Source organism: Thiomonas sp. DCM-2 (assembly GCF_056820905.1).
In genome coordinates this window covers 1792981-1849885 of record NZ_CM165962.1, presented here as the reverse complement: position 1 = coordinate 1849885, position 56905 = coordinate 1792981, and the positions used below count along the sequence as shown (strand labels likewise).

Here is a 56905-nt window from a genome sequence, read left to right as displayed (position 1 = left end):
AGCCGCCGGCGCCCAGGTGAATGATGTCCAGCCCCTGCGGTCCAGCTGCCTCGACCTGTGCATCGACCCAATCGGCCATGCGGGCGAATTCGCCGTGCAGAAAATCGGCTGCAGCCTGCGAGGGCGCGTCCATGCCTTGGCTGCCCAGACGCGACAGGACGTGCCAGGCTGGCCGGTTTTCGCTGCCGTTGAGCACCGTCTTGTTCACCAGATCCTGCGGCTTGTTGGGCAGCGCAGCGAGGGTCTTGAGCGCGGTGGCCAGCGCCTGCTCGCCGTGACGGGTGAACTCAAGCCGCAGGCCGGCGGTGTCGATGGTCTTGGGTGTGGGCATATGCGTTGAACAGCCGTTGGGTTGATGTGACGGTACAGGGCAACACCGAACAAGTCCCTTGCGCGCTGCGCATCCGGCCTGCGGGCGGTCTGCGGCGTTGCACATCCTCGCCATAGCTTGGGCTATGGCGAGGATGTGCGCCTTGCAGCCCATCTCGTAACCCGACGCGCAGCATCACAAGGACTCATTCAGTGTCGCCATAGGCTTCAGCTTAGCAAGGGCTTGGTGTGCCAGATCTGCTCGGCGTATTCGGCGATGGTGCGGTCGGAGGAGAACGGCCCCATGCCGGCCACATTGGTGAGTGCCTTTTTCGCCCATTCATCGGGTTTGCGGTAGAGCGCATCGACCTTGGCCTGCGTGGCGATATAGCTGGCATAGTCGGCCAGCAGCATGTAGTGGTCGCCCCAGTTGACCAGCAGGTCGTAGATGCTCTGGTAGCGATGCGGTTCCTCGGGGCTGAAGCGGCCATCGCGAATCGCGTCGAGCACACGGGCGAGTTCCGGATTGCCGCTGACGATGGCCTGGGGCTGATAGCCGGTCATGCGCAGGTCGGTCACTTCGCCTGCGGTCATGCCGAAGATGAAAATGTTGTCGGCTCCGACGTTCTCCTGGATTTCCACATTGGCGCCGTCAAGGGTGCCGATGGTCAGCGCGCCGTTGACGGCCAGTTTCATGTTGCCGGTGCCCGAGGCCTCGGTGCCCGCGGTGGAGATTTGCTCGGACAGATCGGCCGCGGGAATGATGACTTCGGCCGCGCTCACGCTGTAGTTCGGTACGAACACCACCTTGAGCAAGTCGCCCACGCGGTCATCGTTGTTGATGGTCTTGGACACATCGTTGATGAGCTGGATGATGAGCTTGGCCATGTGATAGGCCGAGGCCGCCTTGCCGGAGAAGATCACCACGCGCGGCACGGTCACGCTGCCGGGCTGTTCGAGGATGCGCAGATAGCGGGTGATGACGTGCAGCACGTTGAGCAACTGGCGCTTGTATTCGTGAATGCGCTTGACCTGCACGTCGTACAGCGCGTCCACCGGAATGGTCATGTTGTGATGCGTTTTGAGCCACGCGGCGAACCGCACCTTGTTGCTGCGCTTGGCGGCCTGGAACTTGTGGATGAGTGACGCGTCGCCCAGCATGGGGCGGAGCTTGGCCAGCTCGGACAGATCGCGCCGCCAATGGACGCCAATCGTCTCGTCGAGCAGCGCGGCCAGCGGCGGATTGGCCAGCGCCAGCCAGCGGCGCTGGGTGATGCCGTTGGTCTTGTTGTTGAAGCGGTTGGGCCAGATCTTGGCGAAGTCGGCAAAGATGGACTGCTGCATCAGTTCGGAATGCAGCGCCGACACACCGTTGACCGAGTGGCTGGCGAGCACGGCCAGGTAGGCCATGCGGACCGAGCGCGTGCCCGATTCGTTGACCAGCGAGACATGGCGCATCAGGTTCACGTCGTGCCCGTGCTTTTGCGTCAGGCGGGTGAGGAAGTGGGCGTTGATGTCGAGAATGATCTGCAGGTGGCGGGGCAGCACGCGGCCCAGCATGTCGATCGGCCAGGTTTCCAGCGCCTCCGACATGAGGGTGTGGTTGGTGTAGGAGAACACGCCCTGGCAGATGCGCCAGGCGTCGTTGAACGGCAGGTGGTGCACGTCAAGGAACAGGCGCATCAGCTCGGGAATGGCGAGCACCGGATGGGTGTCGTTGAGGTGGATGGACACCTTGTCGGCGAACTGGTCGAAGGTGGAATGCGTCTGCAGGTAACGGCGCACCAGGTCCTGCACACTGGCGCTGCAGAAAAAGTATTCCTGGTGCAGCCGCAGCTCGCGCCCGGCGTCGGTCGAGTCGTCGGGGTAGAGCACGCGCGAGACGTTTTCGGAGTGGTTTTTCTGTTCGACCGCGCCGAAGTAGTCGCCCCGGTTGAAGGCGCTCAGGTCGATTTCCCTGGTGGCCTTGGCCGACCACAGCCGCAGGGTGTTGGTGGTCGAGGTGTCATAGCCGGGGATGATGGTGTCATAGGCCATGGCCTCGACATCGTGGGTGTCCACCCAGCGGGCGCGGTCGCCTTCCTTGACGACATGGCCGCCGAACTGCACGCGGTACACCACCTCGGGGCGTGGAAATTCCCAGGGGTTGCCGGCGGTGAGCCAGTAGTCGGGCGTCTCCACCTGGCGGCCATCGACAATGGTCTGGCGGAACATGCCGTAGTCGTAGCGGATGCCGTAGCCGGTGCCGGGAATGCCCAGCGTGGCCATGCTGTCGAGAAAGCAGGCGGCCAGACGGCCCAGGCCACCGTTGCCCAAGGCGGCATCGGGTTCGAGGTCGGCAATGGCGTCCATGTCCACACCGAGTTCGGCCAGCGCGGCGCGCAGCGACTCCGTGAGTTTGAGCGCGATCAGGGCGTTGCTGAAGGCGCGGCCGATGAGAAACTCCATCGACATGTAGTAGACCTGCTTGGCGTCCTTGGCATTGCGCGTGTGCGTGGTGTCGAACCAGCGCTGCACCATCAGGTCGCGCACGGCATACGAGGCCGCGTGCAGCCAGTCCACCGGCTGGGCGGACTGCGGGTCCTTGCCGATCTGGAACATCAGCTTGTTGGAAATCGCGCGCTTGAGCGCTGCAACGTCGTGGGGCGGCGTGTCGTGGACAAAGGGGATGGCGGCGGCTTCGGGGATGGGCGGGTTGGGTTCGGGAGTCATGTTGATGCGCGAGAAAGATCGGGGAGGGCGGCGATGTACACCGCGCGGTAATGCTGGGCCGCTTGCGTCCAGCTGAAATTCTGATGCATGCCGGTTTGCCGCACCCGAGCCCAGGCGCGCGGCTGGCGGTACAAGGCCAGCGCGCGACGGACCGCATGACGGTAATCCGCCTCGGAAAAGTTAGCAAAAACGATGCCTGTTGCGGTCGCGTCGTCCAGGGTGGCGAGATCGGCGTCGATCACGGTATCAGCCAGACCGCCCACGGCCCGCACCAGCGGCAGACTGCCATAGAGCAGGCCATACATCTGGGTCAGGCCGCAGGGCTCGAAACGCGAGGGGACGAGGGTGATGTCGCTGCCGGCAAAGATGCGGTGGGCGAGCGGCTCGTCGTAACCCACGCGCAGCGCCACGTGTCCCTTGTGCGACTGCGCGGCGTGGCGGAAGGCGTTTTCGAGCTCGTGATCGCCGCTGCCCAGCACCAGCAGTTGCCCGCCGCCCTGCAAGATGGTGTCAATTCCGGCGAGGACCAGGTTGAGCCCCTTTTGCTCGGTGAGGCGGCTGACCACGGTGAACAGCGGCGCGTCCTTGCTCACCGTGAGCCCGGCTTCCTCTTGCAGCGCGGCTTTGCATTTGGCCTTGCCGGCCAGATGATCGGCGGTGTAATGACGGGGAATGTGGATGTCGGTTGCGGGGTTCCACACCTGGGTGTCGACCGCGTTGAGAATGCCGGTCAGGTCGCTCCGGCGGGTCCGCAGCAGGCCGTCGAGGCCGAAGCCCTGCTCGGCGGTCTGGACTTCGCGTGCATAGGTGGGACTGACGGTGGTGATCTTGTCGGCGTAGAACAGCCCGGCCTTCATGAAGGAGATCTGGCCGTGAAATTCCAGCCCGTCCACCTGAAAGGCCGACGGCGGCAGGCCCAGATCGCCGAATACATCGGCGGAAAAAATGCCCTGATACGCCAGGTTGTGCACCGTGAATACGCAGGGCACCTGCTTGCCCGCAGTGAGTTTCAGACAGGCTGGAACCAGCCCGGCATGCCAGTCGTGGCCGTGGACGACTTGCGGCGTCCAGTCTGGGTCGAAGTCGCGTGCCAGCCGCGCCGCGCACCAGGCCAGTGCGGCGAAGCGGCGATGGTTGTCGGCGTAGGGGCGGCGCTGCGCGTCTTCGTAGGGGTTGCCGGGACGGTCGTACAGGCCGGGTGCCTCCAGGACATACGCGCGCACCGCAGCGCCCTCGGCACCCTGCACGGCAGGAAGCGCGCCCGACAGCACCCTGACGGATTCGCCCCAGGGCAGCGAAAACTGGCCGATGGCGGTGGCGTCCTGCAATCCGGCAACGATGGCGGGAAAGCCGGGCAGCAGCACACGCACATCGCATGCTGCAGTGGCCAGCGCAGCGGGCAGGGCGCCTGCAATGTCGGCCAGACCGCCGGTCTTGAGAAGGGGAAAGATTTCTGCGCTGACCTGCAGCACGCGGAGGCAGCCGCTGCCATCAGGCCGCTGGGTCGCAGCGGGCGCAGCCTGACCGGGAGGACGCGTGTCAGTCATCGTCTTCCTCGTTGAGCTCTGCCTCGCCCAGCGCGCGCAGCATCTTCTTGGTCACCAGCACCACGCCGCCGCTGGTGCGCTCGAAGCGCTTGGCGTCGAGCACCGGGTCTTCGCCGATGACCATGCCCTCGGGCAGCACGCAGCCGCGGTCGATGATGACCTTGTTGAGATGGCACGAGCGGTTGACCACCACATCGGGCAACAGCACGCATTCATTGAGGGTGCAGAACGAATGCACCCGCACATTGGAGAACAGCACCGAGTTGCTGACCGCCGAGCCCGAGATGATGCAGCCGCCCGACACCATCATGTTGATCGTCTGGCCGTGGCTGCCGTTATGGTCCTGCACGAACTTGGCGGGAGGGAGCTGGCGCTGGCTGGTCCAGATCGGCCATTCGGTGTCGTAGAGATTGAGCTCGGGCATCACCGAGGCCAGGTCGAGGTTGGCGGCCCAGAACGCATCGAGCGTGCCGACATCGCGCCAGTACGGCTTGCTCTGCTGCCCGCCCTGCACGCAGGACATCGAGAACGGATGCGCATGCGCCATGCCCTCGCGCACCGCCTTGGGGATGATGTCCTTGCCGAAATCGTGCGAGGAGGCCGCGTCGGCCATGTCCTCCTCGAGCATGCGGTACAGATAGGCGGCGTTGAAGATGTAGATGCCCATGCTGGCCAGCGACATCGCCTCGTTTCCCGGCATGCCCGGCGGGTTGGCGGGCTTCTCGACGAACTCGACGATCTTGCGGCTGGCGTCGATGGCCATCACGCCGAAGGCGCTGGCTTCGGCGCGCGGCACTTCGATGCAGCCCACCGTGACCTGCGCGCCGCTGGTGGCGTGATCCTGCAGCATGATGGAATAGTCCATCTTGTAGACATGATCACCGGCGAGGACGACCACGTACTCGGGCTTGCTCGACTGGATGATGTCGATGTTCTGATACACCGCATCGCCCGTGCCGCGGTACCAGTGTTCCTCGTCGACCCGCTGCTGCGCGGGCAGCAGATCGACCATTTCGTTGAGCTCGGCGCGCAGAAAGCTCCAGCCGCGCTGCAGGTGGCGCAGCAGCGAATGCGACTTGTACTGGGTGATGACGCCGATGCGGCGGATGCCGGAATTCACACAGTTGGACAGCGCAAAGTCGATGATGCGGAACTTGCCGCCGAAATACACCGCGGGCTTGGCCCGCTTGTCGGTGAGCTGCTTGAGTCGCGAGCCGCGCCCACCGGCCAGCACCAGGGCGATCGAGCGGCGCACCAGCATGTGCGGCTGGGTCTGGCGGTCTTGCAGGGACATCGGGCTCAGCGGTTGGTTCTGATTCATGGCAGGTCTCCTGGGTTTTTTTAGGGGGCAGTCGAAAGTCTCAGGTCATCACGCTCGGGGTATCCATTCCGGTGAAATGCCGCACGCGAGCGACTTGTTCGGCCAGCGCCACCAGCGGGGCGAGCGCCTGTTGCGCGGGCAGGTCGTGACGCGAAGGGTCGGGCTCGTGGCGTTCCAGATAGATGCGCAGCGTTGCGCCTTCGGTGCCGGTGCCCGAAAGGCGGAACACAACGCGCGAGCCACTGCGCAGAATGATGCGCACGCCCTGCTTGCTGCTGACGCTGCCGTCCGTCGGGTCGGTATAGGCAAAGTCGTCGGCGATCGCCACCGGCTCGCCAGCCAGCACTGTGCCAGGCAGCCCGGGCAGCGCGGCGCGCAGATCGCGCATCAGCGCGTCGGCCTGCGCGGTGGGAATGCCCTCGTAGTCGTGGCGCGAATAGACGCAGCGGCCATGCTCGGCCCAGAGTGCGCGCACCAGTTGCTCGACCGATTTGCCCGTGACCGCGATCAGGTTGAGCCAGAACAGCACGGCCCACAGCCCGTCCTTTTCGCGGATGTGGTTCGAGCCGGTGCCGTAGCTCTCCTCGCCGCACAGCGTGACCTTGCCGGCGTCGAGCAGGTTGCCGAAAAACTTCCACCCGGTCGGGGTTTCATAACAGGCGACGCCCAGCTTTGCGGCCACGCGGTCCACCGCGGTGGAGGTGGGCATCGAGCGCGCCACCCCGGCAAGACCTGCGGCATAGCCCGGAATGCGCGTGGCGTGCGCAGCCAGCACTGCCAGGCTATCGGATGGCGAGACCACGAAATTGCGGCCGACGATCATGTTGCGGTCGGCGTCGCCGTCTGTTGCGGCACCCATGTCGGGGGCGTCGGCTGCGGCCATGTGCGCAATCAGGTCGGTGGCGTAGACCGGGTTGGGATCGGGGTGCAGATCGCCGAAGTCCTCGCGCGGCGTGGCGTTGACCACGGTGCCTGCGGGTGCACCGAGCTCGCCTTCGATGAGGGCCTTGGCGTACGGCCCGCCGACTGCCCACATGGTGTCCAGCCGCAGGCGAAAGCCGCGGGCGAACAGTGCGCGGATCGCGTCGAAATCGAACAGCGCGCGCTGCACCGCGCAATAGTCGGCCACCGGGTCGACGATCTCGATCTGCGTGTCCAGCAGCCGGTGCGCGCCCAGCGCGTCCAGCGGCAGATCGGGGCTGTCGACCGTGTGGACTTCATGGACCTCGCGCGAGCGCAGGTAGATCGCCTCGGTGACCGATTCCGGTGCCGGGCCGCCGTTGGCGATGTTGTATTTGATGCCGAAGTCGCCGCTGGGCCCGCCGGGGTTGTGGCTGGCCGACAGCACGATGCCGCCGCTGGCTGCGCGCCTGCGGATCACCGCGCTCATCGCCGGGGTGGACAGAATGCCGCCTTGTCCGACCAGCACCCGTGCGTAGCCGTGCGCTGCGGCCATGCGCAGAATGGTCTGGATGGCCACGCGGTTGTAATAGCGCCCGTCGCCGCCGACCACCAGGGTCTTGCCGCTGGCGTCGCCCAGCACGTTGAACAGTGCCTGCACGAAATTTTCCAGATAGCCCGGCTGCTGGAACACGCTGACTTTTTTGCGCAGCCCGGAGGTGCCGGGGCGCTGGCCTTCAAAAGGGGTGGCGGGGCGGGTGACGCGTTTCATGCCGGGGTGTCTCCTGATCGAGTGGGGGCGGTGCCTTCCTGTGTGGCGATCCACAGACTGGTGGGCGGCAGGGTTTGCACCGTGCCCAGACGGTGCGCCTTGCCGCTGTCCTTGCCAGATGCATGTTCACCGAGTGCCGGGGCGACAAATCCGCTGTCGCTGGACAGTCTAAGAATCCACCGCCCCGGCCTGAGGTTGAATGAGGCTTCCTGCCCCTCAGCATTGATGAGAATCAAAACCTGCTGCGCTGCGGTGCCGAGCAGCACCATGAGCGCGCCATGGTCGTCGCGCGCCCAGTCGGCCTGCTCCATCGGCTGGCCATCGGCGCGGTACCACGCCGCGCCGGGCTGGGCAGCCGTGGGAGCAGGCGCCCACCAGGCTCGGCCTTGCAGCAGCGGGACGCTGTGCCGCAGCGCCAGTACGCCGCGCACATAGTCACGCAGCGCGACATCGGCCTGCTGCCAGTCGATCCAGGACATCGGGTTGTCCTGACAGTAGGCGTTGTTGTTGCCGCGCTGGGTGTGGCCCAGTTCATCGCCAGCCAGCAGCATGGGCGTGCCCAGCGAGAGCAGCAGCACCGCCAGCAGGGCGCGGCTCTGGCGCGCGCGGGCGGCAAGGACTTCGGGGATCTGGGTCGGCCCCTCGACGCCGTTGTTGGTGCTGAGGTTGTGGCCGTGGCCGTCGCGATTGTCTTCGCCATTGGCCTGGTTGTGACGGTGCGCGTAGCTCACCAGATCGCGCAGGGTGAAGCCGTCGTGCGCGGTGATGAAGTTGACGCTGCTGTAGGCGCCGCGCCGCGCGGGCGGAAATACATCACCCGACCCCGCCAGGCGGGTGGCGAATTCTCCCGGCGCATTCTGATGCTGCAGCCAGAAGCCGCGCTGGGTGTCGCGAAAGCGGTCGTTCCACTCCAGCCAGCCGGGCGGAAATCCTCCCAGTCGATAACCGCCCGGCCCCAGATCCCAGGGCTCGGCGATCAGCAGGCAGTTGCACAGCACGGGGTCTTGCGCCATGGCGCTGAGAAAGGCGCCGTCGGACTGAAAACCGTAGTTCACCTGCGCGCCACCGCGCGCCAGGGTGATGGCCAGATCGAAACGAAAGCCGTCCACACCGAATTCGGTGACCCACCGGCGCAGGCTGTCCATGACCACACGCAACACCAGCGGGGCGTTGAGGTTGACGCCGTTGCCGCAGCCGGTCCAGTCCAGGGTGCGGGTGGGGTCCTGCGGGTCGAGGTGGTAGTACAGCGCGTTGTCGATGCCGCGCAGCGACAGCGTCGGGCCGGTGAGCGGGTCGAGCTCGGCGGTGTGGTTGTAGACCACGTCGAGCACGACTTCCAGACCGGCGGCATGCAGGGCCTCGACCAGCGCGCGAAACTCGCTGCGCGGCGTGCTGCCCGGCGTGCCGCTCCACAGCCGGGTTTCCGGCGCGGCCCAGGCAATCGGGCTGTACCCCCAGTAATTGCTCAGTCCCATGCGCAGCAGCCGGGCTTCGTCGGCACGAAACGCGATCGGCAGCAGGCTGACCGTGGTGATGCCCAGCGCCTTCAGGTAGGCGATGCAAGCCGGATGGGCCAGGCCGGCGTAGCTGCCGCGCAGCGGTGGCGGCACCTCGGGGTGCAGCGCGGTGAAGCCCTTGACATGCAGCTCGTAGATCACGCGCTGCGCCGGGTCGATGACCGGGCGCGGCTGCGCGGGTGGCGGCAGGTCGGCGACCACGCGGGCCTTGAGCGCGGTGGCGGCGTTGTCGCGCGGATCCGGGCGGTCGGGATGCGCCGGATCGTGGCCGAGGTGGATGTCGCTGCCGTCGTAGCGGCCGACCACCTCGCGCGCGCAGGGGTCGAGCAGCAGCTTGGCCGGGTTGAAGCGGTGGCCGTCGTGCGGCGCCCAGGGGCCGTGCACCCGCCAGCCGTAGATCAGTCCCTCGACCCCGCCCGCGGCGGCGGGCAGCACGCCCTGCCAGATGCCGTCGCGCTGCAGTGGCATCGGCAGGCGGGCGACCTCGGTGCGGCCATCTTCGGCGAACAGGCAGAGCTCCACGGCCTGCGCGTGCGGCGCGGCCAGCGCGACATGCACGCCGTCGGGGTGCAGTTGCGCGCCGAGCGCGGTCACCCGCGCGGCAAGCAGGCCGGGGAGGGCGGGCTTGGTTCTGGCGGCGCGGCGTTGCGCGTTCATCGGCGGCATCAACTGGCAGGGCGGAGGATGACGCAGGCCAGCGGCGGCAGGGTGAGCTGCAGCGAAAACGCCCGTCCGTGCGACGGCTGCGGCGCGGCGCCCTGCAGATCCAGCGGCAGGCCCGAGCCCTCGTACACCGGGTCGTCGGTATTGATCAGCACCTCCCAGCGCCCGGCCTGCGGGACGCCGATGCGGTAGCCGGGGCGCGGTGTGGGCGTGAAGTTGCACAACACGACGAAGGCAGGGCCCTGGCTGGCCGCGCGTTCGAAGGCCAGCACCGACTGCGTGGCGTCGTCGTAAGTGATCCAGGTGAAGCCGCCGGGATGGTGGTCGAGCTGGTGCAGCGCGGGATGGGCGCGATAGGTGAGGTTGAGGTCGCGCACCAGGCGCTGGATGCCGCGGTGTGGCGCGTGCAGCAGCGCGTCCCAGTCGAGGCTGTAGTCGGACTGCCACTCCGACGCTTGTGCGAACTCGTTGCCCATGAACAGCAGCTTCTTGCCGGGATGGCTGAACATGTAGCCAAGGTAGGCGCGCAGGTTGGCGAACTGCTGCCAGCGGTCGCCCGGCATCTTGGCCAGCAGCGACCCCTTGCCGTGGACGACCTCGTCGTGCGAGAGCGGCAGCACGAAGTTCTCGTCGTAGGCGTACATCATGCTGAAGGTCAGCTCGTTGTGGTGGTACTGGCGATGGATCGGGTCGCGCCGCACATAGCTCAGGCTGTCGTGCATCCAGCCCATGTTCCACTTGTAATGAAAGCCCAGACCGCCGCTGCGCAAATCGTCGGATGGCGGGCGGCTCACCCCGGGGAAGGCGGTGGATTCTTCTGCCAGGGTGATGGCGCCGGGGCGCTGCACGCCGACGGTGTGGTTCATGCGCCGCAGGAAGTCGATGGCTTCCAGGTTTTCGCGCCCGCCGAACTTGTTGGGCACCCATTGCCCGGCCGGGCGGCTGTAGTCGCGGTAGAGCATCGAGGCCACGGCGTCCACCCGCAGGCCGTCGATGTTGAAGCGTTCCAGCCAGTACAGGGCGTTGGCCACCAGATAGTTGCGCACTTCGGTGCGGCCGAAGTTGTAGATCAGGGTGTTCCAGTCGTGGTGGAAGCCTTCCTTCGGGTCGGCGTATTCGTACAGATGCGTGCCGTCGAAGTTGGCCAGGCCGTGCGCATCGGACGGGAAGTGCGCGGGCACCCAGTCGAGAATCACGCTCAGCCCCGCGGCGTGCGCGGCATCGACGAAATACTGGAAATCCTCGGGCGAGCCGAAACGCGCGGTGGGGGCGAACAGGCTGATGGGCTGGTAGCCCCACGAGCCGTCGAAGGGATGCTCGCTGATGGGCAGCAGTTCCAGATGCGTGAAGCCCATGTCGCGGGCGTAGGGCACCAGGGTGTCGGCCAGTTCGCGATAGTTCAGCCAGCGCCAGCCATCCGCCTTGCGCCAGGAGCCCAGATGCACCTCGTAAATGCTGATCGGCGCAGCAAAGGCATTGGCCCGCGCCATGTCGCTGCGGATGGGGTGCAGCGGCGGCAGACCGTGCACGATGCTGGCGGTGTTGGGGCGCAGTTCGCTGCGGAAGGCCATGGGATCGGCCTTTTGCAGGATGTCGCCGTGCTGGGTGAGGATTTCGAACTTGTACAGCGCACCCTTGCCCACATCGGGCAGGAACAGTTCCCACACACCACATTCGCGCCGCAGCCGCATGGGGTGGCGGCGGCCGTCCCAGAGATTGAAGTCCCCGATCACCGACACCCGCCGTGCATTGGGTGCCCACACGGCAAAGCGGGTGCCGGCCACGCCGAGCATCTCGCCGGGGTGCGCGCCCAGGCATTCATACGGCCGCAGATGCGTGCCCTCGGCCAGCAGCCAGGCGTCCATCTCGCCCAGCACCTGCGGGAAACGGTAGGGGTCTTCCAGGTCGCGCACCCAGGGTGGATCGCCCGGGTGCAGCGGCGGCCAGGTCACGCGCAACAGGTAGTCGAAGGGCTTGCGGCGGCGGCCCATGCGGGCGCTGAACACCGCCGTGTCGTCCTGCTTCTCGAGCGCGGCAACTGGCGCACCACTCGCACGCTCGATGACCTCCACGGCCAGCGCACCGGGCAGCAGGGCATTGACCCAGAGCGTGGTGCCGCGCGCATGCATGCCGAGCACGCCAAAGGGGTCGGCGTGGCGGCCTTGCGCAAGATCGGCGATGTCGTGTTCGGTCAGCATGGGCGGGGTTCCGGTTCAGTTTGGGTGGCGGTTGTACAGCCGGCCGAAGTGCGCCAATGCCGCCGCATGTCCTGGTTGTACCTGATCCCAGGTGAAACGCCAGCCCCAGTTGCCTTGCGCCGTTCCGGGCGTGTTCATGCGCTGGCTGCTGTCCAGCCGCAGCACGTCCTGCATGGCGAACAAGGCGATGTCGGCCACACTGGCGCTGGCGGCGCGGATCAGCGTCCAGGCGATGTCGCCGCCGTCGCAGGCAAGGTAGTCGCGCACATGGTGGCGCACCGTTTCGGGCGCGCTGGCCCACCAGCCCGCCGTGGTGTCGTTGTCGTGCGTGCCGGGATAGACCACGCTGTCGTGGGTATGGTTATGCGGCAGGTAGGCGTTCTTGCCGCCGTCGTCCTGCCCCCAGGCAAACTGCAGGATGCGCATGCCGGGAAAGCCGAAGCGCTGCCGCAGCGCGGTGACTTCCGGGGTGATGACGCCAAGGTCTTCGGCGATGATGGGCAACGGGCCAAGCGCCCTGGACACCGCGTCGAACAGCGCCGCACCCGGCGCCGCAACCCACTTGCCGCCGATCGCCGTGGGCGCGTCCGCCGGGATTTCCCAGCAGCTTTCGAAGCCGCGGAAATGGTCGATGCGCACCAGGTCCACCAGCGAGAAGGTGGCGCGCAGCCGCGCGATCCACCAGGCAAAGCCCTCGGCCTCGTGCGCTGCCCAGCGATAGTGCGGATTGCCCCAGCGCTGGCCCGTGGCGGAAAAATAATCCGGCGGCACACCGGCCACGACCGTGGGGCGGCCTGCGGCGTCGAGCTGAAACAGGTCGGGCCGTGCCCACACATCGGCGCTGTTGAGGGAGATGAAAATCGGCATGTCGCCCACCAGCTTCACCCCGCGGGAGTGGGCGTAGGCGCGCAGCGCGCCCCATTGACGGAAGAAGCACCATTGCGCGAATGTCCAGAAGTCGATGCGCTCGGCATGCTCCGCCCTGGCCTGCAGCAAGGCCGCGGGCTGGCGCTGCGCCAGCGGGGCGTCCCAATCGCTCCACAAGCGGTCCTCGAAGTGCTCGGACAAGGCCATGAACAGCGCATAGTCGTCCAGCCACTGGGCATGCGCGGCACGGAACGCGGCCAGATCGGCGCGTTCTTGCGGCGTGGCGCTGGCGGCAAAACGCTGCGCGGCGCGCTGCAGGCGCTCCATGCGAAACGGAATGACGCGCTCGAAGTTCACCTGCGCGCCATGCAATCCGTCGATCGGCGCCAGATCGTCGGCGCCCAGCCAGCCGCGTTGCTGCAGTTCGGCTAGGTCGATCAGCAGCACGTTGCCCGCAAAGGCCGAGCTGCTCATGTAGGGCGAATGCCCCACGCCGAGATTGCCCAGCGGCAGGAATTGCCACAGCGACTGCCCGCTGGCCTGCAGCCAGTCGACGAAGTGATAGGCATCCGGCCCCAGATCGCCGCTGCCGTGCGGCCCGGGCAGGGAGGTGATGTGCAGCAGCACGCCGCTGCCACGGGGAAAGCGCATCGCGGTGATGTTGCCACCGAGGTTGCCGTTGTTGGGCGTTGTCATGGGAGGGTGGAGGAGGTGAGGTGTTGGTCCAGCGCCTTGGCCACGCCGAGGAATGCGGGATCGGGGTGATGAATGACAAACACCGGAATGCGGGCGAGATAGTCGGAAAATCGACCCTTGTCCTCGAACCGGGCGCGAAAGCCCGAGCGCTCGAATGCCGCACCCAGCTTGGGCACGATGCCACCGCCGATGAAAACGCCGCCCATCGCGCCCAGGGTCAGCGCCAGATTGGCGGCCACGGTGCCGAGCAGGGTGCAGAACAGATCGACGGCTTGCATGCAGCGGGCGTCGCTGCCGTTCAAGGCGCGCGCGGTGATGTCCGCGGGGGAGGGCCCGCCTTGGGACGGCCCTGCGGCGGGGTGGTGGACGGCCCCCACGCTCGGGCTTTGCCCTCGCTGCCCCCCGAGGGGGTGCACCCCGCCTTGGGGCGGCCCTGCGGCGGGGTGGTGGACGGCCCCCACGCTCGGGCTTTGCCCTCGCTGCCCCCCGAGGGGGTGCACCCCGCCTTGGGACGGCCCTGCGGCGGGGTGCGGGTCGATCTCGCCCAGCCAGGCGTGGAGAAGTTGCAGCCCCGGGCCAGAGAGCAGGCGCTCGGCCGAGACATGGCCGAAGCGCGCCCGGGCGTAGCGCCAGAGGTCGATCTCGCGCGCATCGAACGGCGCGAAACTCACATGCCCGCCCTCACCGGCCAGCGGCAGCCAGGTTCCGCTTGGGCCCGGAATCAGGCCGGAGACGCCAAGACCGGTGCCCGCGCCGAGCAGGCCGATGGCGGCGCCGGGCACAGGCGCGCCGCCGCCGATCTGGCGCAGAGAGTCGGGCGGAAGCTCCCGCAGCGCCAGTGCCAGCGCGGTGAAGTCGTTGAGCACCAGCAGCGTCTCCCAGCCCATGGCGTCGCGCAGCGCGGTGATGGAGAACGCCCAGTCATGGTTGGTCATGCGCACCGCATCACCCAGCACCGGGTTGGCGATGGCAAATGCCGCATGGCGCACTGCGGGCGTGCCAGCGCGCCGCAGCGCCTCCTGGATGGCGTCCTGCACGGTCGGGAAATCGGCGCAGGCCAGGGTGATGATGGGGCTGATCCCCTGCGGGGTCTGCAGCGCAAAGCGGGCATGGGTGCCGCCGATGTCGGCAAGCAACCGGGGATGGAGGTCAAGGTGTCCAGTAGGCATCGAATGAGGCGCGGGTTTGCTGGACGAGGAAACTGATCGGCAGTGCAACGCGCGGCGGCGGCGTGGCGGCCTGCGCATAGACCGCATGCTTGGCCTGTCCCGCAATCGACAGCAGCAGGCGGCGCGATTGCAGCAGTACGGCCAGGCTCAGGCTGATGCGGGCGTGCGGTGCATGCGTTGGTCTGATGGACAGATAGGGCTCGGGGTGGGTGGGGTCGAGTCCCGCGGCCAGCTCGGCGGCACCGGGAAACAGCGACGCGGTGTGCCCGTCCTCTCCCATGCCCAGCAGGGCGACGCTGATGGGCTGTGCCAGTTCGCGGAAGTGCGCATTGGCCCGGGCGACGCAGCCTGCAAGATCTTGTGGATCATCGACCAGCGGCAGGAAGCGCGCCTGCGCCGCAGCGCCGGTCAGCAGATGGGCGCGCACCAGTGCGGCGTTGCTGTCGGCATGGTCTGGAGGGACGACACGCTCATCGACCAGCGTGACGGCCACGCGTGGCCAGTCGATCGGCGCCTGCGCCAGCGCGTGAAACAGCGGGATGGGCGAACGCCCGCCGGAGACGGCCAGCAGCGCCCGGCCCTGTTGCGCAATGTCCTCCGCCAGCGCGGTCTGGATGGCGCACACCAGTTGAGCGACCTGATCCTGCGTGTTGGCGCAAACATGCAGCATGTCTCACAGCTCCTCGTGCCAGGACGCACCGTCGCGCGACAGCAGGGCGCTGGACGCCGCCGGTCCCCAGGTTCCTGCGGTGTAGGACTTGGGCGCCTCGCCGTTGCGCTCCCAGCATTCCAGGATGGGCTCGACCCAGCGCCAGGCTGCGGTGAGTTCGTCGCGGCGCATGAACAGCCCGAGCTGGCCGCGGATCACGTCGAGCAGCAGTCGCTCATAGGCATCGGCGCGGCGCTTCTGCGCAGTGGACTCGAAGTCCAGATCGAGCTTGGTGGGATGCAGACGCATGCCGTCGCCCGGCTCCTTCGAGAGAAAGTGCAGGCTGATGCTCTCTTCGGGCTGCAGCCGGATCACCAGGCGGTTGGCACCCTGCAGCGCGACCGGACCGCCGAACAGGCTCAGCGGCACCGCGCGGAAGCTGATGACGATTTCCGCCAGCCGCTCCTGCATGCGCTTGCCGGTGCGCAGGAAGAACGGCACCCCGGCCCAGCGCCAGTTGGCGATTTCCGCCTTGATCGCCACGAAGGTCTCGGTGCGGCTGTCCGGGGCGATGTCGGCTTCCTGCAGATAGCCCACCACCGGCTTGCCATCGATGGCCCCGGCACGGTATTGCCCGCGCACGCTCTTGCTGGCCACATCGGGCTCGGCAAAGGGCTTGAGCGCCTTGAGCACCTTGAGCTTTTCGTCGCGGATGGCGTCGGCCTCCAGGCTGGCCGGGGGTTCCATGGCCACCATGCACAGCAGTTGCAGCAGGTGGTTCTGCACCATGTCGCGCAGTGCGCCGGTCTTGTCGTAGAACTCGCCGCGTCCTTCCACGCCCAGGTCTTCGGCAATGGTGATCTGCACGTTGTCCACCCATTCGCGCCGCCACAGTGGCTCGAACAGCACGTTGCCGAAGCGCATGGCCATGAGGTTCTGCACCGACTCCTTGCCCAGATAGTGGTCGATGCGGTAGAGCTGGCTCTCGGTAAACGACTGCGCCACCGCGGCGTTGATCGCCTCGCTCGATGCCAGATCGTGGCCCAGAGGCTTTTCCAGCACCACGCGCACACCGGGGTGGTTCAGGCCAACGCGGGCGAGCTGGGTGCAGATGCGCTCGAACAGCGACGGCGCCGTGGCCAGGTAGCACACGGTGACATGCGCATCGTCCGTGCCGAGCAGCGCGGCCAGCGCGTCGAAGTCGGCCGGTACACTGGCATCGAGCTTGAGATAGGTCAGCCGCGCAGCGAAACTGGCCCACGCCGCGCTGGCGAAGTCGGCCTTGAGGTGAGGGCCGGACTGGCTTTGTACCTGCGCCAGATAATCGTCCAGGGTCAGCGCCCCGCGCCCCAGCGCCACAATGCGACCTGCGGGATGCAGTGTGCCGGACTGGTGCGCCTGAAACAGCGCAGGCAGCAGCTTGCGCATGGCCAGATCGCCCGTGCCGCCGAACAGCACCATGTCGAAAGCGGGAGTGGCGGTCATGTCGGTTTTTGTTCGCGTTGTTGTTGCCATGAGATGATCCTGGTTCAGTGTAGGCAGGGGCGGCTGCGGCTGTTCGTCGAGATCTGCATTGTTTTCAGGAAATTGATTGGAATCATGAAACATGTCCCCAGTGTGATCGGCACACGATGAACGGTATGAAATTTGCGTGTCATTTCGACTGCATGATGCCTGAGTAACCTGCAATATCCTTGCCACCTGTCCTGAATGTCTGCCCGCCATGACCCCATCGCCATCCCTGCATCCCATCCTTGCCACCGTGACCGAGCGCATCGTGGAACGCAGCCGCGTGCAGCGGGCGGCGTATCTGGCGCGCATTCGCGCGGCGCGGGGCGGCAAGGTGGAGCGCAGCCAGCTCTCCTGCACCAATCTGGCGCATGCAATCGCTGCTGCGCCCGCACCCGCGCGCATCCTGCTCAAGGAGGTCACGCCCCAGTCGCGCCCCAACCTGGCCATCGTCTCCGCCTACAACGACATGCTCTCGGCGCACCAGCCGCTCGGGGCGTTTCCCGCATGGATCAAGGAGGCGGCGCTGGCTGCGGGAGCCACTGCACAGTTTGCCGGCGGCGTGCCGGCGATGTGCGACGGCGTCACCCAGGGACAGGCCGGCATGGAGCTGTCGCTGTTTTCGCGCGATGTCATCGCGATGGCGACCGCCGTCGCCCTGAGCCACCAGATGTTCGACGCCGCGCTGTATCTGGGCGTGTGCGACAAGATCGTGCCGGGCCTGCTCATCGGTGCGCTCGCCTTCGGCCATCTGCCGGGCATCTTCGTGCCCGCCGGGCCGATGACCAGCGGCATGGCCAATGACGAGAAGGCGCGCATCCGGGCGCTGTATGCCGAAGGCAAGATCGGCCGCCAGGAGCTGCTCGACGCCGAAATGCAGTCCTACCACAGCGCCGGGACCTGCACCTTCTACGGCACGGCCAATTCCAACCAGATGCTGATGGAAATCATGGGCTTGCACCTGCCGGGCAGCGCCTTCATCAACCCCGGCACGCCGCTGCGCGAGGTGCTCACCCGCGCGGCGGCCACGCGCGCCGTGGCCATTTCCGCCGAAGGGACGCAGTACACGCCGATCGGCGAGCTGGTGGACGAGCGCGTGATCGTCAACGGTCTGGTGGGCCTGCTGTGCACCGGTGGCTCGACCAATCACACCATCCATCTGGTGGCCATCGCCCGCGCTGCGGGCATCGACATCAACTGGACCGACTTTGACGACCTCTCCAGGGTCGTGCCAACCCTGACCAGGCTCTACCCCAACGGCAAGGCCGACGTCAATCAGTTCCAGGCCGCAGGCGGCATGGGCTTTGTCATCCGCGAACTGCTCGGCGCTGGGCTGCTGCATGGCGATGTGCAGACCGTGGCCGGGCCGGGGCTGGCGCGCTACGCCCAAGAGCCGGGGCTGGACCGTGGCACGCTGGTGTGGCGCGATGGTGCGTCCGAGTCGCTCGACCCCGACATTCTGCGCCCGGTGCGCAACCCTTTCGCCCCCGATGGCGGTCTGAAGCTGATGCGCGGCAATCTGGGCCGTGGCGTCATCAAGGTCTCGGCGGTCAAGCCCGAGTCCCGCGTGATCTCGGCGCCGGCCATTGTGTTCGACGACCAGGACGAGTTGCTCGCCGCCTTCAAGCGCGGCGAACTCGAGCGCGATTTCGTCGCTGTGATCCGGTTTCAGGGACCAGCGGCCAACGGCATGCCCGAGCTGCACAAGCTCATGCCCACGCTGGGGGTGCTGCAGGATCGCGGCTTCAAGGTGGCACTGGTCACCGACGGCCGCATGTCCGGCGCCTCGGGCAAGGTGCCTTCGGCGATCCACATGACGCCCGAAGCCGCGCACGGCGGGCCGATCGCCAAGGTGCGCAACGGCGACCGCATCACCCTCAACGCCCACACCGGTCAAGTGCATGCCGAGGTGCCGCCCGAGGAATGGGATGCGCGCACCGCGCAAGTCATCGACCTCACGCGCCATCAATATGGCGTGGGCCGCGAGCTGTTCGCCGCCTTTCGTCGCCATGTCGATGGCGCCGAGCAGGGCGCGGCCAGTTTCCAGCATCCCGACTGGGCCGGAGCCTGAGCATGCACACCATGACCCCTCAAGACATGCTCAGCGCCACCGACCTGCTGCGCACCGGGCCGGTGCTGCCCGTCATCGTGATCCGCGACGCGGCCCTGGCGGTCGATCTGGCCGCAGCCCTCGTGGCCGGCGGTGTCCGCACCCTGGAGGTCACGCTGCGCACCCCCGCTGCGCTGGACGCGATCCGCCAGATCCGCGACCGCGTGCCCGGTGCGCTGGTGGGCGCGGGCACCGTGCTCACACCGGACGACTGGCACCGCGCGCAGGACGCGGGCGCACTGTTCGGCATCAGCCCTGGCCTCACTCCGGCGCTGCTGGCTGCCGCTCAAAAGAGCCCGCTGCCTTTCGTGCCCGGCGTGGCCACCGCCAGTGAGGCGATGGCCGCACTGGACGCCGGGTTCACCGCGCTCAAGCTGTTCCCGGCCGAGGCCGTGGGCGGGCGGGCGCTGCTCAACTCGCTGCATGGCCCGCTGCCGCAACTGCTGTTCTGCCCCACCGGCGGCATCAACCCAGGCAACGCCGCCAGCTATCTGGCATTGCCCAACGTGGCCTGTGTGGGCGGCTCCTGGCTGGTGCCCGAGGCGGCACTGGCGGCGCGCGACTGGAGCGCGATCACCGCTCTGGCGCGCGAGGCGTCTGCCCTGCGTCCTGCCGCCTGAGCTTCCAGACGCCCGATCCGTTGTCATTGGGGTGGCGGCTCACCACCCCCGGGGTGATCAAGCGCCGTGCTGGATCGTGTAGGAAATTTTTACATCTTCGTCGGTGCTGCGGGACGATTTCCCGAATCCGGTTTGTTCTCTGCCGCGTAGTTCCTCTTGTCGCAACTGATGCTGGCCTGGACGGCTCGGTTGCGATCACTCCAGTTCTGGAGTGCCACGACCAATCAAGAGGAGCGACAGCATGCAAGTTCATCACTGGAAAAAAACGATTGCAGCCACTGCCATCGCAGGGCTGGGCATCTGGGGAGTTGGCACCGCGCAGGCGCAGGGCAGCCGCCTGCTGGCGACCAGCGGCGTCACCGAGGTGGGCGGCTCGACCGGGGGCGGCATCTCACCCTGGGCGGTGATCGCCGGCTATGACACCGGCGACGAGGTGGGTGGCTCGGTCACCGGCACCTATGTCAGCGTGCCGAACTACGGCCTGACCACGCTGGGCGCGGCTGTGGGCATCCACAACCGTTTCGAGATCTCGGTGGCGCACGAGAACCTCAATGTCAATGTGGGCGCGCTCTCCAGCCTGGGCGTGCTGGGCAATCAAGCGGGTGGTCTGGGCCTCATCTCCAGCCCCAACCCCAACATCAACCTCGGCAACCAGACCATCAGCATGGACGTGCTCGGGCTGAAGGCAAGGCTGTTCGGCGACATACTCTATACCCCGTATCCGCAGGTGTCCGTGGGCATCAAGTACAAGAAGAACAACGACTTCAACAGCAACTTCTCAGGCTTGGGCCCGATCGGCATTCCCAAGTTCTTCGGCGCGGCCAAGGACTCCGGCACCGATTTCTACGTCGCAGCCACCAAGGTGTTCCTCAACGGCATCTTTCATCGCGTCACCCTGGTCAACCTGACCCTGCGCGGCACCAAGGCCAACGCCATGGGTCTGCTGGGTTTTGGCACCAACAGCGCCAACGGCATTGCCGGGGCACTGGGCACCAAGAGCGACAACAGCTATCACGCCGAGCTCGAGGGCTCTGCTGCGGTGTTTCTGCGGCCGGACGTAGCGGTGGGCGGCGAGTTCCGCCAGCAGCCCGACAACATGAAGTACCCGGTCAATGCAGCGGCCACGGCGATCGGCTCGCCCGGGACGATGAAGGACGTCTTCATCGCCTATTTCCCGAACAAGAGCCTGTCGCTCACCGCGGCCTATGCCGATCTCGGCCCGCTGCCGTTCCAGGCCAGCAACAAGGGCATCTATCTCTCGCTCAACGGCACGTTCTGAGCGCAGTTCCCATTTTTCAAGGAGTCAATCATGCGACACCCAATTTCATCCCTGACCAAGCCGCTTGCAGTCACTGCCTTCGTCACCGCCCTGTCGGTTGCTGGCCTGTTCAATGCGCAGGCGCAATCCACCAGCCCGACGCTCTATGAGCAGCTCGGCGGCAAGCCAGCCATCACCAAGGTGGTGCACGACATGGTTGTCAATGTCGCGGCGGACAACCGGATCAATCACTTCTTCGCCAAGACCAATATTCCGCATCTGGAGATGGAGTTGGTCAACCAGGTGTGTGAAGGCACGGGCGGGCCATGCAAGTACACCGGGCTGAGCATGAAACAGGCGCACAAGGGCATGCACCTGAACACTGCGGATTTCAACGCCCTGGTGGAGGATCTGCAGAAATCCATGGACTCCAACAACGTGCCGCTGGGTCTGCAGAACCAGTTGCTGGCCATCCTCGCGCCGATGCAGCCCGACGTGGTGCATCAGTGAGTCAGAGCGGCGGACGCCCGGTGCGTCCGCCGCGTGCCAACCCTTGGAGATCAAGATGCCTCAAGCAAAACAGATTGACCTGAAGCGCCGCGCCTTGTTGCGCAACGGGGGGCTGCTGCTCGCCGTTGCTGGCGCTGCCGCAGTGATTCCCGCGCAGGCGGAAGACGACATGCTCAGCAAGGCGGCCGTGCACTATCAGCCCATGCCGCACGGCGGGCAGCATTGCAGTGATTGCGCGTATTTCATCCCCGGCAATGACGCGACAGCGAAGGGGAGCTGCCGTCTGGTTGCCGGGGCGATCGACCCCAACGGATGGTGCGAGCGTTTCTCGTCCTGACGCCCGCGCCACGCATCACCCATCCTCCAGTCCTTGCAATGGGATGGCATTGCGAGGTTGACAGGGCCTGCCGAGCGCGGGCCCTTTTTTATGAAAAAAACCGCCTGCACGGCGGTTTTTTGGGACGCGGTGTGGTCTGCCGGTCAGACGCGGCTGCGGTACTCGCCGGTGCGGGTATCGATCTCGATCTTGTCACCCGTCGCGACGAAAATGGGCACGGGCACTTCATAGCCAGTGGCCAGCTTCGCGGGCTTGAGGACCTTGCCGGAGGTGTCGCCCTTGATGGCGGGTTCGGTGTAGATGATTTCGCGCACCACGGTGGTGGGCATTTCCACCGAGATGGCCTTGCCGTCATAGAACACCACTTCGACGGCCATGCCGTCTTCGAGGTAGTTCAGGCTGTCACCCATATTGTCTTTTTCCACCTCGTACTGGTTGTAGTCCGAGTCCATGAACACATACATGGGATCGGCGAAATAGGAGTAGGTGCACTCCTTGCGCTCCAGCGTCACGAAGTCGATCTTGTCATCGGCCTTGTACACGGCTTCCGTGCCGCCGCTGGTGAGCAGGTTCTTCAGTTTCATTTTCACCGTGGCGGCATTGCGGCCACCGCGGCTGTATTCGGTCTTTTGCACCACCATCGGGTTGTCGCCAACCATGATGACATTACCGGCGCGAATTTCTTGGGCGATCTTCATTGAACAGTTCGGGGAATTCAGGATAAATGTCTATTCTACCGGGCTGCTGCCACCTTGGGCCTGATGTCCTGCAGACGCGACACGTCATGGACGAGCTGGCTGGCCAGATCGGTCTGTGCCTGCAGCGCACGGGACCATCGGAGTGCGTGGCGCTGCAGCGCGGGCAGGTTGGTCACGTATTCGAGCCATGCCGGAGCCAGATCGAGCCCACGGTTCCATGCGGTCCAGAAGTGGATCACGGTGTCGCGCAGATCGGTGTCGGTGTCTGCGAGATAGCGGTCGAGAAAGGCGTCGAGCTTGCGGTCGTGCGCGCTGTCCTCCTGCGGGTAGATGTGCCAGATAAAAGGCTTCGCCGCCCATTGCGCGCGCACGAAAGAGTCTTCTCCGCGCACGATGCAGATGTCCGCCGCCCAGAGCAGTTCGTCGAAGCGCTCCTGCGGCACATAGGGCAGGGCGTAGATGCTCAGGCTGCCGCGGCTGGTGACCTGGCCGGTCTGCAGCTCCATGTCAAGCCACGCATGAATGGCCGTCATCACCGGGCCGGGGCAGACCCACAGCGCGACCGGGCGCTCCGACGAGGCCATGGTGTGCAGCCAGCCTTCGAGGCGCTGGCGGGCGTAGCTGAACAGCAGCACGGTGAGTGCATGGTCGGGCGGCGGTGGCAGGCCCAGGGTGCGCATGGCGATGCGCTTGGCCGAAGGCTGCATCTGCCAGTTGTCCCGATGCGCAATCAGGTCGGCTTCACGCAGCAGGCCGCCGGTCTTGGCGGTGAAGCCGGGGTAGTAGAAGAACTTCTGCACGCCACCGCTTTGCGGCGAGGGTTTGAGGTGATGCAGGTCGACCAGGGCCTCGGCGCTGAGGTGCTCGAGGTTGAGCCAGACCGGGCGCGGCTGCGCCTTGCCGATCTGGGCGATGAACGCGTCGGACAGGCGGCAGCCGAACATCTCGATCACCACATCGCCCGGCGTGGACTGCAGTTGCCGTGCCCAAGGCACAATCTGCACTCCGGCGATGGTCTGTTCCGTGGCGCGCAACTGCACCTGGGGGCAGATGTGCGAGAACGCCTTGAAGTCGTCCAGAAATAATCGCACCTGCTGCTGATGTTCGGCCACCAGCTGCCGCGCCAGCCGCCAGGTCACGCCAATGTCGCCGAGGTTGTCGACGACGTGGCAAAACAGATCCCACCGATGTTGGACTTTCATGAATATGCCAGGTGACGACGCACCGACCTCCAGATCTTTTTATGACGCGCATTGCCGTTTGTGTCCGCGTCTTGCGGCATTTTTACATCAAGTCAAACAGGAGCATCCAGACTATGCCTGCCAGCCGGTGCCGCCTCTTGGCCCGCTGGACGCGCCGCTGCTCGTCGCTGGGCTGGCGCCGGGGCTCAAGGGCGCCAACGCCTCGGGTCGGCCGTTCACCGGCGACGGTGCCGGGCCTTTGCTTTTTGGCACGCTGACCGCGTTGGGGCTGGCCTCGCGTCCGGTGCCGATTCGCATCACCGATCATCCGTCCACCATTCGGGCAGACGATGGCCTGCAACTGCAGGGCTGCCGCATCAGCAATGCGGTGAAATGTCTGCCACCGGGCAACAAGCCGCTGCCAGCAGAAATCCGCACCTGCAACCGGTATCTCGCCGAAGAAATCAACGCCATGTCCCGGCTGCGGGTCATTCTTGCGCTGGGCAGGGTGGCGCATGACGCGGTGTTGATGGCCCTGGAGCACAAAGCATCCGCCGCGCGGTTTGCCCATGCTGCGGAACACTGCCTGGGTGCCTATGTCCTGATCGACAGTTACCACTGCAGCCGCTACAACCAGAACACCGGGCGTCTGACCCCGCCAATGTTCCGCGCGGTGTTCGAACGTGCCGTGCAGCTTGCCACCTGATCACCATGACGGCTGACTTGTCCCCCGATTCCTCCTCTGATGCGGCACCTGCGCACAGTGCCGAACTGCTCGCACAGGTGGCCGCGCTGCCGCATCTGCCCGGGGTGTATCGCTACTTCGCCGCCGATGGTACGTTGCTGTACGTGGGCAAGGCACGCGATCTGCGCAAGCGGGTATCGAGCTATTTCCAGAAGGATCACGGTGGCACCCGCATCGGGCTGATGGTTTCGCGCATCGTCCGGCTGGACACCACCGTCACGCGTACCGAAGCCGAGGCGCTGCTGCTGGAAAACAATCTGATCAAGACCCAGCACCCGCGCTACAACATTCTGTTCCGCGACGACAAGTCGTATCCCTATCTGCAGATCACCACCGCGCATGCCTTCCCGCGGGTGGCGTATTACCGCGGCGCGACCGACCGTCGGCAGCAGTATTTCGGCCCCTACCCGAACGCGTGGTCGGTGAAGGAGAGCATTGCCGTGCTGCAGAAGGTGTTTCAGTTGCGCACCTGCGAGGACACGGTGTTTTCCAACCGCAGCCGGCCCTGCCTGCTGCACCAGATCCATCGCTGCACGGCGCCCTGCGTGGGCAAGATCAGTGCCGAAGACTATGCGCGCGACGTGGATCATGCGGTGCGCTTTCTGCGTGGCGACCACGGCGTGGTGCTGGGCGATCTGCAGCTGCAGATGCAGTCACTCTCGGAAGCCCTGCGGTTCGAAGAAGCCGCCGTGCTGCGCGACCAGATTGCCGCGCTCTCCGGTGTGCTGCAGCAGCAGAGCATGGAGGTGGGCAGCACGCAGGATGTGGACGTGCTGGCCGTGGCGCTCAAGGGGGGGCGCGCCTGCGTCAACCTGGCCATGGTGCGTGGCGGGCGGCACCTGGGAGACCGGGCCTATTTCCCCAGTCAGGTGCAGGCGGCGCTGGAGGTCGAAGACGCACCCGCAGCCGCGGAAGGCCAGCAGACGGACGCCGCCCGCAGCGCTGCGCATCGCGTGCTGCACGCCTTCGTCGCCCAGCATTACCTCCAGATGGCGCCGCCGCCTGTGCTGGTGTGCGCCGAGCCGCTCGACCCGGAACTGCTCGATGCATTGGGCGAGCATGCCGGGCACCGCATGCAGCAGGTCACCCAGCCGCGCGGCCAGCGCCGCGACTGGCTGGACATGGCGCAAAAGGGCGCACAGATCGCGCTGACCCGACTGCTCGCGGAAGAAGGCTCGCAGCGCGAGCGCACCCTGGCCCTGGCTCAGACTCTGGGGCTGGATGCCGACCAGGCCGAGGGCTTGCGGGTGGAGTGCTTCGACATCAGCCACACCGCAGGCGAGGCGACACAGGCGTCCTGCGTGGTGTACGCCGACCACGCCATGCAACCGGCGCAATACCGCCGGTTCCGAATCAACGACATCACGCCCGGGGACGATTACGCCGCGATGCGCCAGGTGCTCACCCGGCGCTACCGGCGCGTGGCCGAGGCGCAGACGCAGCAACCGCAGGAGACGGACGCGGTCGAAGGCGATGCGCAGCGGCACACCGCCGACAAGGCTCGGCTACCCGATCTGGTGCTGGTGGATGGTGGACGCGGCCAGGTAGCGATGGCGCGCGAGGTGTTCACCGAACTCGGGCTCGATCTCGGCGTGATCGTCGGTGTGGAAAAAGGCGAGGGCCGCAAAGTGGGGCTGGAGGAACTGGTGTTTGCCGACGGCCGACCCAAGCTCACATTGCCCGCCGACAGCGCTGCGCTGATGCTGGTGGCGCAGATCCGCGACGAGGCGCACCGCTTCGCCATCACCGGCATGCGCGCCGCGCGTGCCAAGGTGCGCACCGGCGGTTCGCGGCTGGAAGACATCCCCGGAATCGGCCCCAAGCGCCGCGCAAAGTTGCTGGCGCGGTTTGGCGGCATTCGCGGCGTCGAGGCAGCGAGCGAGGACGCGTTGATGACCGTGGAAGGCATCTCCCGCGAACTCGCTCACACGATCTACAAGGCGATGCACTGAAGCGGTCTTACTTCGCCGCGCCGTGGCCCTGGTGCAGCGAGGCCTTGTACAGCGCGACGGCTTCCTTGAACTTTTCTGCGCCCAGCAGGGCGTGCATCTTGTCCACGCAACCCGCGCGCATGGCCACCAGCGCGGCTTCCTGCTTGCCGATGTCCTCGATCATGGCCTGACGCTCGGGCGTATCGCCCATGCCGTTCATCAGCGCGTCGCGCAGCTGCAGGCGGGTGTTGGCGAGCTTGTCTTCGGCCGCCTTGCGCTTGGCTGGTGCGGTTTTGAGCCACTGGGCGAACTCTTCCTGCTGCTTGGCGTCGAGCTTGAGCGCCTTTTCATGCTGCTTGATGACGGGCACCAGCGCGATGACCGGCTCGCCCAGGTTGTAGGCAGGAGTCTCCGCGCGGGCGAACTGCGCAGGCGCGATGAAGCCAGACAACAGCACGGCCAGCAGTGCGGCACGCTTGAAGGGGACAGGGGAGGTGAACGAACGCATGGCAATCTCCAGAGCTTGAGCCGACGCACAGCGCCTCGGCAAGGTCGGTGAATGTAATGAAATGTGACGATTTCTCTTTTGATGTCATGCAAGTTCATGCCGGGTGCGGCAATCTGTCGCAACCGGGTGCTGCGGGGCGACACCGGCTCTCTGCAGGAGCCGTCGTGAGGTGGCGGACTGATCCGCCGATTGCCGAATTGACATAGATCAAGGGCCTGTCTGGGTGCGACGCGGCGTCGCAGGCAAACGCGCCTACGCTTTCGCTACCTGGTTTTTGACACAGGGTCCACTGGGTCAACCGCCTTGGCGGAGGGGCATGCATCGCGTCTGCGCTCCACGTGCTGCCTGGCACATTCAGGGTTTTCCCAGCGGCGTTTTGTCATCTTGTTCCCTGATCCACATCAGCGAATACTGATGCATGGATATGGCCTCGACGGGCAACGGCGTCAAGACCGTGATCCACCGTCCACACATTGCTTGAAGGAGTTTGTATGTCTGAGCTGATCGGCATGTATCCCACGTGGTACGTGCCCCAAATCGGTACCGCCTGGGTGATGGGCATCATCGGCACGATCCATGTGCTGGCGTCCAACACCTCGGTCGGTGCTGCGGTGCTGTTTGCCCTGCTGGAAAGCCGCTCGGTGCGCGAGAACAAGCCCGAGATCATGCAGTACATCAAGAAGTACGGCATGTTCCTGCTGGTGTTCTCGTACATCTGGGGCTCGGTCACCGGCCCCGGGATCTGGTACTCGGTCACTGTGGCCAGTCCGCGCGGCATTTCCGCGCTGATCCACAACTTCGTCTGGGCCTGGGCGACCGAGTGGGTGTTCTTCACCGTCGAGGTCATCGGGGTGTATGCGCTGGTCTACACCATCGGCAAGATCGACCCGAAGACGCACCTGAAGATCACCTGGACCTTCGTCGTCAGCTCGGTGGCCACGCTGGTGCTGATCATCGGCATCCTGTCGTTCATGATGTGGCCGGGCAGCCAGCGCTGGTATCTCACCGGTTCGGTGTTCGACGCGTTCTACAACCTCAACTTCGCCGCGCAGCTGGCCGACCGAGGCTTCCTCATGCTGACCTCGGCCGCCGTGGTGGGCAGCATCATCGTTGCCGCCATTCCCAAGGGCGATCCGCTGCGGCGCGATGTCGGGCAGACCGTGGCCAAGCTCGGCATCGTCGGGCTGGTGGGCGGCGCGCTCGCCTTCATGTGGTATGTGGCCACGCTGCCGCCCAACGCGCTGGTCATCCTCAAGGATCGTCTGCCCGACTGGTTCGGCCATGTGGATTTCCGCGTCACGACCTTTGTGCCGCTGGCCACCACCTCGGTGCTGATCGGCCTGTATCTGCTGTGGGTCTACCTCAAGCCGCAGTCGGTGCGTGTACCGATCGCGGTGGGCATGGTGGCCATTCTGCTGGTTGCCGGCATCTGGCCGGAGGAGCGCACGCGGGAGAGCCTGCGCAAACCCTGGGTGGTCGGCCAGTACATGTATTCCAATCAGGTCATCGGGCGCGACGTGCCGGGGCTGGGCATCCAGGATGAGGTGCCGCTGATCGCCAAGGACGGCCTGCTCAAGACCGCGGCCTTCGTGCCGGCCGACCTGCGCGTGATCACGCCGCAGAACCAGATGGAGGCCGGGCGTCTGCTGGCGGTGATGTCCTGCGCCAACTGCCACTCGATCAACCAGGACGGTCCGCTGCGCCCGCTGCCCAAGCTGCTGCATGGCACCACGGATGTGGCGATGATCCAGGGCTTTCTCGCCGGGCCGCTGGCGCATGGTTCGGTGCCTTACATGCCCAAGATCGATCTGCCGACCAATGAGCAACACGCGCTGGCCACTTTCCTCGCCGCGGTCAACGCCGGCACGGTGGACGCAGAGGGCCATCTGATCGCACGCGCTGCGCCGGCCGCGGCGCCGCTGCATACCGCCGCGGCGCAGGCCGCGGGCGCACAAGCCATCCAAGCAAAGGACTGACCTCATGGACAACGCATCCGTTTCCGCCATGCTCGGCGCGCTGCAGGACCCGGCGGGCCTGCCAGCACCTGCATGGTTGTTCCAATACCTCAACGTGCTGACCTGGGCGTTTCACATCGCCTTTGTCAACCTGTCGCTGGGCTCCGGCCTGCTGGCCATCATCGCTTTCATGCGCCGTCATCAACCCGCCTGGGCGCGGCTGTCGGTCGCCATGACCGGCGTGGCCAAGATCGCCGTCTCGATGGCCATCGTGCTCGGCGTGGCGCCGCTGCTGTTCACCCAGACCATCTATGACCCGTCGTGGTACACCAGCAACCTGCTGTCGGCATTCTGGGTGATCTTTTTCATTTTCACCCTGGGCATCGGCTACACCCTGTGGTTCGTGTTCTATTTCAAGAACCACGACGTGTCGCACGCCGCCGAGGCGCCTGACACCACGGTCTGGTGGGCCACCGCGGCGCTGTCGCTGCTGATTTTCGACGGCTTCATCATGCATGTGCTGTCGTATCAGGGGCTGTTTCCGCAGAAGTGGATGCAGTGGTATGCGCCCCACGGCGTGCCGGTGATGAACGGCATGGGCATTCACGCCTTCGAGCTGTCGCGCTTTGCCTTTTTCATTGTCATGTCGCTGACCATGACGGGCGTGTTCCTGCTGGGCTATGCGCGTTACTTCCGCGCGCGCGCCGACTTTCCATCGGACTATCTCGACCTGGCGCACCGCCTTGGCGTGAAGACGGCGTACTGGGGCGTGGCCCTGCAGCTTGTCACCGGCCTGCTGTGGGCCTATGGCCTGCCGTCGTCCATGCAGGTGTTCACCCAGCCGCTGTTCTGGCTGACCTTGTTGTTGATCGTCGGTGTCGCACTGTATGCGCGCCAGGTGCCGGTGGGCAGCTCGGCGCTGCAAGCGTATTCGGCCATGGCGCTCTATGCCCTGATGGCGCTGATCGTTTCGGTCGACCGCGAGGCGCTGCGCGTGGCCTATCTGGCGCCGTATCACTACAACCTGGCCTCCAAGCCGCACTATGAATGGGGCGCGGTGATCTGGTTCTTCGCCACGTTTGTGGGAGTTGGTGGTTCGCTGGTCGCGTTCTACACCACCATGCTGTGGAAGGCTGGCAAGATCAAGGGGCTGTACACCGCAGACCGCACGGTGTCCCGCATGGGCGACATTGCCGTGTGGGTCAACTGGAGCTGGATGGCTGCCTTCTTCGCCATTGGCGTGTGGGCCTACGTGCGCAACATCGGCTTTGCCGCCTGACGACCTGCGCTGCGTCAGCCGACGCAGCGCGCTCTCATCGACCTCATTTCGAGCTGCATCATGAATCAACGCAAATTCTTTTCCATCCTCATCGCGGGTCTCTTGCTGGCCGCAGGCAGCGGGCTGGCACAGGCCGCGCCGAATGCCGCGCTCAACGCCAAGTTTGGCGTGTGCTTCTCCTGCCATGGCGCAGACGGCCATGCCATTCTTCCGACCTATCCCAACCTGGCCGGGCAGAACAAGGACTATCTGGTCCAGACGCTTCGTGAGTTCCGCGACGGTACGCGGCCCAACGCCATCATGGGCGCGATGGCCAAGCCGCTGAGCAATTCCGACATCGACCAGATCGCGATGTACTTCGCCAACATCAAGCCGGGGACGAAGTAAAGGCAATACTGAATAAGTCCTTGTGATGCTGCGCGCCGGGCGGCGGGATGGGATGCAAGGCGCACACCGCAGCCATAGCCCAAGCTATGGCGAGGATGTGCAACGCCGCAGACCGCCTGCAGGCCGGATGCGCAGCGCGCAGGGGACTTGTTCAGTGTTGCCTAAAAACAGCGCAACGCCAGGCCACCCGCATTGCGTGGCGTGGCGTTGCTCCGGTCTGGCTCGGTGCGGTTGAATCACCTGTCCGCTAAGCCGCAGCCTGAGAAGGCCGCGGAAGGGTAGAACAGTCTCAGATGCTGCCCTTTTCGGTCGCGCTGTTGACGATGGCGTCAAACTCGGCCTGGGTGATGTATTGCGGCGTGTAGGTCACGCCCTGCTTGGTCAGTTGCGAGATGAACGCGCGCAAGTGGTTGCGTGAGCCTTTCATCAGCTCGCCAAAGACCAAGGCAATGTCGGCGTTGTCGGTTGCCGCGATGCGTTGCTGCAGATCGGCAATGTCCAGATCCTCGATCGTCGCCCCCACGGTGAGAGCGCCGATCAGCGAGGTCTGACCCTGCGCCATCAGGGTGTTGAACAGCTCCTGCACATGGGCATCGTGGAAGACGCCCACGGCAGTGCCGGCGGCCGGATCGGGCAGGCCGTAGCGGGTGAGCAGCAGCGCAACCGCGTCCATGTGCTGCTGTTCGCTGGCGGCAATGTTGCTGAACACCTTCTGTCCCCACTGCGTGAACAGCAGTTGATAGACGTCGCGGGCGAGTTTCTCCTCCTCGCGCATGAACACCAGCGCGCTGGCTTCCTCGGTGGAAAGCGTGGACGCGGGAATGGTGGCGAGTTGGGTGCTGAGTGCGGTGATGGCCGTGGCGGAAGTTGCGTCGCTGCTCGCCGGTGCTGCTGCGACGGCGGTGTCCCCGCCGCCGCAGCCACCCAGAGTCAACAGCGCAGCGCCGAGGATAGAACCCAGAACGAGTCGGCGTTGCATGGTGTGGTCGTCCTTTCGATCAGTGGGTCGAGGTGGCAGGTGCCGTCGGGCTCAAGGCGGGGTCCTGAATGCGCTGCTGATCCCGCTGTTGATCGCGCTGCTGCAGCTTCTGGCCCTGTGCAGTTCCTGGCGCCGTGCCGCTGTTCTGATGCATGTTGCGATGCTGGTACTGGTGTTGCTGCATCTGGCCCGCTCCGGCGCCTGCAGCCGCCCCGGCACCCATGCCGCCACCCATCCCGCCCATGCCGCCACCACCCATGCCCGCGGCGAACACGGACCCTGCGGCACCCACGGCCACTGCGGCAGCCAGAAAACGAAGGACATTGCGTTGTTTCATGATGAACTCCTTGAGGTTGGAAAACTTGAATCAGCGTCGACCACGTCCACTGCCTTGTCCGCCCGCATGGGCTCCGGCGCCCGCCCCACCGCCCGCAGCGGTGCCAGCGGCAGCCGGTCGGGCGGGTGCGCCATCGGACAGCCCGGCCGCCGCTGCGGCGCGTTCCATCCGGCGCTCGTAGCCGGTGCCGAACGGAGAGTCTGTTGCGCCGCGGCCCTGCCCGCCGTCTCCCTGCAAGCCCCGAAGCCCGACGGCTGGGGGCATCGCGGCAGCGGGCAGCGCCTTGCTGACCTGCGCCGCGACACCCGATTCGGCCTGTTGCGCCTGATCGACCGCCACCTGGCGCGATGACTCGAACAGCGCACCCGCGCTCAACCGCGGCTGCTGCGCAGAGGCCAGCCCCATGCCGCAAAGACTCAGGCCGAGGCTGGCCTGCAAGGCAACGCGGGTGACAAGGGCCGGACGAGCGAACATGGTGGGGTGGACAAGGCAGTGAACGTGATCGATGCCGTCATGTTTGTCGGCGCGGGTTTCGCCCGGATGTCCTGCAAGCCTGGCTTGGTTGCCCTGGGTGACGCTGTGTTTCAGCACATTTCAGGCTGCACGCAGAGCGGGCAGATCGGCCTAGACTCCAAGAATGATCGCGATCTCTCAAACTGCACGCATTCTGGTGGTGGACGATGACCCGGAGTTGCGCGACATGCTGCGCGATTACCTCACGGGCAACGGCTACACGGTCGATCTGGCAGCGCATGGCGACGCGATGCGCGAGCGCCTGGCGCAGGCCGCACCGCAGGCTGTCATCCTCGATCTCATGCTGCCCGGTGAGGACGGCCTCTCGCTGGCACGCGCGCTGCGCCGCACCAGCGACGTGCCCATCCTCATGCTGTCGGCGCGCGGTGAAGAGATCGACCGCGTGATCGGCCTGGAGGTCGGCGCCGACGACTATCTGCCCAAGCCCTTCAGCCCGCGCGAACTGCTGGCCCGGTTGCGTGCGCTGCTGCGTCGGGCGCAGGCTGCTGCGCCAGGCGACGCGGCCCAGGCAGGTGCCGAAGTCGGCAAGGGCGTGACGCGCTTCGGCCCTTTTTTGATCGACGCCGCAGCGTTTCGGCTGCTGCGTGATGGTCAGGACGTGGGCCTGAGCGTGGCCGAATTCACGTTGTTGCAAGCCATGGCCGAGCATCCCAATCGCGTGCTCAGTCGGGATCAACTCATCGACTGGCTCAAAGGCTATGAGCGCGATGCCTTTGATCGCAGCATTGACGTGCGCGTGACGCGTCTGCGCCGCAAGATCGAGGACGACCCGGCGCATCCCGTCTACATCCGCACCATCCGGGGCCAGGGCTATCTGTTCAACCCGGCAGGCGCCGCAGCCTGAGCTGTTCACGCTGACGCCGTGCCGCGCGAGTCCCGCCTGATCGACAACGTGCTGCGCACGCGCACCCTGCGCCTGCAGACCGTGCGCGCCATGGTGGTGCTGGTGCTGGCGCTGGAACTGGCGTTCGCCGCGGTGGCGCTGCTGTTCGTGCTGCAGCCCATGGCAAAGCGCTCGGCGCATGATCTTGCCGGGCTCATGGTGCTGTCCGCACAGACCTGGGCCGAATTGCCGCCGCAGACGCGACCGGCCTTTGAACGGGAGTTGCAGGCCAATTACCGTCTCAGCCTGCGACCGGATCTGCCACCGCCCGCCGACACGGGTTTGGTGCATGGCCTGTACATCGGTTATGTCGAGCAGGCGCTGCAGCAACGCGTGGGGCATCCTCTGTACTTCGATCGCCAGACCGATGCGCTGGGCCACGTCTGGTTGTGGACCAGCATTCCTGCGGGCGGGCGCGAGATCGGCGTGGGCGTGGACAATAGTCGCATCCAGACCCAGCCTGTGCGCGCACTGGTCGTTGGGCTGCTGCTGAGCCTGCCGCTCGCGACCTTGCTCGCCCTGTGGTGGGCGCGGCGCATCACCCGGCCCGTGGAAGCCATGGAGCAGGCGGCTGCACAACTCGCGCAGGGCGATACGCCACAACGCCTGCCACAGACCGGCCCGCGAGAACTTGTCCGGCTGGCGGCGCATTTCAATCAGATGGCCACGCGCATCGACACCTTGCTGCAGGCACGGACCAATCTGCTCGCCGGGGTGTCGCACGATCTGCGCACGCCGCTGGCCCGCATTCGCCTCGCGCTGGAACTGCAGCGCATGCAGCCCACCGAGGCGCGGCTCGATCAGATCGAGCGCGATGTGCTGGCGATGGATCGTCTGATCGGCGAGGTGCTGCAACTCGCACGCGGGCTGCAGGCCAGCGCGCCGCAGCAAGTCGCGCTGCTGCCCTGGCTGCTGGAACGTGCGCAGACCCATGCGGACTGGGCGCGCTCGCAAGGCGCAGTTCTGGAGGTGCAGTGCGCGCCGGATCTGCAGGCCTGGGTCGATGTTCACGCGCTGCAGCGCGTGGTGGACAATCTGCTGGCCAATGCGGTGCGCCATGCGCCGGGTCCGATCGTTCTGCAGGCCAGGCCAGCGCAGTCGGCAGGGCGTGTGCGCATCACCGTGCTCGATCGCGGCCCGGGCATACCGTCAGACCAGCTGGACGCGGTGTTCGAGCCCTTCAACCGGCTGGACGCGGCACGCACACCGGGGCAGGGTGTGGGCTCGGGGCTGGGGCTGACCATCGCACGCCAACTCGCGCAGCAGCATGGCTGGCAAGTGGGCCTCCAGGCGCGCGAGGGCGGCGGCCTGATGGCGTGGGTGGAGGTTCCGCAATCGCCTTCAGTCTGAACGGGAAGGCCCACTGTCATCTTGCGCGGCGGCCCGTTTGCGCTTGCGCGCCCGCCACAGCGTCCAGACAACCAGGGCGATGGCGAGGCCACCATAGATGTAGAGCAGGAGGTCGACATGCGACGCAAACCAGTTGGATTGCATGGGTGGGTTCCGGAAGTCGGGGCAGGCAGCACAGGGTGATGACCCTATCATGCCGTAACGGCCCGGCGTGGTGTGCGGCGTGGATTGTCGCGTTCCTGATCCGGCTTACCGTGCAATGCCCTTGTCCAGTCCGGTTTTTCGTCGTCCGTCACCTGTCCTTATCAGTCTTATGTCCACCCGCGCGATCAATCTGCCAACCCTGCTCACCTGGGCGCGGGTGGCGGCCATTCCCCTGATCGTTGGGGTGTATTTCCTGCCGACGGGCTGGCTCACTCTGCCGGAGCGCAACATCACTGCGACGGTGCTGTTCATCCTCAGCGGCATCACCGACTGGCTGGATGGCTATCTGGCGCGCAAGTGGAACCAGACCTCGGCGTTCGGCGCGTTTCTCGACCCCGTGGCGGACAAGTTGATGGTCTCGGCCGCCCTGCTGATCTTGCTGCAGCTCGGACGCGTTGATGCACTGGTCACCCTCATCATCATCGGCCGCGAAATCGCCATTTCCGCGCTGCGCGAGTGGATGGCGCAGATCGGCCAGTCGCGGCGGGTGGCGGTGAGCTACATCGGCAAGGTCAAGACCGCCGTGCAGATGGTGGCCATCCCGTTTCTGCTGTACGGCGGCACGCTGTTCGGCGTGGCCGAGACGGTGCCGATCGGGCAGGTGCTGATCTGGGTGGCTGCGGGTCTCACCCTGTGGTCGATGCTGTATTACTTCCGCATCGCCCTGGCCGGTCTGAAGCTGTCGTGAATGCTTCACACAGCAACGCTGCACAGGGGTTGCGGCGCGTCATGCCCTGGGTGTTCGTGCTGATCTGGAGCACCGGCTTCATCGTCGCTCGCTACGGCATGCCGTACGCGCCGCCGCTGAAATTTCTCTGTCTGCGCTACGCCTTTTCGCTGCTGGTCCTGTTGCCCCTGGCCTGGTGGCTGCGCACGCAGTGGCCGCGTGGCTGGCGGCAATGGATGCATCTGGCGGTCGTCGGCGGGTTGATGCAGGCGGGCTATCTCGGTGGTGTCTGGGCCGCGGTCAAGAACGGCATCCCTGCTGGTACCGTCGCCTTGATCGTCGGCCTGCAACCCTTGTTGACCGCGGTGCTCGTGTCCGCTGCGGGGCAGCGCGTCCACAGTCGCCAGTGGCTCGGCCTGTTGCTCGGGTTCGGCGGTCTGGCACTGGTGGTTCTGCACAAGCTCGAAGGCGGCGAACTCAGCGCGCACAATCTGTCCCTGGCGCTGCTGGCGCTGGGCAGCATCACTGCGGGGACACTGTGGCAGAAGCGCTTCGTGCAGCCCACCGCCGTCTGGGGTGCGCTTGCCGTACAACTGCTTGCCGCCTTCATCCTGAGCGCGCCGTTTGCGCTGCTCGAAGCGGAGCCTGTCATCTGGAACGGCCAGCTGATCAGTGCGTTGGCCTGGTCGGTGCTGGCGCTGACCGTGGGAGCCGGGGCCTTGCTCTATCTGCTCATCCAGCGCGGCGCTGCGGTCCAGGTGACCAGTCTGATCTATTGGGTGCCACCGGTGACCGCGCTGATGGGCTGGGTCCTGTTTTCCGAGACGCTGGGGCCAGCCACCTGGCTGGGCATGGGCATGGTGGCTGCCGGTGTGGTTGCAGTGACCCGCAGCCCCGCGGCGCCATTGATCCGTTCATGAATCGATCGAAGGAGCACGTTCCATGACCATCGCATCAACGCAACAGCCACTGCGCATTGCGGTCATTGCCGGGGACGGCATTGGCCAGGAAGTCATGCCCGAGGGCCTGCGCGCGCTGGACGCCGTGGCGCGGCGCTTTGGCATCGCGCTGCAGCTCGATCATTTCGACTTTGCCTCGTGCGCCTATTACCAGCGCCACGGCAAGATGCTGCCCGACGACTGGAAGGATCGCATCGGAGCGCATGACGCCATTTTCTTTGGTGCGGTCGGCTGCCCGGATGTGGTGCCCGACCATGTGTCGCTGTGGGGATCGCTGCTGCAGTTCCGGCGCGAGTTCGACCAGTATGTCAACCTCCGCCCGGCACGGCTGATGCCCGGGGTGCGCTCGCCGCTGGTGCGGCGCGACGGCAGCGCCTATGCGCCGGGCGAGATCGACATGCTGATCGTGCGCGAAAACACCGAGGGCGAATATTCGAGCATCGGCGGGCGCATGTATGCCGGAACCGAGCGCGAGGTGGTTATCCAGGAGACGGTGATGAGCCGCATCGGCATCGACCGCGTGCTGCGCTACGCCTTCGATCTGGCGCGCAGCCGTCCGCGCAAGCTGCTGACCTCGGCGACCAAGTCCAATGGCATTTCGATCACCATGCCGTACTGGGACGAGCGGGTGCGGGCGATGGCCGCCGACTATCCCGATGTGCAGGTCAACCAGTTCCACATCGACATCCTCACCGCGCATTTCGTGCAGCGCCCACAGCAGTTCGACGTGGTGGTGGCCAGCAATCTGTTCGGCGACATCCTCTCCGATCTGGGGCCGGCATGTTGCGGCACGATCGGCATCGCGCCATCGGCCAACCTCAACCCGGACCGGCGGTTTCCCTCGCTGTTCGAGCCGGTCCACGGCTCGGCGCCGGACATTGCCGGGCAGGGCATCGCCAACCCGATCGCGCAGATCTGGAGCGCGGCATTGATGCTCGATTTTCTCGGTCACCGTGCAGCGCACGATGCCCTGCTGCGCGCGATCGAAACCGTGCTCGACCCGACCAGCGGCGCTCCGCGCACGCCGGACCTGGGAGGGCGCGATCGCACGACCGATCTGGGCCGTGCAATCGCCGGATGCCTGTGAAACCCCATTTCAAGCGCAGCTAGAATGCACGGTCTTGCGCGCGGCTTGCGATGTCGCTGATCCGCCGCATTGACAGGGGCAATTCGTCCCCGCTCTAATCAACAGATCGTCGTTGCGCTGCTGAGAAGGGCGCAATTTTGGCGCAGGGTGTTGCCTTGCGCATCCACATCCACCTAGACCGAAGAGGGACACAAGTGAACAAGGCAGAACTGATCGAACACATCGCCAACAACGCAGACCTGAACAAAGCCCAGGCTGGTCGTGCGCTCGATGCCTTGGTGGACGCGGTGCGTCGCACTCTGAAAAAAGGCGACAGTGTGTCTCTCATCGGTTTCGGCACCTTCGCTGTGACCAAGCGCGCCGCACGTACCGGGCGCAACCCGCGTACCGGCGCGGCCATCAAGATCAAGGCCGCAAAGATTCCGAAATTCCGCCCTGGCAAGGGGTTGAAAGACGCCATCAAGTAATCGTTCCTCCGCTGTGACGGCAAGGGCGGTGCTGCAATGCCCGTGCCGTCCCATCGCGTTGAGCGGCAACCGGGTGCTTAGCTCAGTTGGTAGAGCGGCGCCCTTACAAGGCGTAGGTCGGGGGTTCGAACCCCTCAGCACCCACCATCGGTTGCCAGTTCACGCACTGTTGTTCCCCCATACTTTCCCTTCGTCCTGATCGGCTTGCCATCGCATTGCCATTGAACAGACGACCCACAATGCGACGCCGTTTCGCATTGCACCCCTCTACAAGCCCGCGCCACCATGCTCGAATCCATACGCAAACACAGCAAGCTGATGCAGATCGTGCTGTTCGTACTGATCTTCCCATCTTTTGTGTTGTTCGGCATCCAGGGTTACAGCAGTTTCGAAGGCAAGCAGAATGCGGCGGCCAAGGTCGATGGACAGGTCATTTCCATGGAACAACTTGACGCCGCGAATCGTGAAGAGATTGCGCGCCTGCAAAGCATGCTGGGCAGTTCGGTGGACATCAAGCAGCTCGATACGCCCCAACAGAAGCTGCGCACGCTCGACGGCCTGGTGCGTCAGCGGCTGCTGCAGCTCGAAGCCCGACGCGAACATCTTGCGGTGACTGACGCCCAGGTTCAGCAGGCCATCCTGCAAATTCCGCAGGTGGCGGCTCTGCGCAAGCCGGATGGCAGTTTCGATGTGCAGGCCTACCGCAGTCTGATCGCCGCGCAAGGCATGACCACCGCGCAATTCGAGGCTCAGGTGCGCGAACAACTCATTCTGCAGCAGGTGCTGGGCGGTGTTGCGGGCTCTGTGATCGATAGCCAGGCCCTGGCGACTGCGGCTGCCAAGGCCGCGGCGCAGCAACGCGAGGTTCGCCTGGCGCTGTTCAAGCCCTCCGACTATGTGAACCAGGTGCAGGTGACGCCGGCAGAAGTCGAGGCGTTCTACAAAAACAATACCGCGCGTTTTCAAAAGCCCGAAGAAGCCAACATTCAATATGTGGTCCTGAGCGCAGACGCTCTGGCCGCCGATGTCCAGATCACGCCGGAGCAGGCCAAGGCGTATTACGACGCGAATCTCGCCAAGTTTTCAACCCCGGCTGAACGTCGCGCCAGCCATATCTTGATCACGGTGCCGAGCGACGCCACCCCTGCGCAGGCGAGTGCCGCCAAGGCCAAGGCGGAAGCCATCGCCAGACAGGTCGAGGCGAACCCCGCGACATTTGCGGAGCTGGCCCGAAAAGACTCTCAAGATCCAGGCTCGGCCGACAAGGGTGGCGACCTGGGCTATTTCACCGCCGGTGCCATGGTCAAGCCTTTTTCTGATGCAGTGTTCGGCATGACCAAGATCGGCGAAATCGTCGGCCCGATCAAAACCCAGTTTGGCTACCACATCATCGAACTGACCGGCATCAAGCCCGGCCGCCAGCAACCGTTCGATGCGGTCAAGGCAGACATCGAAAAACAGCTGCAGCAGGAGGCCGTGCAAAAGCGCCTGTCCGCTGACGTGGATACATTCACCAACACCGTGTTCGAGCACCCCGACAGCTTTCAGCCCGTGGTGGACAAACTGCACCTGAAAGTGCAGACTGCAAATGGCGTCACCCGCACCCCGCAGCCCGCGGCGCCGGGCAGCACCAATCCGCTGGCCAGCAAGGCCTTCCTCGACGCACTGTTTGCCGAAAACAGCCTGCGCAACAAGCACAATCTACAGGCCATTCAAATTGCCCCCAACGTCTGGGCATCCGGGCGCGTACTGAGCTATTCAGCAGCCCAGACCCAACCTTTCGCTGAAGTCCAGTCGCGGGCCAGGCAACTGCTCATCGATCAGAGGGCCGCAGATCTTGCGCGCGAGGCTGGAGAAAAGGCGCTGAAGTCACCAGCCGCACTGACCTTTGGTCCGCCCCTGACATTGAGCCAGACTCAGCCGACGCCGGATGTTCCAAACGCAGTCGTCGCCAAGGCGTTCGGGCTCAGCACCGAGAAGCTGCCGACCGTGGCCGGCGTGGACCTCGGTGCCCAAGGCTACGCCGTCGTTCAGCTCGTGAAGACCATCGAAGGGACTGTGCCCACAGAACTGGTCCGCGCCGCTGCCAGTGCAGAGAACCAGACCCTCACGCAAGGCATCATCAATGCGTATGTCGAGGCTTTGAAAAAGCGGTTTGGCGTGGAAATTCTCTACCAGCCCAAGGCCGAGCCCGCTGCAGCAGGTTGACCCACTCGTTGCGCCAGGCCAGCAAGCCGCTCTGGTGTAGAATGTCCGTTTTTCTGTGGTGGCTGTAGCTCAGTTGGTAGAGTCCAGGATTGTGATTCCTGTTGTCGTGGGTTCGAGTCCCATCAGCCACCCCAATCAATTCAGACACTTAGCCCAGCCTAACCCGCTGGGTTTTTTGTTGCGCGGCGTTCATGCAGGCTGTGCAGGGACTTTGCGGAAATCTGGACTTCGCGGGAATGCACACCCCCCATCGGGCGCGTCAGGGGACGCGGGGTGTCAGCTTGCTTGCGCGTGTGGCTTGCTCGGCAAGCCGTGCGATCAGCGGCAGCACGCGCGGCGCGCACAACAAGCCGTCGATGAAGCGCTGCGGAATTCCTGATAGTCCGACCTGCGCACCAACCAGCGCGCCGGTGAGCATCGCCCGTGCCTGGTTTTGCCCGCCGCCGTTGATCGCGTGCAGTACCGCGCTTTCGAAATCGCCGGCAAAGCGCGCGGCGAGATAGTAGGCCGCGGGGAATTGGTGATAGACCGCGCACGGCATGCCGTAGACAAGCGACACTTTCCACGCCGGCTCGATGCGCACATCGGGGTCATGCGCCGCGCGCGCAATGCTTCCGGCTGTGAGCAGCGCATCGGGCGAGGCGAACTCGCCCGGCTGCGCCGTGCGCTCGGCGCCCGTCGGAACTGCGTCCAGCGCGGCGTCGGTGACGTGATGAAACGGCAGCTCGCCGCGGTGCACGCGTGCGAGCAGCTTGGCGGAGATCGCCGCATCCAGCGGTTCGCCCTGCACCAGCAGCGCGAGCACACAGCCGTAGGCGGTGGTCATCGCCAGCACGGTCGGGTCGATCTGAGTCAATGCCGCGTTGGCTGCCACATGCCGGGCGACTGCGCCCAGATCGCAGGCATGTCGCACCGCGATCGCCAGCGTGCGCTCGGCGGCCTCGGTGTTGTCGGCCAGACCGCCGGCCCGACCCCAGGGCAGACCCTGCTGCACCCGCTTGCGCCAGGCCTCGCGCATCGACTGACTGGTGTAGCCGCCGGGGCCGCTGTGCGGCGTTCCGTCGATCAGCGGGAAAAACTCGGTATCGATGCGCCGACAAAAGTCGGTCTCATCGTATCCGCCGCATGCCACCAGGCTTTGCAGTGTGAGTTCGAGCAAAAAGCCGGGTTGCGACGAGTCTCCGGCGCGCAGTCCGGCGTGGTAGCGCCCTGGGCGTGGCGCGGTGTAGTCGTCGATCCAGGGGCCGAAATCGGCGCGCAGCTGGTCGAGGTCGTACACCCAGTGCGGGCCGACGCCCAGCGCCTCGCCGATGAACGCGCCGAGCAGCGCGCCTTGCGCGCGGTCGGCCATGTCGCGCGCGGTCATTGTGCGCTCCCCGGATCGGCGCGGCGCCGCCACAGCGTGAGCTGCGAGAGACTGTGCTGGAACTTGCGCGCGGTCTCGCGGATGACGAAGGGCAGGTCGCGTGGCGGCGCGATGCGCTCGAAGTGCGCATCGAGCAGCGCGTGCAGGCCGTCGAGGGTGGTGAAGTTTTCACCGTCCTTTTTGAAGCCGCCGATCCAGTGCGCGCGCTTGGTGAATTCGGTCAGCCAGGTGTAGGGCGAGGTGATCGCGAGCAGCCCGCCGGGGACGATGCGCCGGTGCACTTCGCGCAAAAACAGCGCCGGCTCGTAGAGCCGGTCGATCAGATTGGCGGCGAGGATGAGGTCGTAGCCGGTATAGACCGGTTTGAGATTGCACGCATCGCCCTGGAAAAATTCGGTGCGCGTGACGCAATCGCTCAGACCGTGTTCGGCCAGGCCATGCTCGTGGTAACTGGCGAGCTCGCCTTCATCGACCAGGGTGTAGCGAATCCGCCCCTGCGCGGCGAGCTGATGGCCGATGCCGATGAAACGCGCGGAAAAATCGATCCCCGTCACGTGCTCGAAATGCCGCGCCAGCTCGAAGCTCGCCCGGCCGGTGGCGCAGCCCAGGTCGAGCGCGCGGCGCATCGGCTGGCCTTGCATCGCCTGCACGCATGACTCGGCAAGCGCCTTGGGGAAGTTGGGCACGCCAAAATATTCCTGACCCCAGTGGAACTCGCAGTACTGCGCGACCTGCGCGTCGGTTTCGTAATAGCTGCTTGCCTGCTGCGGAACCGGCGCGTCGCTGATCACGTAGCGAAACCCGGCGTGCTGGAAAAAATGCCGGCGGAATGCATAGCGCGACCCAGGCAGCGCTTCATTGCCGCAGGATATCCACGATCCGCCTTTGAGGATCGCGTGGCGGTCGTCGAAGGTCGGAGTGGTGAAGTCGTCGTAGACCGGATGCACCTCGAAGCCGTCGAACGGGTAGGTGCAGGTCTCGCACCATTGCCAGACATTGCCGATGACATCGAACAGCTCGCCGTGCGCAAACCGGGTCACCGGACAGCTGGAGGCGAAATGGTCGAGCTCGATGTTTGCCGCCGCGGGCACGGGCTGCGGCGCATCGGGCACGCCGGCCTGCAGCCGGATCGCGTGCCATTCATCCTCGGTGGGCAAGCGGTACGGCTGCCCGGTTTGCCGCGCCATCCAGTTGCAAAATGCCTTGGCCTCGTGAAAATTGGTCTCGACCGGCCAGTCCCACGGCATCGGCATTTCCTCGGCGAGCAGGCGCAGCCGCCAGCCGTTCGCGCCGCGCACCCAGAACGTCGGATGTTCGGCCTGGGCAAAACGCCGCCAGGCCAGCCCTTCTTCGCTCCAGACCGCATCGTCGCGGTAGCCGCCGGCCTCGACAAAAGCGTGGAATTCACGGTTGGACACCAGCGTGCGCCCGGTTTGAAACGCTGCGGTGCGCGCCTCGTGCACGCCGAATTCATTGTCCCAGCCATAGAACTGCGGATCGCGCCGGTCGCGCCCGAGGCGAAACTGCCGAGCGCCGATCGGCACCAGCTCGGGCTGGGGTGGCTCGCCCGCATCGCGGCAAGGCTGCCAGTCCGGATGCGGCTTGACATGGCGCAGCGCATGCTGGCGGATCAGCACCGAGGAGGTTTCCAGATGAATGCGCTCATGCTCGATCCCCATCATCACCACCCACCAGGGGCTGTTCCACCAGCCGCCGCTCAGGTCGAGCGGAAGGCGGGTGATGACGCCGTCGATCAGCTCGCGCGCCCTGGCCCGGTAGTCCCAGACCGCCTGCACCGCAGGCCAGTCGTAGTGCGCCTCGTCCAGATCGTCCCAACTCATTTCGTCGACGCCGACGGCGAACATCGACTCCAGCCGCGGGTCGATGCGTTGCTCAACGATTCCGGCGAGGACGAACTTGTTGATGAAAAAGGTTGCGGTGTGGCCGAGGTAGAAAATCAGCGGGTGACGCAGCGTGATGGGCTTTTTGAAATACGCCTCGTCGCCTTGCAGCAGTTGAAACAGCGACTCGTAGCGATCGAAGGTGGCGTGGAATGCGGCGCGAACCTGCTCGCGCCAGGTGGGCGGCAGGGTTGCGGCAAGCGGCAAGGTGCGCAGGGGGAGAGTCGACATGACGGTTGGCTGTGGGAGTGTGAACCGTTTGTGCGATCCACGCGAAACACAGCGCGGAGGGACTGCACGGCCTGCTTGGATGGCGCCAATGTAATCGAGTGCAAGAAACCTGATCAACGGTGTGAACACTCGGCCAGAATCTTCAGCCCGGGCAGAAAAAAGCCCGCATCAGCGGGCCTTTCGAGCACTGTCAGCGCAGCTCAGCCGAAATTTTTCTCGGCAAAGTCCCAGTTCGCCAGTTTGTCGAGAAAGGTGGTGACAAAGTCAGGGCGACGGTTGCGGTAGTCGATGTAATAGGCGTGCTCCCACACGTCGACGGTGAGCAGGGCCTTGTCGGCAGTGGTCAGCGGGGTTTGGCCGTTCGACGTGTTGACGATGTCCACCGTGCCGTCTGGCTTTTTGACCAGCCAGGTCCAGCCGGAGCCGAAATTGCCGACGGCGGATTTGTGGAACGCTTCCTTGAACGCGGCGTAGCTTCCCCACTTGGCGTTGATCGCCGCAGCCAGCGCGCCCTTGGGCTCGCCGCCCCCGCCCGGTTTGAGGCAGTTCCAGAAGAAGGTGTGGTTCCAGACCTGGGCGCTGTTGTTGAAAATGCCGCCGCTGGATTTCTTGATGATGTCTTCGAGCGGCATGGACTCGAACTCGGTGCCTTTGATCAGATTGTTGGTGTTGTTGACATACGCCTGATGGTGCTTGCCGTGGTGGTATTCCAGCGTCTCGCGCGACATGTGCGGTGCGAGCGCGTCGGGAGCGAAGGGCAGGGGGGGCAGTTCGTGTTGCATGGGCTTCTCCTTGAGTGAGTGGCGGTTGCACGGGTCCAGATCGGTATTCTAGGAATTGCGTGTTGATTCTGCTCAAAGGGATGGGATGGCCTTGCACACCCCTTCAAGTCTGCGCCAGGCGCTGGGCCGCTTCGCGCAGGCTGTGGATGAAGTTGTCCCGCAGGGGGTTGGGCGTCTGGATGGGCTGCAGGATGCCGAGCTCGATGGTGGAAGGCTTGCCGAGCAGTGGCCGGTACTGCACGCCGGCACGCTTGAGGTGACGCAGCGAAGCCGGCACAAGGGCCACGCCCATGCCGCACGAGACCAATCCAATGACAGTCTGCATCTGCCGCGCATGCTGGGTGATGCGGGGCGCAAATCCAGCGGCCTGACACAGGCTGAGCGTGAGGTCGTACAGGCCGGGGCCAATGCTGCGGGGCGGCACGATGAAAGGTTCCTTGGCGAGGGCGTGCAGATCGACCGCGCCGCTGCTCTGCACAGCGGGGTGCGCCGTCGGGGCGGCGAGGATCAGTGGCTCGTGCAGCAGGCTGGTGAAGGTCAATCCAGGTTCATCCACCGGGGCAAGGCCGATGCCGAGATCGAGCTCTGCGGCGCGCAGTTCGCGGATCTGGGCATCGGTCGTGAGTTCGTGCAGTTGCACGTCCACCTGCGGGTAGTGTGCGCGGAAACTCTTGAGCGTCGGGGGCAGGATGCCGAAGTCGGCAATGGAGACAAAGCCGATGGACAGCGTGCCGACATCGCCGCGCTCGCATTGCCGCACCCGCCCCACGGCGTGTTCCAGCTGGGCGAGAACGGAGCGGATGTCCTCGAAAAAGGCCGCCCCGGATGGTGTGAGCGCCACGCCGCGATTGCTGCGCTCCAGCAGCCGCGCGCCGAGCTCATCCTCGAGCGCCTTGATCTGGGTCGACAGCGGGGGCTGCGACACATGCAGTCGCTCGGCCGCCCGCGAGAAGCTGCCCTGTTCCGCAATGGTGATGAAGTACCGGAGCTGCCGCAGTTCCATGATTCGTCTGGCGTATGGCGCCACAATCGAAAATGTATTGTTCAATATAGCCGAGGCTTCGGACAATCTCGGTCCGTATCCATCATTCCACGCAGGAGAACCGCCCCATGCCCGCCTACCGTTCCCGTACCAGCACAGCCGGCCGCAACATGGCCGGGGCCCGCGCGCTGTGGCGCGCCACCGGCATGCAGGATGGCGACTTCGGCAAGCCCATCATCGCCGTGGCCAATTCCTTCACCCAGTTCGTCCCCGGCCATGTGCATCTGCAGAACCTCGGGCAACTGGTCATCGAGGAAATCGAGAAGGCCGGCGGGGTGGGCAAGGAGTTCAACACCATCGCGGTGGATGACGGCATTGCAATGGGGCATGACGGCATGCTCTACAGCCTGCCGTCGCGCGACATCATTGCCGACAGCGTGGAATACATGTGCAATGCGCACACCGCCGACGCGCTGGTGTGCATTTCCAACTGCGACAAGATCACCCCCGGCATGCTGATGGCCGCGCTGCGGCTCAACATTCCGGTAGTGTTCGTCTCGGGCGGGCCGATGGAAGCGGGCAAGACGCGGCTGGCCGGCAAGGTGATTTCGCTCGACCTGATCGACGCGATGGTCGCCGCCGCCGACGACAAGGTGTCGGATGACGATGTGCAGTCGATCGAACGTTCCGCCTGCCCGACCTGTGGCTCATGCTCTGGCATGTTCACCGCCAACTCGATGAACTGCCTGACCGAGGCGCTGGGCCTGTCGCTGCCGGGCAATGGCTCGCTGGTGGCCACGCATGCCGATCGTGAGCAACTGTTCCGCCGTGCAGGGCGCACCATCGTCGAACTGGCGCGGCGCTATTACGAAGGCAATGACGAGAGCGTGCTGCCGCGCAGCATTGCATGCAAGGCGGCGTTCGAGAACGCCATGTCGCTGGACATCGCGATGGGCGGCTCGACCAATACCGTGCTGCACCTCCTGGCTGCGGCACAGGAAGGCGGCGTGGACTTTGGCATGGCCGACATCGACCGGCTGTCGCGCAAGGTGCCCACGCTGTGCAAGGTCGCGCCATCCAGCCATTTCCACCTCGAAGACGTGCACCGCGCCGGGGGTGTGATGGCCATTCTGGGCGAGCTCGATCGCGCCGGGCTGCTCGACAACCGCGTACCCACGGTCCATGCGCCGACGCTGGCTGCCGCACTCGACGCCTGGGACGTGGCGCGCCAGCCTGCCGATGCGGTGAAGACCTTCTACCGCGCTGGCCCGGCCGGGGTGCGCAGCACGCAGGCGTTCTCGCAGAGCTGCCGCTATGACACGCTGGACACCGACCGCGCCGCGGGGTGCATCCGCGATCTGGAACACGCCTACAGCACAGACGGCGGTCTGGCCGTGCTGTTCGGCAATCTGGCCGAGCGCGGCTGCATTGTCAAGACCGCCGGGGTGGACAAGAGCATCCTCACCTTCTCCGGCCCCGCGGTGGTGCTGGAAAGCCAGGACGCGGCGGTGGATGCCATTCTGGGCGGGCAGATCAAGCCGGGCGACGTGGTGGTCATCCGCTACGAAGGCCCGCGCGGCGGCCCCGGCATGCAGGAAATGCTCTACCCGACGAGCTATCTCAAATCCAAGGGCCTGGGCAAGGTCTGCGCGCTGATCACCGACGGGCGTTTTTCCGGTGGCACCGCCGGGCTGTCGATCGGCCATGTCTCGCCCGAGGCGGCAGAAGGCGGCGCCATCGGTCTGGTGCGCACGGGCGATCGCATCGTGATCGACATTCCGAACCGCGTGGTGCGCGTGGATGTGAGCGACGAGGAACTGGCCCGCCGCCGCGCCGAGCAGGATGCCCGCGGCTGGAAGCCCGCCGCCCCGCGCGCACGCAAGGTCAGCCAGGCGCTCAGGGCTTACGCCAAACTGGTGACCAGCGCCGACAAGGGTGCGGTGCGCAACGCGGAGTTGCTCAAGGACTGACCGGCCCGCTCAGGTGGCGCACGAGCGGATCTGGGACGCCTCCAGCAGCAACTGCGCCGCCACCGACGCGGCAATGATCTCTGGCGCCTTCCCGACGATGCCGGAAATACCGATCGGGCAGACCAGCCGCTGCAGCGCGGTTTCCGCAACGCCGCGATCGCGCCAGCGGCGCAGGAAGCGCGCGCGCTTGGTGGCCGAGCCGATCAGCCCGAACCAGCCAATGTCTGATCGCCGCAGGATGACTTCGCCCAGGCGAAAGTCGAGATCGTGGCTGTGGGTCATCACCAGATAGAAGGCGCCGGGCGGGGCGGTGGCGATTTCGGCTTCGGGGGCGTCCACCGCCAGCGCGCGCAGGGTGGACGGCCATGGGTGCTCGGGCTCGGGAGCGAGGACATCGGGCGGAAATTCCTGCTCGCGTTCGTCGATCCAGTCGACGTGGCAGGGCAGCGGGCGCAGCGCCCGCACCAGCGCCCGGCCGACATGGCCCGCGCCAAAGAGTTGCAGATGGAACAGCGGAGTGGGCGAAGGCAGCGCAGAGCTGGCGGCGATTTCGTAGTGCAGCTCGACCTGGCCGCCGCAGCATTGCCCGAGGGCGGGGCCGAGCGCGTGGCTTTCCACATGCGGCGCGGGCGGCTCGCTCGCGATCCAGCGCGCGCGCAACTGCCGCGCGGTTGCGATGACGCAGAATTCCAGATGCCCGCCGCCAATGCTGCCGCTCGTGCGCGTGGCGCCGACCAGCATGCACGCACCCTGTTCACGCGGCGCGGAGCCGCGCACCCGGCTGAGGGTGACCCGCACCCAAGGTGCCTGTTGTGCATCGTCTTGTTGCAGCAGGCTCGGGTTCGGCTCCGGTTTCATGTCGCCTCCGCTGCGCCTTGCGCGCGCACCGCCTCGACCGCGTCGAGAATGGCCTCGGGCGTTGCCGGGGCGCGCAGCGGCGGGTCGATGCGGTGCTCCCCCACGGCGGAGATGGCATCGCGGATCGCCAGCAGCACCGAGAACGGCAGCAGCAGTGGCGGCTCGCCCACGGCCTTGGAGCGGTGGATGGTGGGCTGGGGGTTGGGATGGTCGAACAGGGCCGTCCGCAGCACCGCAGGGCAGTCGTTGGCTGTGGGGATCTTGTAAGTGCTGGGGGCGTGGGTGAGCAGCAGTCCGGTCTTGGGATGCCACACCAGTTCTTCCATGGTCAGCCAGCCCATGCCCTGGATGAAGGCCCCTTCGATCTGGCCGATATCGATGGCCGGGTTGAGCGACTGACCGGCGTCATGCAGCAGGTCGGCGCGCAGCAGCCGCCATTCGCCCGTGAGGGTGTCCACCAGCACTTCGCTTGCCGCCGCGCCGTAGGCGAAGTAGTAGAACGGGTGGCCAGTGAGGGTCTTGGCGTCCCAGTGCAGGTCGGGCGTGGCGTAGAAGCCGTCGCTCCACAACTGCACCCGCGCCGCGTAGGCCTGCTGCACCAGATCGGCGAAGGGCAGGGCGATGCCGCCGGCATGCACCTGTCCACCGCGCAAGCGCACCGCGTCGGCGGTGCCACCGTAGCGTTCGGCGGCGAAGGTGGCCAGGCGCTGGCGCAGGGTGCGGGCGGCGGCGAGCGCGGCCATGCCGTTGAGGTCGGCCCCGGTGGATGCGGCAGTGGCCGAGGTGTTGGCCACCTTGTGGGTGTCGGCAGCCGTGCAGCGCACCATGCCATAGTCCAGCCCCAGTTCCTCGGCGACGACCTGTGCCACCTTGGTGTTCAGCCCCTGCCCCATCTCGGTGCCGCCGTGGTTCACCAGGACGCTGCCGTCGGTGTAGATGTGCACCAGCGCCCCGGCCTGGTTCAGATGCACGACGTTGAACGAGATGCCAAACTTGACCGGGGTGAGCGCCAGCCCTTTCTTGAGCACCGGACTTGCGGCGTTGAAGCGCTCGATTGCCGCGCGGCGCGCGGCATAGTCGGCGCTGCGGGCGAGTTGATCAACCAGCGGATGCAGGATGTTGTCGGTCACACCCTGGCCGTAGGGCGTGTGGTTGTTCTGGCCGACACCATAAAAGTTGGCACGGCGCACCTGCAGCGCATCGCAGCCCAGCCTGCGGGCGATGGTATCGAGCACGATCTCGGTGATCAGCGCGCCCTGCGGCCCGCCGAAGCCGCGGAACGCCGTGTTGCTCTGGGTGTTGGTGCGCGCCACATGGCCGTGGATCGCGACATTGGGCAGCCAGTAGGCATTGTCCACATGGCAGATCGCGCGGGTGAGCACCGCGCCAGACAGATCGGCCGAATGTCCGGCGTTGGCGATGAGCGTGACTTCGTAGGCGAGGATGCGGCCGTCGTCGTCGAAGGCGACCGTGTAGTCGTAGTCGAAGCCGTGGCGCCGTCCGGTGATGAGAAAATCGTCGTCGCGGTCCAGCCGCAGCTTCACCGGCCGCTGCAGCAAATGCGCGGCCAGCGCCGCGCAGCAGGCAAACAGCGCCGACTGCGATTCCTTGCCGCCGAAGCCGCCGCCCATGCGCCGGCATTCCACCTGCACCTGATGGTGCATCCAGCCCAGCATGTGCGCCACCACATGCTGCATCTCGCTGGGGTGCTGGGTGGAACACAGGACCCGCAGGCCCGCGTTCTCGGTCGGCATGGCATACGCCACCTGGCCCTCGAGATAGAACTGTTCCTGCCCGCCCACGCTGAAACTGCCCTGCAGGCGATGCGGGGCCGAAGCCATCATCCGCTCAAGTTCGCCAGGCGCTGTCTCGCGCTTCAGATGCATCGGCGGCAGCACATGCTGGCCCAGCGCGTGTGCCTCGCGCGCGGTGAGCACGGCAGGCAGCGGCTCGGCGCGGATCGTCTCGCGCGCCAGCGCCGCGGCGCGCCGCGCCAGAGCGTGCGTCGTTGCCACGACCAGGAACACCGGCTGACCGAGATAGCGCAATTCGCCGCTGGCGAGAATGGGATCGTCGTGCACCACAGGGCCGCAGTCGTTCGCTGCCGGAATGTCCGCCGCGGTGAACACCGCCACCACGCCAGGCTGGGCGCGCAGCCGGTCAAGGTCGATGGCAAGCAGCTTGCCATGCGCCAGCGGCGACAGCCCGAGCGCTGCATGCAGCGTGCCATGCAATTCCGGCGCGTCGTCGGTGTAGGTTGCCTGTCCACTGACATGCAGATGCGCCGATTCGTGCGGCGGGGTGGAATGCCCCCGCGCTCCGGCAATGCCGTCGCTGCCCCCCGAGGGGGCGCATCCCGCCTTGGGGCGGCCCGGCGGCGGGCTATCGCCCACGCTCGCGCCTCCGCGCAGGGCGGGCCATGCGGTCTCGGGCAGGGGATGGGTGTCTGATGGGGCAAAGTCGGTGAGGTTGGGAGCGGTCGGCAAGGGATCGAACAGCTTGTTCATGGCGCGCTCCTCAAACCACCTGCAGCGTGTCCTGCGGCGCGCGCAGTTCGGCCCAGACGCTGGTCAGGCTGGCGGGCAGCGGCGCATCGGGGCGGGTTTCCAGCCAGAAGCGCCACAGCAGATGGCGCGCCACGCGCTGGCGGTGGGCGCTGCTGGCGCGCAGATCGGTCAGCGGCTGAAAGTCGGCATCGAGTGCCTGCATCGCCGCGCGCACGCTGGCCTCGCTCCATGGTTGGCCGAGCAGCGCGGATTCGGCCTGGGCCGCGCGTTTCACGACAGCCGCCATGCCGCCGAAGGCCAGGCGTACATGCTCGACGCGGCCCTGCGCATTCACCCGCAGTGCCAGGCCGCAGCTCACCGCCGAGATGTCGCAGTCGAAGCGCTTGGACAGCTTCCAGGCGCGCAACTGCAGCGGGGCATCGCCCGTGGCGGGCAGCGGCACTTCGATGGCGCGCAGAAACTCGCCGGGCTGCATCGCGTTTTTCATGTAGTCAGAATAGAACGCGGCCAGCGGCAGGCGGCGTTGGGACGGCCCCTGCTGCAACAGCAGCACTGCGTCGAGCGCGAGCAGCACCGGGGCGCTGTCGCCGATTGGGGAGCCGTTGGCCACGTTGCCGCCCAGCGTGCCGGCATGCCGCACCGGTGGACCGGCAAAGCGCAGCGCCATGTCGCGCAGCGTGGGCCAGTGCTGCACCAGCGCGGCCCAGGCGTCTTCCAGCTGCGCCGCCGCGCCCATGCGCAGCAGCACGCCGTCGTGCTCCACCGCGTGCAGTTCGCGCACGTCGCCGAGGTAGAGCAGATCGCCCACATCGCGGAACTGCTTGTTGGTCCACAGGCCGATGTCCGTGGCGCCTGCAAGCAGGGTGGCCTGCGGTCTTGCGGCGCGCTCAGCCGCAAGCCCATCGACGCTGCGCGGCGCGATGAACTGGTCGATCCGCGCCCGGCCCTGCGCATCGTGGAGGGCCGAGTTGGGCGCGGCGTAGACGAAGGGCTCGGGGGTGTTGTGGGCGATCTCGCGCAGCAGCGCAGCGATCGGCGCGGGGTCCAGGCGCACCGCCGGCGCGTCGAACATCGCCTGACCGGCATCGAGGATGGGCCGGTAACCGGTGCAGCGGCACAGATTGCCGGCCAGATCGTCGGCCAGTTGCTGGCGCGTGGGCCTTGTCCCCGCACCCTGGTGGCGCTCGTAGCTGGCATACAGCGACATGGCGAAGCCGGGCGTGCAGAAGCCGCACTGCGAACCGTGGCAATCGACCAGCGCCTGCTGCACCGGGTGCAGCGCGCGGTCAGGCGCGAGGCGCTGCAGGTCCTCGACGGTGAGCAGCGCCTTGCCGTGCAGCGTGGGCAGGTAGCGGATGCAGGCGTTGACCGGGCGCAACCGCAGCGGGCCGAGCTGCACTGCGCGATTGGCGGCGTGTGCGCCATGGTCATCGCCGAGTTCGGCCACGATCACGGTGCAGGCACCGCAGTCGCCCTCGGCGCAGCCTTCCTTGGTGCCGCACTGATGCGCGTGTTCACGCAGCCATTGCAGCACGGTGGTGGTGATGGGCAGGCCGCTGGCTTCAACGATCTGGCCGCGGTGGACAAAGCGGATGGGCTGGATGTTCATGGTGGTGTCGCGCAGGCGTGCGCTGCAGTCTCTGCAAGGATTGGGCCACGATTCCTGCGCGGTTGACATATGCTGAACTGTATACAAAACATGCAAGGCGGCTGATGCCGCGAGGGGCTGCACCATGAACAATGCGCTGGACTCCATCGACCTGCATCTCATCCGGGTACTGCATACCGTGCTGACCGAATCGAATGTCTCGCGCACCGCGCTGCGGCTGGGCACCACCCAGCCTGCGGTGAGCGCCGCGCTGCGCCGCTTGCGTGCACTCACGGGCGATGAGCTGCTGGTGCGCAGTGGCAACGCCATGGTGCCCACGGCGTTCGGGGCGAGTCTGGTCGAGCCCTGTGCCTGCATCCTGCGCGAGGCGCAGCGCCTGGTGGATGGTGTGCGCAACTTCGACGCGATGCACAGCACCCGCCAGTTCCGCCTGGCCGCGGCGGATTACATGGACCCGGCGTTTCTGCCCGAGCTCATCTCCACCCTCAAGCGCGAGGCGCCGCTTTGCGGGGTGGATGTGCTGCCGCTGACCGCCTCGCTGGATTACCGCCATGCACTGGCCGCCGGTGAGATCGACGCAGTGCTTGGCAACTGGCTGGAGCCGCCGCAGGATCTGCATCTCGCGCCGTTGCTCGAGGACGAGATCGTCTGCCTGGTCGCGGCCGATCATCCGGCGCTGCGCCGTGGGCTCGATCTGGCGCAGTACCTGCAGGCCGAGCATGTGGCGCCGTCGCCATTGCGGGCAGGGGGCGAGGGCGTGATCGACCAGCACCTGCACCATCTTGGACTGCAGCGCAACATCGCGGTGCATTGCGCGTTTTTCAACCTCATTCCAGGCCTGGTGGCGCGCAGTCTGCTGGTGCTGACCACCGGGCGGCGCTTCTGCCAGCGCTATGTGAATGCGGGACTTTCGGTGCGCATCCTGCCCTGCCCGGTGCCGTTTCCACCGCTGACCTACTACCTCCTGTGGCATGCCCGTGCGCATCTCGATGCCGCGCACCGCTGGCTGCGCGCGCAGGTGCGCGAGGCGGCAGCCAAGGCGCCCGGATGATCCGTTTGCACCCCGGCCGATGCGGCGCGGGGCGACTGACTTCGCCGCCCTGAGCGAAGCATCACAACCCGAGGAGACAGCCCATGAATCTGCAGACCCTGTTCAAGCTCGATGCGCATGGCACCACGGTGCGCACCGAAATCCTGGCGGGGGTGACGACATTTCTCACCATGTCGTACATCATCTTCGTCAATCCCGACATCCTGTCCACCACCGGGATGGACAAGAACGCGGTGTTCGTTGCCACCTGTCTGGCCGCGGCGCTGGGCACCTTCATCATGGCCTTCGTCGCCAACTGGCCCATCGGTCTGGCGCCGGGCATGGGGCTCAACGCCTTTTTCGCCTTCACCGTGGTCAAGGGCATGGGCTTCACCTGGGAGCAGGCGCTGGGCGCGGTGTTCATCTCGGGCTGCATTTTCGTGCTGCTGACCATCACCGGGGTGCGATCGTGGCTGGTGGCGGGCATCCCAAAGTCGCTGCGCAGCGCGATTGCCGCGGGCATCGGCATGTTTCTCGCCATCATCGCGCTGTCGAACGCGGGGGTGGTGGTGGCCAATCCGGCGACCAAGGTGGGGCTGGGCAATCTGGCCTCGCTTCCGGTGGTGCTGGCCGCATGCGGCTTTGTGCTCATCGCCCTGCTGGACTATTGGCGGGTGCGCGGTGCGATCCTGATTGGCATCGTCGCGGTGACCCTGGCGAGCATGGCGCTGGGACTGACCAAGTACCAGGGGGTCATCTCCATGCCGCCGAGCATCGCGCCGACCTTCCTCAAGCTCGACATTCTCGGCGCGCTGCATGCCGGGTTTTTCCACATCATCCTGGTGTTCGTGCTGGTGGAAATTTTCGACGCCACCGGCACCCTCACAGGCATCGCCCGCAAGGCCGGGCTGCTCAACGACAGCACGCAGGACGGCCAGAGCGGCTTGGGCCGTGCGCTGTTTGCCGACAGCCTGGCGATCTTTTCCGGCTCGCTGCTGGGCACCAGCAGCACCACCGCGTATATCGAAAGCGCATCGGGCGTGCAGGCCGGCGGACGCACCGGGCTGACCGCGCTGGTGGTCGGTCTGCTGTTTCTCGCCGCACTGTTCATCGCCCCGCTGGCCGCAGTGGTGCCGGCCTACGCCACCGCCCCGGCTCTGCTGTATGTCGCCGCCCTGATGATGCGGGAACTTCTGGAAATCGACTGGACCGACAGCACCGAAGCCGTGCCCTCGGCGCTGGCCGCGCTGGTCATGCCGTTCACCTATTCGATTGCCAACGGCCTGGCCTTCGGCTTCATCATGTACGCCGCGCTCAAGCTGCTCACCGGGCGGGCACGCGACGTGCATCCGGCGCTGTGGGTGGTGGCGGGGCTGTTCCTGCTGCGCTACGCGCTGTTTCCCTCCGACTGACGACCACGACATGACTGTGAACAACCCTGCGCCGCGCCTGGCGCTGTGCGGCGACATCCTGCATTTCCTGCGCGACCCCGGCTGGGGCGAAGACGCCACCGACGCGGTGCACTTCGAGCCCGACGGCTGGCTGCTGATCGAAGCTGGCCGGGTGCACGCGGTGCGCGCCGCCAGCGACCCGCCCGACGCGCGCTGGCCCCGGCAGGACTGGCGCGGCCACCTGCTGCTGCCCGGTTTCATCGACCCGCATGCGCACGCGCCGCAGCTCGATGTCATTGCCTCCTACGGCGCAGCGCTGCTCGACTGGCTGGAGCGCTACACCTTTCCGGCCGAGGCACGCTACGCCGACCCCGAACAAAGCCGCCAGGGCGCCGAGCGATTTCTGCACGCCCTGCTGGCGCACGGCACCACCGCCGCCATGGTGTTCGCCACCGTGCACAAGACCAGCAGCGAAGCGTTGTTCGCCGCCGCGCAGCGCCTGGGCATGCGCCTGATCACCGGCAAGGTGCTGATGGACCGCAACTGCCCCGCCGACCTGCGCGACGACGTGGCGCAGGCTGAAGCTGACTGCGAGGACCTGATTGCGCGCTGGCATGGCGTGGACCGGCTGGCCTACGCTGTGACCCCGCGCTTTGCCGCCACCAGCAGCCCGGAGCAGCTCGCGATGGCAGGCGGCCTGCTGCAGCGCCACGCCCAGCGTGCCGGTGGCCTCTACATGCAGACGCATGTGGCCGAGAACCGCGATGAAGTGCGCTGGATCGCCGAGCTGTTTCCCGACAGCCGCAGCTATCTCGACGTCTACGACCACCACGGCCTGCTCACCCGCCGCAGCATGCTGGCACACGGCATCTGGCTCGACGACACCGACCGCGCCCGCATGGCGCAGGCCGGCAGCAGCATCGGGTTTTCGCCGTCGTCCAACCTGTTCCTCGGCAGCGGGCTGTTCGACTGGGCGCAGGCCGAGGCCGCCGGGGTGGGCGTGGCCCCGGCCAGCGATGTGGGTGGCGGCACCAGTCTGTGCCAGTTGCGCACCCTGACCGACGGCTACAAGGTGCTGGCCCTGCAGGGCCAGCGCCTGACGGCCTGGCAGGGGCTGTACGCCGTCACCCGCGGCGCGGCGCGCGCGCTGGAGCTGGAGCACGAGATCGGCCACTTCGCCCCAGGCACCTTGGCCGACGTGGTGGTGTGGCGCTGGGCCACAGGCACGGTGCAACATCGGCGGCAGGACATGGCACGCAGCTTGCATGAGCGTTTGTTCGCGTGGATGCTGCTGGCGGACGAGCGCAATGTCGCCGCGACCTATGTGCAGGGCCGGTTGCTCTTCAGCGCGCCCTGAACGGTTTGCAACGCTGGCCGTGGCGAACGCTGCGCACCCGCAGGTATAGGACAATCCCGACGCAACCATTCATCCGACTTCCTTCATGCGGCTCGCGCTCGAACACATCAGCAAGTCCTACCCCGGCGTCAAGGCCAATGACGACATCAGCCTGCAGGTCGAGGCTGGGGAAATTCATGCGGTGCTGGGCGAGAACGGTGCGGGCAAGTCCACGCTGATGAAAATCATCTTCGGCGCGGTGCAGCCCGACGCTGGGAGCATCGTCTGGAACGGAGAGCCGGTGCGCATCAAAAACCCCGGCATGGCGCGCGATCTGGGCATTGCGATGGTCTATCAGCATTTCGCCCTGTTCGACTCACTCAGCGCGGCCGAGAACATCTGGCTTGGGCTGGGGCGGGGGATGGCGCTGGCCGAGGTGGAGCGTCGCATCGACGCGGTCGCGCAGCGCTATGGCCTGGACTGCGCGCCGCGCCGCCCGGTGCACACCCTGTCGGTCGGCGAACGCCAGCGGGTGGAAATCATCCGCTGCCTGCTGGCCGCCCCCAAGCTGCTCATCCTCGATGAGCCCACCTCGGTGCTCACGCCGCAGGCGGTCGAGAAGCTGTTCGTCGTGCTGCGCCAGCTTTCGACAGACGGTTGCAGCATTCTCTACATCAGCCACAAGCTCGACGAAATCCGCAGCCTGTGCCACAACTGCACCGTGCTGCGCGCTGGCAGGGTGACCGGCCGGGTCGATCCGGCCAAAGAGACCGAAGCCAGCCTGTCCCGACTGATGATCGGCGCCGACCCGCCCGCGCTGCAGCACCGGCCTGCGCAGCCCGGCGAGGTCTTGTTGCGGGTCGATGATCTGAACCTGCCGGGTGATGGCGAGTTCAGCGTGCCGCTGCAACACCTGTCC

At 66.0% G+C, this 56905-nt stretch carries 47 protein-coding genes and 2 tRNA genes (2 of these 49 running past the window's edge); 24 read left to right on the top strand and 25 right to left on the bottom strand.

From position 1 onward, the window contains the following. The 11 genes from AC1ZQA_RS08925 to zwf all read right to left on the bottom strand — a co-directional run. Positions 1-331, bottom strand: partial view of a phosphoheptose isomerase gene (locus tag AC1ZQA_RS08925; RefSeq protein WP_482676621.1) — the beginning only. It extends 1178 nt beyond the left edge of the window; only the first 331 of its 1509 coding nucleotides appear in the window; the start codon lies at positions 329-331; its stop codon lies off the left edge, out of view. A gap of 206 nt (positions 332-537) precedes the next feature. Then, positions 538-3021 carry a glycogen/starch/alpha-glucan phosphorylase gene (locus tag AC1ZQA_RS08920; RefSeq protein WP_482676620.1) on the bottom strand — a complete coding sequence of 828 codons (2484 nt, stop codon included), beginning with the start codon at positions 3019-3021 and terminating at the stop codon, positions 538-540. Then, a complete protein-coding gene (gene glgA / locus AC1ZQA_RS08915; protein WP_482676619.1) occupies positions 3018-4568 on the bottom strand; it encodes a glycogen synthase GlgA in 1551 nt (516 codons plus the stop codon). The genes AC1ZQA_RS08920 and glgA overlap by 4 nt, the downstream gene beginning before the upstream one ends. Beyond that, complete coding sequence (glgC, locus tag AC1ZQA_RS08910) at positions 4561-5889, bottom strand: glucose-1-phosphate adenylyltransferase (protein ID WP_482676618.1); 1329 nt, start codon at positions 5887-5889, stop codon at positions 4561-4563. The genes glgA and glgC overlap by 8 nt, the downstream gene beginning before the upstream one ends. 40 nt (positions 5890-5929) lie before the next feature. After that, a complete protein-coding gene (locus AC1ZQA_RS08905) occupies positions 5930-7561 on the bottom strand; it encodes an alpha-D-glucose phosphate-specific phosphoglucomutase (protein WP_482676617.1) in 1632 nt (543 codons plus the stop codon). Further along, positions 7558-9735: a glycogen debranching protein GlgX gene (gene glgX / locus AC1ZQA_RS08900; RefSeq protein WP_482676616.1), complete on the bottom strand. Its 2178-nt coding sequence runs from the start codon at positions 9733-9735 to the stop codon at positions 7558-7560. The genes AC1ZQA_RS08905 and glgX overlap by 4 nt, the downstream gene beginning before the upstream one ends. Positions 9736-9743: 8 nt before the next feature. Beyond that, complete coding sequence (gene glgB / locus AC1ZQA_RS08895) at positions 9744-11939, bottom strand: 1,4-alpha-glucan branching protein GlgB (protein WP_482676615.1); 2196 nt, start codon at positions 11937-11939, stop codon at positions 9744-9746. Between the two features lie 15 nt (positions 11940-11954). Then, the gene (malQ, locus tag AC1ZQA_RS08890) at positions 11955-13457 is read right to left on the bottom strand and encodes a 4-alpha-glucanotransferase (protein WP_482679306.1); all 1503 of its coding nucleotides are present in this window, start codon (positions 13455-13457) and stop codon (positions 11955-11957) included. Positions 13458-13498: 41 nt separating this feature from the next. Next, positions 13499-14671, bottom strand: a complete 1173-nt coding sequence (locus AC1ZQA_RS08885) for a glucokinase (RefSeq protein WP_482676614.1) — start codon at positions 14669-14671, stop codon at positions 13499-13501. Then, positions 14652-15341 carry a 6-phosphogluconolactonase gene (gene pgl, locus AC1ZQA_RS08880; RefSeq protein WP_482676613.1) on the bottom strand — a complete coding sequence of 230 codons (690 nt, stop codon included), beginning with the start codon at positions 15339-15341 and terminating at the stop codon, positions 14652-14654. The genes AC1ZQA_RS08885 and pgl overlap by 20 nt, the downstream gene beginning before the upstream one ends. Positions 15342-15344: 3 nt before the next feature. Then, complete coding sequence (zwf, locus tag AC1ZQA_RS08875) at positions 15345-16805, bottom strand: glucose-6-phosphate dehydrogenase (RefSeq protein WP_482676612.1); 1461 nt, start codon at positions 16803-16805, stop codon at positions 15345-15347. Between the two features lie 238 nt (positions 16806-17043). On the opposite strand from zwf, the gene edd reads away from it, so the two are divergent. From edd to AC1ZQA_RS08850, 5 genes are all read left to right on the top strand, one after another. Continuing rightward, the gene (gene edd, locus AC1ZQA_RS08870) at positions 17044-18900 is read left to right on the top strand and encodes a phosphogluconate dehydratase (protein ID WP_482676611.1); all 1857 of its coding nucleotides are present in this window, start codon (positions 17044-17046) and stop codon (positions 18898-18900) included. Between the two features lie 11 nt (positions 18901-18911). Continuing rightward, positions 18912-19559 (top strand): bifunctional 4-hydroxy-2-oxoglutarate aldolase/2-dehydro-3-deoxy-phosphogluconate aldolase, encoded by a 648-nt coding sequence (eda, locus tag AC1ZQA_RS08865; protein WP_482676610.1) that lies wholly within the window; start codon positions 18912-18914, stop codon positions 19557-19559. A 241-nt stretch (positions 19560-19800) separates the two neighbouring features. Further along, complete coding sequence (locus tag AC1ZQA_RS08860; protein WP_482676609.1) at positions 19801-20838, top strand: DUF3034 family protein; 1038 nt, start codon at positions 19801-19803, stop codon at positions 20836-20838. Between the two features lie 30 nt (positions 20839-20868). After that, positions 20869-21327 carry a group I truncated hemoglobin gene (locus AC1ZQA_RS08855; RefSeq protein WP_482676608.1) on the top strand — a complete coding sequence of 153 codons (459 nt, stop codon included), beginning with the start codon at positions 20869-20871 and terminating at the stop codon, positions 21325-21327. Positions 21328-21382: 55 nt separating this feature from the next. Next, positions 21383-21664 (top strand): high-potential iron-sulfur protein, encoded by a 282-nt coding sequence (locus AC1ZQA_RS08850; RefSeq protein WP_482676607.1) that lies wholly within the window; start codon positions 21383-21385, stop codon positions 21662-21664. 143 nt (positions 21665-21807) lie between these two features. Here AC1ZQA_RS08850 and efp read toward each other — a convergent pair whose 3' ends face one another. After that, entirely contained in the window at positions 21808-22362 is a 555-nt protein-coding gene (efp, locus tag AC1ZQA_RS08845) for an elongation factor P (protein WP_482676606.1), read from the bottom strand. 35 nt (positions 22363-22397) lie between these two features. Further along, entirely contained in the window at positions 22398-23564 is a 1167-nt protein-coding gene (earP, locus tag AC1ZQA_RS08840; RefSeq protein WP_482676605.1) for an elongation factor P maturation arginine rhamnosyltransferase EarP, read from the bottom strand. Between the two features lie 127 nt (positions 23565-23691). On the opposite strand from earP, the gene AC1ZQA_RS08835 reads away from it, so the two are divergent. Both AC1ZQA_RS08835 and uvrC read left to right on the top strand, forming a co-directional pair. Then, on the top strand, positions 23692-24249 hold the full coding sequence (locus tag AC1ZQA_RS08835; protein WP_482676604.1) for a uracil-DNA glycosylase family protein: 558 nt from the start codon (positions 23692-23694) through the stop codon (positions 24247-24249). A 5-nt stretch (positions 24250-24254) separates the two neighbouring features. Further along, the gene (gene uvrC / locus AC1ZQA_RS08830; RefSeq protein WP_482676603.1) at positions 24255-26240 is read left to right on the top strand and encodes an excinuclease ABC subunit UvrC; all 1986 of its coding nucleotides are present in this window, start codon (positions 24255-24257) and stop codon (positions 26238-26240) included. Between the two features lie 7 nt (positions 26241-26247). Here the strand turns inward: uvrC and AC1ZQA_RS08825 are convergent, their stop codons facing one another. Then, the gene (locus AC1ZQA_RS08825; protein ID WP_482676602.1) at positions 26248-26727 is read right to left on the bottom strand and encodes a hypothetical protein; all 480 of its coding nucleotides are present in this window, start codon (positions 26725-26727) and stop codon (positions 26248-26250) included. A 491-nt stretch (positions 26728-27218) separates the two neighbouring features. Between AC1ZQA_RS08825 and AC1ZQA_RS08820 the strand changes: the two genes are divergently transcribed. Genes AC1ZQA_RS08820 through AC1ZQA_RS08810 form a run of 3 tightly spaced genes read left to right on the top strand, consistent with a single transcriptional unit; the run spans position 27219 to position 30348 of the window. After that, positions 27219-28703 (top strand): cytochrome ubiquinol oxidase subunit I, encoded by a 1485-nt coding sequence (locus AC1ZQA_RS08820; protein WP_482676601.1) that lies wholly within the window; start codon positions 27219-27221, stop codon positions 28701-28703. A gap of 4 nt (positions 28704-28707) precedes the next feature. Further along, positions 28708-29961 (top strand): hypothetical protein, encoded by a 1254-nt coding sequence (locus tag AC1ZQA_RS08815; protein ID WP_482676600.1) that lies wholly within the window; start codon positions 28708-28710, stop codon positions 29959-29961. A 60-nt stretch (positions 29962-30021) separates the two neighbouring features. Further along, a complete protein-coding gene (locus tag AC1ZQA_RS08810) occupies positions 30022-30348 on the top strand; it encodes a c-type cytochrome (RefSeq protein ID WP_482676599.1) in 327 nt (108 codons plus the stop codon). A gap of 289 nt (positions 30349-30637) precedes the next feature. On the opposite strand, the gene AC1ZQA_RS08805 is transcribed toward AC1ZQA_RS08810, so the two are convergent. Genes AC1ZQA_RS08805 through AC1ZQA_RS08795 form a run of 3 tightly spaced genes read right to left on the bottom strand, consistent with a single transcriptional unit; the run spans position 30638 to position 32138 of the window. Next, positions 30638-31327, bottom strand: coding sequence for a DUF2202 domain-containing protein (locus tag AC1ZQA_RS08805; RefSeq protein WP_482676598.1), 690 nt, complete (start codon positions 31325-31327; stop codon positions 30638-30640). Between the two features lie 19 nt (positions 31328-31346). Beyond that, a complete protein-coding gene (locus tag AC1ZQA_RS08800) occupies positions 31347-31664 on the bottom strand; it encodes a hypothetical protein (protein ID WP_482676597.1) in 318 nt (105 codons plus the stop codon). A 30-nt stretch (positions 31665-31694) separates the two neighbouring features. Further along, complete coding sequence (locus tag AC1ZQA_RS08795) at positions 31695-32138, bottom strand: hypothetical protein (RefSeq protein WP_482676596.1); 444 nt, start codon at positions 32136-32138, stop codon at positions 31695-31697. A 163-nt stretch (positions 32139-32301) separates the two neighbouring features. On the opposite strand from AC1ZQA_RS08795, the gene AC1ZQA_RS08790 reads away from it, so the two are divergent. Further along, on the top strand, positions 32302-33042 hold the full coding sequence (locus tag AC1ZQA_RS08790; protein ID WP_482676595.1) for a response regulator: 741 nt from the start codon (positions 32302-32304) through the stop codon (positions 33040-33042). An 18-nt stretch (positions 33043-33060) separates the two neighbouring features. Then, positions 33061-34431: a sensor histidine kinase gene (locus AC1ZQA_RS08785; RefSeq protein WP_482676594.1), complete on the top strand. Its 1371-nt coding sequence runs from the start codon at positions 33061-33063 to the stop codon at positions 34429-34431. Here the strand turns inward: AC1ZQA_RS08785 and AC1ZQA_RS08780 are convergent. Then, positions 34423-34575, bottom strand: a complete 153-nt coding sequence (locus AC1ZQA_RS08780; protein ID WP_482676593.1) for a hypothetical protein — start codon at positions 34573-34575, stop codon at positions 34423-34425. The two genes, AC1ZQA_RS08785 and AC1ZQA_RS08780, sit on opposite strands and share 9 nt — an antisense overlap. A 169-nt stretch (positions 34576-34744) precedes the next feature. Between AC1ZQA_RS08780 and pgsA the strand changes: the two genes are divergently transcribed. From pgsA to AC1ZQA_RS08745, 7 genes are all read left to right on the top strand, one after another. Beyond that, positions 34745-35323: a CDP-diacylglycerol--glycerol-3-phosphate 3-phosphatidyltransferase gene (gene pgsA / locus AC1ZQA_RS08775; RefSeq protein ID WP_482676592.1), complete on the top strand. Its 579-nt coding sequence runs from the start codon at positions 34745-34747 to the stop codon at positions 35321-35323. A gap of 41 nt (positions 35324-35364) precedes the next feature. Beyond that, positions 35365-36222 (top strand): DMT family transporter, encoded by an 858-nt coding sequence (locus AC1ZQA_RS08770; RefSeq protein WP_482679305.1) that lies wholly within the window; start codon positions 35365-35367, stop codon positions 36220-36222. 22 nt (positions 36223-36244) lie between these two features. After that, a complete protein-coding gene (locus tag AC1ZQA_RS08765) occupies positions 36245-37348 on the top strand; it encodes a tartrate dehydrogenase (RefSeq protein ID WP_482676591.1) in 1104 nt (367 codons plus the stop codon). Between the two features lie 194 nt (positions 37349-37542). After that, positions 37543-37815, top strand: a complete 273-nt coding sequence (locus tag AC1ZQA_RS08760; RefSeq protein ID WP_320377344.1) for an HU family DNA-binding protein — start codon at positions 37543-37545, stop codon at positions 37813-37815. A 71-nt stretch (positions 37816-37886) separates the two neighbouring features. Beyond that, a tRNA-Val gene (locus tag AC1ZQA_RS08755) sits at positions 37887-37962 on the top strand. Positions 37963-38100: 138 nt separating this feature from the next. Further along, complete coding sequence (locus AC1ZQA_RS08750; protein WP_482676590.1) at positions 38101-40023, top strand: SurA N-terminal domain-containing protein; 1923 nt, start codon at positions 38101-38103, stop codon at positions 40021-40023. A gap of 58 nt (positions 40024-40081) precedes the next feature. Further along, positions 40082-40157: transfer RNA gene (locus tag AC1ZQA_RS08745), tRNA-His, on the top strand. 125 nt (positions 40158-40282) lie between these two features. Here AC1ZQA_RS08745 and AC1ZQA_RS08740 read toward each other — a convergent pair. From AC1ZQA_RS08740 to AC1ZQA_RS08725, 4 genes are all read right to left on the bottom strand, one after another. Beyond that, on the bottom strand, positions 40283-41389 hold the full coding sequence (locus AC1ZQA_RS08740; RefSeq protein ID WP_482676589.1) for an ADP-ribosylglycohydrolase family protein: 1107 nt from the start codon (positions 41387-41389) through the stop codon (positions 40283-40285). Continuing rightward, positions 41386-43521, bottom strand: a complete 2136-nt coding sequence (gene ovoA, locus AC1ZQA_RS08735) for a 5-histidylcysteine sulfoxide synthase (RefSeq protein ID WP_482676588.1) — start codon at positions 43519-43521, stop codon at positions 41386-41388. The genes AC1ZQA_RS08740 and ovoA overlap by 4 nt, the downstream gene beginning before the upstream one ends. A 200-nt stretch (positions 43522-43721) precedes the next feature. Further along, a complete protein-coding gene (locus tag AC1ZQA_RS08730) occupies positions 43722-44303 on the bottom strand; it encodes a superoxide dismutase (protein ID WP_482676587.1) in 582 nt (193 codons plus the stop codon). A 103-nt stretch (positions 44304-44406) separates the two neighbouring features. Beyond that, entirely contained in the window at positions 44407-45306 is a 900-nt protein-coding gene (locus AC1ZQA_RS08725) for a LysR family transcriptional regulator (RefSeq protein ID WP_482676586.1), read from the bottom strand. A 107-nt stretch (positions 45307-45413) separates the two neighbouring features. On the opposite strand from AC1ZQA_RS08725, the gene ilvD reads away from it, so the two are divergent. Continuing rightward, positions 45414-47255 carry a dihydroxy-acid dehydratase gene (ilvD, locus tag AC1ZQA_RS08720; RefSeq protein WP_482676585.1) on the top strand — a complete coding sequence of 614 codons (1842 nt, stop codon included), beginning with the start codon at positions 45414-45416 and terminating at the stop codon, positions 47253-47255. 9 nt (positions 47256-47264) lie between these two features. Here ilvD and xdhC read toward each other — a convergent pair whose 3' ends face one another. From xdhC to xdhA, 3 genes are read right to left on the bottom strand one after another with little or no spacing between them, the layout of a single operon-like run. Then, positions 47265-48113: a xanthine dehydrogenase accessory protein XdhC gene (xdhC, locus tag AC1ZQA_RS08715; RefSeq protein ID WP_482676584.1), complete on the bottom strand. Its 849-nt coding sequence runs from the start codon at positions 48111-48113 to the stop codon at positions 47265-47267. Then, positions 48110-50620 carry a xanthine dehydrogenase molybdopterin binding subunit gene (gene xdhB, locus AC1ZQA_RS08710; protein WP_482676583.1) on the bottom strand — a complete coding sequence of 837 codons (2511 nt, stop codon included), beginning with the start codon at positions 50618-50620 and terminating at the stop codon, positions 48110-48112. The genes xdhC and xdhB overlap by 4 nt, the downstream gene beginning before the upstream one ends. Positions 50621-50630: 10 nt before the next feature. Beyond that, the gene (gene xdhA, locus AC1ZQA_RS08705) at positions 50631-52229 is read right to left on the bottom strand and encodes a xanthine dehydrogenase small subunit (protein ID WP_482676582.1); all 1599 of its coding nucleotides are present in this window, start codon (positions 52227-52229) and stop codon (positions 50631-50633) included. A gap of 124 nt (positions 52230-52353) precedes the next feature. On the opposite strand from xdhA, the gene AC1ZQA_RS08700 reads away from it, so the two are divergent. The 4 genes from AC1ZQA_RS08700 to AC1ZQA_RS08685 form a co-directional block, all read left to right on the top strand. Then, the gene (locus AC1ZQA_RS08700; protein WP_482676581.1) at positions 52354-53280 is read left to right on the top strand and encodes a LysR family transcriptional regulator; all 927 of its coding nucleotides are present in this window, start codon (positions 52354-52356) and stop codon (positions 53278-53280) included. A gap of 83 nt (positions 53281-53363) precedes the next feature. Beyond that, the gene (locus tag AC1ZQA_RS08695) at positions 53364-54671 is read left to right on the top strand and encodes an NCS2 family permease (protein WP_482676580.1); all 1308 of its coding nucleotides are present in this window, start codon (positions 53364-53366) and stop codon (positions 54669-54671) included. Between the two features lie 10 nt (positions 54672-54681). After that, entirely contained in the window at positions 54682-56007 is a 1326-nt protein-coding gene (gene guaD / locus AC1ZQA_RS08690; RefSeq protein ID WP_482676579.1) for a guanine deaminase, read from the top strand. A gap of 85 nt (positions 56008-56092) precedes the next feature. Then, a protein-coding gene (locus tag AC1ZQA_RS08685) for an ABC transporter ATP-binding protein (protein ID WP_482676578.1) crosses the window boundary here: on the top strand, positions 56093-56905 show its 5' portion. The gene runs 720 nt beyond the window's last position; the window shows 813 of its 1533 coding nt (coding positions 1-813); it begins with the start codon at positions 56093-56095; its stop codon lies beyond the right edge, outside the window.

Excerpts from the sequence above, each read along its gene's own strand:
- AC1ZQA_RS08920 (WP_482676620.1), bottom strand. The coding sequence starts at position 3,021 with ATGACTCCCGAACCCAACCCGCCCATCCCCGAAGCCGCCGCCATCCCC.
- glgA (WP_482676619.1), bottom strand. The coding sequence starts at position 4,568 with ATGACTGACACGCGTCCTCCCGGTCAGGCTGCGCCCGCTGCGACCCAG.
- glgC (WP_482676618.1), bottom strand. The coding sequence starts at position 5,889 with ATGAATCAGAACCAACCGCTGAGCCCGATGTCCCTGCAAGACCGCCAG.
- AC1ZQA_RS08905 (WP_482676617.1), bottom strand. The coding sequence starts at position 7,561 with ATGAAACGCGTCACCCGCCCCGCCACCCCTTTTGAAGGCCAGCGCCCC.
- glgX (WP_482676616.1), bottom strand. The coding sequence starts at position 9,735 with ATGAACGCGCAACGCCGCGCCGCCAGAACCAAGCCCGCCCTCCCCGGC.
- glgB (WP_482676615.1), bottom strand. The coding sequence starts at position 11,939 with ATGCTGACCGAACACGACATCGCCGATCTTGCGCAAGGCCGCCACGCC.
- malQ (WP_482679306.1), bottom strand. The coding sequence starts at position 13,457 with ATGCGCTTTCCCCGTGGCAGCGGCGTGCTGCTGCACATCACCTCCCTG.
- AC1ZQA_RS08885 (WP_482676614.1), bottom strand. The coding sequence starts at position 14,671 with ATGCCTACTGGACACCTTGACCTCCATCCCCGGTTGCTTGCCGACATC.
- pgl (WP_482676613.1), bottom strand. The coding sequence starts at position 15,341 with ATGCTGCATGTTTGCGCCAACACGCAGGATCAGGTCGCTCAACTGGTG.
- zwf (WP_482676612.1), bottom strand. The coding sequence starts at position 16,805 with ATGACCGCCACTCCCGCTTTCGACATGGTGCTGTTCGGCGGCACGGGC.
- edd (WP_482676611.1), top strand. The coding sequence starts at position 17,044 with ATGACCCCATCGCCATCCCTGCATCCCATCCTTGCCACCGTGACCGAG.
- eda (WP_482676610.1), top strand. The coding sequence starts at position 18,912 with ATGACCCCTCAAGACATGCTCAGCGCCACCGACCTGCTGCGCACCGGG.
- AC1ZQA_RS08860 (WP_482676609.1), top strand. The coding sequence starts at position 19,801 with ATGCAAGTTCATCACTGGAAAAAAACGATTGCAGCCACTGCCATCGCA.
- AC1ZQA_RS08855 (WP_482676608.1), top strand. The coding sequence starts at position 20,869 with ATGCGACACCCAATTTCATCCCTGACCAAGCCGCTTGCAGTCACTGCC.
- AC1ZQA_RS08850 (WP_482676607.1), top strand. The coding sequence starts at position 21,383 with ATGCCTCAAGCAAAACAGATTGACCTGAAGCGCCGCGCCTTGTTGCGC.
- efp (WP_482676606.1), bottom strand. The coding sequence starts at position 22,362 with ATGAAGATCGCCCAAGAAATTCGCGCCGGTAATGTCATCATGGTTGGC.
- earP (WP_482676605.1), bottom strand. The coding sequence starts at position 23,564 with ATGAAAGTCCAACATCGGTGGGATCTGTTTTGCCACGTCGTCGACAAC.
- uvrC (WP_482676603.1), top strand. The coding sequence starts at position 24,255 with ATGACGGCTGACTTGTCCCCCGATTCCTCCTCTGATGCGGCACCTGCG.
- AC1ZQA_RS08825 (WP_482676602.1), bottom strand. The coding sequence starts at position 26,727 with ATGCGTTCGTTCACCTCCCCTGTCCCCTTCAAGCGTGCCGCACTGCTG.
- AC1ZQA_RS08820 (WP_482676601.1), top strand. The coding sequence starts at position 27,219 with ATGTCTGAGCTGATCGGCATGTATCCCACGTGGTACGTGCCCCAAATC.
- AC1ZQA_RS08815 (WP_482676600.1), top strand. The coding sequence starts at position 28,708 with ATGGACAACGCATCCGTTTCCGCCATGCTCGGCGCGCTGCAGGACCCG.
- AC1ZQA_RS08810 (WP_482676599.1), top strand. The coding sequence starts at position 30,022 with ATGAATCAACGCAAATTCTTTTCCATCCTCATCGCGGGTCTCTTGCTG.
- AC1ZQA_RS08805 (WP_482676598.1), bottom strand. The coding sequence starts at position 31,327 with ATGCAACGCCGACTCGTTCTGGGTTCTATCCTCGGCGCTGCGCTGTTG.
- AC1ZQA_RS08800 (WP_482676597.1), bottom strand. The coding sequence starts at position 31,664 with ATGAAACAACGCAATGTCCTTCGTTTTCTGGCTGCCGCAGTGGCCGTG.
- AC1ZQA_RS08795 (WP_482676596.1), bottom strand. The coding sequence starts at position 32,138 with ATGTTCGCTCGTCCGGCCCTTGTCACCCGCGTTGCCTTGCAGGCCAGC.
- AC1ZQA_RS08790 (WP_482676595.1), top strand. The coding sequence starts at position 32,302 with ATGATCGCGATCTCTCAAACTGCACGCATTCTGGTGGTGGACGATGAC.
- AC1ZQA_RS08780 (WP_482676593.1), bottom strand. The coding sequence starts at position 34,575 with ATGCAATCCAACTGGTTTGCGTCGCATGTCGACCTCCTGCTCTACATC.
- pgsA (WP_482676592.1), top strand. The coding sequence starts at position 34,745 with ATGTCCACCCGCGCGATCAATCTGCCAACCCTGCTCACCTGGGCGCGG.
- AC1ZQA_RS08770 (WP_482679305.1), top strand. The coding sequence starts at position 35,365 with ATGCCCTGGGTGTTCGTGCTGATCTGGAGCACCGGCTTCATCGTCGCT.
- AC1ZQA_RS08765 (WP_482676591.1), top strand. The coding sequence starts at position 36,245 with ATGACCATCGCATCAACGCAACAGCCACTGCGCATTGCGGTCATTGCC.
- AC1ZQA_RS08750 (WP_482676590.1), top strand. The coding sequence starts at position 38,101 with ATGCTCGAATCCATACGCAAACACAGCAAGCTGATGCAGATCGTGCTG.
- AC1ZQA_RS08740 (WP_482676589.1), bottom strand. The coding sequence starts at position 41,389 with ATGACCGCGCGCGACATGGCCGACCGCGCGCAAGGCGCGCTGCTCGGC.
- ovoA (WP_482676588.1), bottom strand. The coding sequence starts at position 43,521 with ATGTCGACTCTCCCCCTGCGCACCTTGCCGCTTGCCGCAACCCTGCCG.
- AC1ZQA_RS08730 (WP_482676587.1), bottom strand. The coding sequence starts at position 44,303 with ATGCAACACGAACTGCCCCCCCTGCCCTTCGCTCCCGACGCGCTCGCA.
- AC1ZQA_RS08725 (WP_482676586.1), bottom strand. The coding sequence starts at position 45,306 with ATGGAACTGCGGCAGCTCCGGTACTTCATCACCATTGCGGAACAGGGC.
- ilvD (WP_482676585.1), top strand. The coding sequence starts at position 45,414 with ATGCCCGCCTACCGTTCCCGTACCAGCACAGCCGGCCGCAACATGGCC.
- xdhC (WP_482676584.1), bottom strand. The coding sequence starts at position 48,113 with ATGAAACCGGAGCCGAACCCGAGCCTGCTGCAACAAGACGATGCACAA.
- xdhB (WP_482676583.1), bottom strand. The coding sequence starts at position 50,620 with ATGAACAAGCTGTTCGATCCCTTGCCGACCGCTCCCAACCTCACCGAC.
- xdhA (WP_482676582.1), bottom strand. The coding sequence starts at position 52,229 with ATGAACATCCAGCCCATCCGCTTTGTCCACCGCGGCCAGATCGTTGAA.
- AC1ZQA_RS08700 (WP_482676581.1), top strand. The coding sequence starts at position 52,354 with ATGAACAATGCGCTGGACTCCATCGACCTGCATCTCATCCGGGTACTG.
- AC1ZQA_RS08695 (WP_482676580.1), top strand. The coding sequence starts at position 53,364 with ATGAATCTGCAGACCCTGTTCAAGCTCGATGCGCATGGCACCACGGTG.
- guaD (WP_482676579.1), top strand. The coding sequence starts at position 54,682 with ATGACTGTGAACAACCCTGCGCCGCGCCTGGCGCTGTGCGGCGACATC.